The sequence below is a fragment of the Brevibacillus agri genome (assembly GCF_004117055.1).
Lineage (GTDB): Bacteria > Bacillota > Bacilli > Brevibacillales > Brevibacillaceae > Brevibacillus > Brevibacillus agri.
The window spans coordinates 57,408-114,396 of record NZ_CP026363.1 but is presented as its reverse complement, the minus strand read 5'-3'; the positions used below and the strand labels follow the sequence as shown (position 1 = coordinate 114,396).

General features: G+C 54.4%; 55 protein-coding genes and 1 pseudogene (2 of these 56 only partly in view). 40 read left to right on the top strand and 16 right to left on the bottom strand.

What is annotated here, in order from left to right; genetic code table 11:
* The 9 genes and pseudogenes from BA6348_RS00575 to yunB form a co-directional block, all read left to right on the top strand.
* On the top strand, positions 1–523 hold the 3' portion of the coding sequence (locus BA6348_RS00575) for an MntP/YtaF family protein (RefSeq protein WP_122952512.1). It extends 218 nt beyond the left edge of the window; only the last 523 of its 741 coding nucleotides appear in the window; the start codon falls outside the window, past its left edge; its stop codon occupies positions 521–523.
* 172 nt (positions 524–695) lie between these two features.
* Positions 696–849, top strand: a pseudogene (locus tag BA6348_RS28180) (P-type ATPase actuator domain-containing protein); the annotation flags it as partial.
* A 102-nt stretch (positions 850–951) separates the two neighbouring features.
* Positions 952–1,821 carry a hypothetical protein gene (locus BA6348_RS00570; protein ID WP_122952511.1) on the top strand — a complete coding sequence of 290 codons (870 nt, stop codon included), beginning with the start codon at positions 952–954 and terminating at the stop codon, positions 1,819–1,821.
* Between the two features lie 238 nt (positions 1,822–2,059).
* Positions 2,060–2,812, top strand: a complete 753-nt coding sequence (locus BA6348_RS00565; protein ID WP_007782597.1) for a DeoR/GlpR family DNA-binding transcription regulator — start codon at positions 2,060–2,062, stop codon at positions 2,810–2,812.
* Positions 2,809–3,723, top strand: a complete 915-nt coding sequence (pfkB, locus tag BA6348_RS00560) for a 1-phosphofructokinase (protein WP_005835575.1) — start codon at positions 2,809–2,811, stop codon at positions 3,721–3,723. Before BA6348_RS00565 ends, pfkB begins: the two co-directional genes overlap by 4 nt.
* A 13-nt stretch (positions 3,724–3,736) precedes the next feature.
* Positions 3,737–5,653: a PTS fructose transporter subunit IIABC gene (locus BA6348_RS00555; RefSeq protein WP_026558304.1), complete on the top strand. Its 1,917-nt coding sequence runs from the start codon at positions 3,737–3,739 to the stop codon at positions 5,651–5,653.
* Positions 5,654–5,669: 16 nt separating this feature from the next.
* Positions 5,670–5,930 carry an HPr family phosphocarrier protein gene (locus BA6348_RS00550; RefSeq protein WP_005835578.1) on the top strand — a complete coding sequence of 87 codons (261 nt, stop codon included), beginning with the start codon at positions 5,670–5,672 and terminating at the stop codon, positions 5,928–5,930.
* A gap of 172 nt (positions 5,931–6,102) precedes the next feature.
* The gene (locus BA6348_RS00545; RefSeq protein ID WP_026558303.1) at positions 6,103–8,907 is read left to right on the top strand and encodes a calcium-translocating P-type ATPase, SERCA-type; all 2,805 of its coding nucleotides are present in this window, start codon (positions 6,103–6,105) and stop codon (positions 8,905–8,907) included.
* 46 nt (positions 8,908–8,953) lie between these two features.
* Positions 8,954–9,655 carry a sporulation protein YunB gene (gene yunB / locus BA6348_RS00540; RefSeq protein WP_005833268.1) on the top strand — a complete coding sequence of 234 codons (702 nt, stop codon included), beginning with the start codon at positions 8,954–8,956 and terminating at the stop codon, positions 9,653–9,655.
* Positions 9,656–9,693: 38 nt separating this feature from the next.
* On the opposite strand, the gene BA6348_RS00535 is transcribed toward yunB, so the two are convergent.
* Positions 9,694–10,086, bottom strand: a complete 393-nt coding sequence (locus BA6348_RS00535) for a hypothetical protein (RefSeq protein ID WP_005833270.1) — start codon at positions 10,084–10,086, stop codon at positions 9,694–9,696.
* A 542-nt stretch (positions 10,087–10,628) separates the two neighbouring features.
* On the opposite strand from BA6348_RS00535, the gene BA6348_RS00530 reads away from it, so the two are divergent.
* Positions 10,629–11,621 (top strand): copper amine oxidase N-terminal domain-containing protein, encoded by a 993-nt coding sequence (locus tag BA6348_RS00530; RefSeq protein ID WP_005833274.1) that lies wholly within the window; start codon positions 10,629–10,631, stop codon positions 11,619–11,621.
* 132 nt (positions 11,622–11,753) lie between these two features.
* Here BA6348_RS00530 and BA6348_RS00525 read toward each other — a convergent pair whose 3' ends face one another.
* Positions 11,754–12,935: an MFS transporter gene (locus tag BA6348_RS00525; protein ID WP_005833276.1), complete on the bottom strand. Its 1,182-nt coding sequence runs from the start codon at positions 12,933–12,935 to the stop codon at positions 11,754–11,756.
* Between the two features lie 88 nt (positions 12,936–13,023).
* Positions 13,024–13,539, bottom strand: coding sequence for a GNAT family N-acetyltransferase (locus BA6348_RS00520; protein WP_005833279.1), 516 nt, complete (start codon positions 13,537–13,539; stop codon positions 13,024–13,026).
* A gap of 175 nt (positions 13,540–13,714) precedes the next feature.
* On the opposite strand from BA6348_RS00520, the gene BA6348_RS00515 reads away from it, so the two are divergent.
* The 6 genes from BA6348_RS00515 (at position 13,715) to BA6348_RS00490 (ending at position 19,849) form a co-directional block, all read left to right on the top strand.
* Complete coding sequence (locus BA6348_RS00515) at positions 13,715–14,806, top strand: PAS domain-containing sensor histidine kinase (RefSeq protein ID WP_005833281.1); 1,092 nt, start codon at positions 13,715–13,717, stop codon at positions 14,804–14,806.
* On the top strand, positions 14,781–15,437 hold the full coding sequence (locus BA6348_RS00510) for a response regulator (protein ID WP_005833283.1): 657 nt from the start codon (positions 14,781–14,783) through the stop codon (positions 15,435–15,437). Before BA6348_RS00515 ends, BA6348_RS00510 begins: the two co-directional genes overlap by 26 nt.
* Before the next feature lie 160 nt (positions 15,438–15,597).
* Positions 15,598–17,295: a YcdB/YcdC domain-containing protein gene (locus BA6348_RS00505; RefSeq protein ID WP_122952510.1), complete on the top strand. Its 1,698-nt coding sequence runs from the start codon at positions 15,598–15,600 to the stop codon at positions 17,293–17,295.
* A gap of 205 nt (positions 17,296–17,500) precedes the next feature.
* A complete protein-coding gene (locus BA6348_RS00500) occupies positions 17,501–17,668 on the top strand; it encodes a cytochrome c oxidase subunit 2A (RefSeq protein WP_005833287.1) in 168 nt (55 codons plus the stop codon).
* Positions 17,669–17,692: 24 nt separating this feature from the next.
* Entirely contained in the window at positions 17,693–18,160 is a 468-nt protein-coding gene (locus tag BA6348_RS00495) for a cytochrome c oxidase subunit II (RefSeq protein ID WP_005833289.1), read from the top strand.
* Between the two features lie 15 nt (positions 18,161–18,175).
* Complete coding sequence (locus tag BA6348_RS00490) at positions 18,176–19,849, top strand: b(o/a)3-type cytochrome-c oxidase subunit 1 (RefSeq protein WP_007782622.1); 1,674 nt, start codon at positions 18,176–18,178, stop codon at positions 19,847–19,849.
* A gap of 236 nt (positions 19,850–20,085) precedes the next feature.
* Here the strand turns inward: BA6348_RS00490 and BA6348_RS00485 are convergent, their stop codons facing one another.
* Entirely contained in the window at positions 20,086–20,841 is a 756-nt protein-coding gene (locus BA6348_RS00485) for an SDR family NAD(P)-dependent oxidoreductase (RefSeq protein ID WP_007782629.1), read from the bottom strand.
* Positions 20,842–21,002: 161 nt separating this feature from the next.
* On the opposite strand from BA6348_RS00485, the gene BA6348_RS00480 reads away from it, so the two are divergent.
* Positions 21,003–21,635 carry a nitroreductase family protein gene (locus tag BA6348_RS00480; RefSeq protein WP_007782632.1) on the top strand — a complete coding sequence of 211 codons (633 nt, stop codon included), beginning with the start codon at positions 21,003–21,005 and terminating at the stop codon, positions 21,633–21,635.
* 114 nt (positions 21,636–21,749) lie between these two features.
* Here the strand turns inward: BA6348_RS00480 and BA6348_RS00475 are convergent, their stop codons facing one another.
* The 3 genes from BA6348_RS00475 to BA6348_RS00465 all read right to left on the bottom strand — a co-directional run bounded on the left by BA6348_RS00475 (position 21,750) and on the right by BA6348_RS00465 (position 25,302).
* Positions 21,750–23,165 (bottom strand): sensor histidine kinase, encoded by a 1,416-nt coding sequence (locus BA6348_RS00475; RefSeq protein WP_007782636.1) that lies wholly within the window; start codon positions 23,163–23,165, stop codon positions 21,750–21,752.
* Positions 23,152–23,862, bottom strand: a complete 711-nt coding sequence (locus BA6348_RS00470; RefSeq protein ID WP_007782640.1) for a response regulator transcription factor — start codon at positions 23,860–23,862, stop codon at positions 23,152–23,154. Before BA6348_RS00470 ends, BA6348_RS00475 begins: the two co-directional genes overlap by 14 nt.
* Positions 23,863–23,940: 78 nt before the next feature.
* Positions 23,941–25,302, bottom strand: coding sequence for an FG-GAP repeat domain-containing protein (locus BA6348_RS00465; RefSeq protein ID WP_005833299.1), 1,362 nt, complete (start codon positions 25,300–25,302; stop codon positions 23,941–23,943).
* A gap of 223 nt (positions 25,303–25,525) precedes the next feature.
* Here BA6348_RS00465 and BA6348_RS00460 point away from each other — a divergent pair, with 223 nt between their 5' ends.
* Positions 25,526–26,482 carry a hypothetical protein gene (locus tag BA6348_RS00460; protein WP_122952509.1) on the top strand — a complete coding sequence of 319 codons (957 nt, stop codon included), beginning with the start codon at positions 25,526–25,528 and terminating at the stop codon, positions 26,480–26,482.
* A gap of 311 nt (positions 26,483–26,793) precedes the next feature.
* Here the strand turns inward: BA6348_RS00460 and BA6348_RS00455 are convergent, their stop codons facing one another.
* The gene (locus BA6348_RS00455) at positions 26,794–27,153 is read right to left on the bottom strand and encodes a hypothetical protein (protein ID WP_242507432.1); all 360 of its coding nucleotides are present in this window, start codon (positions 27,151–27,153) and stop codon (positions 26,794–26,796) included.
* Between the two features lie 187 nt (positions 27,154–27,340).
* Between BA6348_RS00455 and BA6348_RS00450 the strand changes: the two genes are divergently transcribed.
* From BA6348_RS00450 to tnpC, 4 genes are all read left to right on the top strand, one after another.
* Positions 27,341–28,627 carry an IS110 family RNA-guided transposase gene (locus tag BA6348_RS00450; protein WP_174768841.1) on the top strand — a complete coding sequence of 429 codons (1,287 nt, stop codon included), beginning with the start codon at positions 27,341–27,343 and terminating at the stop codon, positions 28,625–28,627.
* Between the two features lie 409 nt (positions 28,628–29,036).
* Positions 29,037–29,360, top strand: a complete 324-nt coding sequence (tnpA, locus tag BA6348_RS00440) for an IS66 family insertion sequence element accessory protein TnpA (protein ID WP_005837493.1) — start codon at positions 29,037–29,039, stop codon at positions 29,358–29,360.
* Positions 29,354–29,710: an IS66 family insertion sequence element accessory protein TnpB gene (tnpB, locus tag BA6348_RS00435; RefSeq protein ID WP_122953521.1), complete on the top strand. Its 357-nt coding sequence runs from the start codon at positions 29,354–29,356 to the stop codon at positions 29,708–29,710. Before tnpA ends, tnpB begins: the two co-directional genes overlap by 7 nt.
* Before the next feature lie 58 nt (positions 29,711–29,768).
* Positions 29,769–31,346 (top strand): IS66 family transposase, encoded by a 1,578-nt coding sequence (gene tnpC, locus BA6348_RS00430; protein ID WP_129552146.1) that lies wholly within the window; start codon positions 29,769–29,771, stop codon positions 31,344–31,346.
* Between the two features lie 42 nt (positions 31,347–31,388).
* Here the strand turns inward: tnpC and BA6348_RS00425 are convergent, their stop codons facing one another.
* The gene (locus BA6348_RS00425; RefSeq protein ID WP_242507431.1) at positions 31,389–31,823 is read right to left on the bottom strand and encodes a DUF3800 domain-containing protein; all 435 of its coding nucleotides are present in this window, start codon (positions 31,821–31,823) and stop codon (positions 31,389–31,391) included.
* Between the two features lie 194 nt (positions 31,824–32,017).
* Here BA6348_RS00425 and BA6348_RS00420 point away from each other — a divergent pair, with 194 nt between their 5' ends.
* Together BA6348_RS00420 and rpmG are read left to right on the top strand one after the other, a co-directional pair.
* A complete protein-coding gene (locus BA6348_RS00420) occupies positions 32,018–33,226 on the top strand; it encodes a GTP-binding protein (RefSeq protein ID WP_025845781.1) in 1,209 nt (402 codons plus the stop codon).
* A gap of 21 nt (positions 33,227–33,247) precedes the next feature.
* A complete protein-coding gene (rpmG, locus tag BA6348_RS00415) occupies positions 33,248–33,397 on the top strand; it encodes a 50S ribosomal protein L33 (protein ID WP_005833307.1) in 150 nt (49 codons plus the stop codon).
* Positions 33,398–33,582: 185 nt separating this feature from the next.
* Here rpmG and BA6348_RS00410 read toward each other — a convergent pair whose 3' ends face one another.
* Positions 33,583–34,722: a glycerate kinase gene (locus tag BA6348_RS00410; RefSeq protein ID WP_026558295.1), complete on the bottom strand. Its 1,140-nt coding sequence runs from the start codon at positions 34,720–34,722 to the stop codon at positions 33,583–33,585.
* 176 nt (positions 34,723–34,898) lie between these two features.
* Positions 34,899–36,065 (bottom strand): cation:proton antiporter, encoded by a 1,167-nt coding sequence (locus tag BA6348_RS00405; RefSeq protein ID WP_005833311.1) that lies wholly within the window; start codon positions 36,063–36,065, stop codon positions 34,899–34,901.
* Positions 36,066–36,304: 239 nt separating this feature from the next.
* Between BA6348_RS00405 and BA6348_RS00400 the strand changes: the two genes are divergently transcribed.
* Positions 36,305–36,649, top strand: coding sequence for a cupin domain-containing protein (locus BA6348_RS00400; protein ID WP_122953340.1), 345 nt, complete (start codon positions 36,305–36,307; stop codon positions 36,647–36,649).
* A gap of 239 nt (positions 36,650–36,888) precedes the next feature.
* A protein-coding gene (locus BA6348_RS00395; protein WP_369750415.1) for an IS3 family transposase occupies positions 36,889–38,039 on the top strand; the annotation gives its coding sequence in 2 pieces (ribosomal slippage) (positions 36,889–37,147 and positions 37,147–38,039; 1,152 coding nt in all).
* An 88-nt stretch (positions 38,040–38,127) separates the two neighbouring features.
* Here BA6348_RS00395 and BA6348_RS27605 read toward each other — a convergent pair.
* The 3 genes from BA6348_RS27605 to BA6348_RS00385 form a co-directional block, all read right to left on the bottom strand.
* Positions 38,128–38,262, bottom strand: a complete 135-nt coding sequence (locus tag BA6348_RS27605) for a hypothetical protein (protein ID WP_005833986.1) — start codon at positions 38,260–38,262, stop codon at positions 38,128–38,130.
* A gap of 26 nt (positions 38,263–38,288) precedes the next feature.
* Entirely contained in the window at positions 38,289–38,576 is a 288-nt protein-coding gene (locus BA6348_RS00390; protein ID WP_007780905.1) for a hypothetical protein, read from the bottom strand.
* A gap of 98 nt (positions 38,577–38,674) precedes the next feature.
* A complete protein-coding gene (locus BA6348_RS00385; RefSeq protein ID WP_122953212.1) occupies positions 38,675–39,088 on the bottom strand; it encodes an Lrp/AsnC family transcriptional regulator in 414 nt (137 codons plus the stop codon).
* Positions 39,089–39,210: 122 nt separating this feature from the next.
* Between BA6348_RS00385 and BA6348_RS00380 the strand changes: the two genes are divergently transcribed.
* The 5 genes from BA6348_RS00380 to BA6348_RS00360 all read left to right on the top strand — a co-directional run bounded on the left by BA6348_RS00380 (position 39,211) and on the right by BA6348_RS00360 (position 43,486).
* Positions 39,211–39,978, top strand: coding sequence for an MBL fold metallo-hydrolase (locus tag BA6348_RS00380; protein ID WP_122953213.1), 768 nt, complete (start codon positions 39,211–39,213; stop codon positions 39,976–39,978).
* 156 nt (positions 39,979–40,134) lie between these two features.
* On the top strand, positions 40,135–40,728 hold the full coding sequence (locus tag BA6348_RS00375; RefSeq protein WP_122953214.1) for a winged helix-turn-helix domain-containing protein: 594 nt from the start codon (positions 40,135–40,137) through the stop codon (positions 40,726–40,728).
* The gene (locus BA6348_RS00370; RefSeq protein WP_026558292.1) at positions 40,725–40,988 is read left to right on the top strand and encodes a hypothetical protein; all 264 of its coding nucleotides are present in this window, start codon (positions 40,725–40,727) and stop codon (positions 40,986–40,988) included. Before BA6348_RS00375 ends, BA6348_RS00370 begins: the two co-directional genes overlap by 4 nt.
* A gap of 40 nt (positions 40,989–41,028) precedes the next feature.
* A complete protein-coding gene (gene clpP / locus BA6348_RS00365) occupies positions 41,029–41,610 on the top strand; it encodes an ATP-dependent Clp endopeptidase proteolytic subunit ClpP (RefSeq protein ID WP_025845767.1) in 582 nt (193 codons plus the stop codon).
* Between the two features lie 187 nt (positions 41,611–41,797).
* Entirely contained in the window at positions 41,798–43,486 is a 1,689-nt protein-coding gene (locus tag BA6348_RS00360; RefSeq protein WP_122953215.1) for a methyl-accepting chemotaxis protein, read from the top strand.
* A gap of 221 nt (positions 43,487–43,707) precedes the next feature.
* Here the strand turns inward: BA6348_RS00360 and BA6348_RS00355 are convergent, their stop codons facing one another.
* The gene (locus BA6348_RS00355) at positions 43,708–44,955 is read right to left on the bottom strand and encodes an MFS transporter (protein ID WP_025845763.1); all 1,248 of its coding nucleotides are present in this window, start codon (positions 44,953–44,955) and stop codon (positions 43,708–43,710) included.
* Positions 44,956–45,057: 102 nt separating this feature from the next.
* Here BA6348_RS00355 and BA6348_RS00350 point away from each other — a divergent pair, with 102 nt between their 5' ends.
* From BA6348_RS00350 to BA6348_RS00340, 3 genes are all read left to right on the top strand, one after another.
* Positions 45,058–46,890, top strand: coding sequence for an SgrR family transcriptional regulator (locus BA6348_RS00350; protein ID WP_007780927.1), 1,833 nt, complete (start codon positions 45,058–45,060; stop codon positions 46,888–46,890).
* 157 nt (positions 46,891–47,047) lie between these two features.
* Entirely contained in the window at positions 47,048–47,410 is a 363-nt protein-coding gene (locus tag BA6348_RS00345; RefSeq protein WP_005834010.1) for a cupin domain-containing protein, read from the top strand.
* A gap of 51 nt (positions 47,411–47,461) precedes the next feature.
* Complete coding sequence (locus BA6348_RS00340) at positions 47,462–47,908, top strand: metal-dependent hydrolase (RefSeq protein ID WP_237716571.1); 447 nt, start codon at positions 47,462–47,464, stop codon at positions 47,906–47,908.
* A 53-nt stretch (positions 47,909–47,961) separates the two neighbouring features.
* Here the strand turns inward: BA6348_RS00340 and BA6348_RS00335 are convergent, their stop codons facing one another.
* Positions 47,962–49,608, bottom strand: coding sequence for a DUF6583 family protein (locus BA6348_RS00335; RefSeq protein ID WP_005834013.1), 1,647 nt, complete (start codon positions 49,606–49,608; stop codon positions 47,962–47,964).
* 287 nt (positions 49,609–49,895) lie between these two features.
* Between BA6348_RS00335 and BA6348_RS00330 the strand changes: the two genes are divergently transcribed.
* The 6 genes from BA6348_RS00330 to pdxR all read left to right on the top strand — a co-directional run.
* Positions 49,896–50,813: a LysR family transcriptional regulator gene (locus BA6348_RS00330; protein WP_005834015.1), complete on the top strand. Its 918-nt coding sequence runs from the start codon at positions 49,896–49,898 to the stop codon at positions 50,811–50,813.
* A gap of 123 nt (positions 50,814–50,936) precedes the next feature.
* Positions 50,937–52,040 carry a citrate synthase/methylcitrate synthase gene (locus BA6348_RS00325; protein ID WP_026558284.1) on the top strand — a complete coding sequence of 368 codons (1,104 nt, stop codon included), beginning with the start codon at positions 50,937–50,939 and terminating at the stop codon, positions 52,038–52,040.
* Between the two features lie 715 nt (positions 52,041–52,755).
* Entirely contained in the window at positions 52,756–53,784 is a 1,029-nt protein-coding gene (locus BA6348_RS00315) for an NADH:flavin oxidoreductase/NADH oxidase (protein WP_122953216.1), read from the top strand.
* 158 nt (positions 53,785–53,942) lie between these two features.
* The gene (locus BA6348_RS00310) at positions 53,943–54,530 is read left to right on the top strand and encodes a TetR/AcrR family transcriptional regulator (RefSeq protein WP_007776816.1); all 588 of its coding nucleotides are present in this window, start codon (positions 53,943–53,945) and stop codon (positions 54,528–54,530) included.
* Positions 54,531–54,542: 12 nt separating this feature from the next.
* Complete coding sequence (locus BA6348_RS00305) at positions 54,543–55,646, top strand: MFS transporter (protein WP_174768829.1); 1,104 nt, start codon at positions 54,543–54,545, stop codon at positions 55,644–55,646.
* A 69-nt stretch (positions 55,647–55,715) separates the two neighbouring features.
* Positions 55,716–56,989, top strand: partial view of a MocR-like pyridoxine biosynthesis transcription factor PdxR gene (gene pdxR, locus BA6348_RS00300; RefSeq protein ID WP_005835559.1) — the 5' portion only. It continues 106 nt past the right edge of the window; the window shows 1,274 of its 1,380 coding nt (coding positions 1–1,274); it begins with the start codon at positions 55,716–55,718; the stop codon falls past the right edge of the window.

Below are 56,989 nucleotides of genomic sequence, written 5' to 3'. Positions count from 1 at the left end.
CGTCTTGATTTTGATGGGCTTGTTTACTCTCTGGCGGCTTTTTTCTTCGCGTCAGGGCAGGGGAACGGAGCCGGATTTGCTGCCCGCACAGTCCGGTATGCCGGCGGGTCAAGCAGGCGCGCTGACTCCCGCGAATGGCGAGGCGGCAGTGTCAGCCAGAGAAACGCAGGTAGAGCTGGATCGCACAGTATTAACGCAATTTCGCATTTTCGGTGTCATGATTCAAATTTTGAAAGACCCCTCCAAAGCCGATGCGGACCGTTCGGGTCATATCATGGGCTGGGAGGCGGTTATGCTGGGGCTGGCGCTCTCTTTGGACGCTTTTGGCGCGGGAATCAGCCTCACATTTTTGGGCTACTCGCCACTCGTCGTCGCGTTGTGCATCGCGATAATGAGCGCGCTGCTGCTTGCGGTCGGGCTGGCGATCGGACGGCGTGCGGGAAAAACGAGGTGGCTTGCCCGCCTGACCTGGCTGCCGCCGATTCTGCTCATTTGCATCGGGTTGGCCAAAAGTTTGAAATAACTTCCATTCAAAAATTCGGACCCGTCCTGGAAAAAGGACGGGTTGTTTTATTCGTTCTCTAACGAAAACCCCCAGTGTGAGAAGTGGATGGAGGAGATGTAGGTGGATACACAGCCAATTCGAAAATGGTACACGCTGGCAGCGGCCGACGTGACCGAAGCCCTTCATAGCGATGCGGCTTTTGACCGCCAATCGGCTGGAGGTAGAAGAGTCGGCGCTGACGGGGGAGTCTGTTCCTCGGCAAAAACGTCAAAAAATTGGACACGGCCCAAGCCTCGACGGTTCTGTTGGGCGATCAGAAAAACCTCGCCTTCATGGGCACGATGGCATTTTTTGCGGGCAAATGCAAAGCGGTAGACAGGAGAGCGATCGTACTTGGGGAAATATAACAATACGGTATTATTCTGCTTAATGGGGTGGGGGTTTTTGTGAAAGCGAGTCAAAAGCTGAAGCAAAGGTCATTGCGAAAGGTGCAGCAAGCCGCAAAAGAAATCGAAGCGCTCTTGCAGGAAGGAACGGTCCAGGACGATAGCGCGAAAATCAGACAAAGGCTGGATGACATGCTGGAAGGAGACGAATATTTTGTTCTCGTCACGCGGGAGGGACTCGGGATCATTCACACTAACCGGTTGCGGGAAGGCACGTTGTTCAACGATGAAGTCGGTTTACGTGCCGCACGAACCAATGAACCGTTGGCACAAATGTACCCCCGCAACACCGGTGAGCTTTTGCTGGACACATCAGTACCTGTTCAGGTAAGAGGAGAAAACGCTTACAGTCTGCGCTTAGGCGTGGTCGTACCCGCTTTGTCCTACGGCTGGAAGCTGGTGGCGGCCTTCGTCATGCCCGTTTGTTTCGCAACAGTTGGTCTGTGGCTGGCTCAGTCGCCCTGGACAAAAGGAGCGGTTGCAGCGATAGCTCTCATGCTCGCCGCTTGTATCGGGCTGTTGACCCATCGCAATTTCCGTCACAACTGGCGCGATTGGATGAGGGTCACGAAAGCCATTTCTTCAGGAAAGCTGAAAGCGAGAGTGCAGACTGCACGGCGCGCCCTCTCTGCGACTCATACGGCGCGCAATGCGGAAGTCATGGGCGAAGTGCTGCGCGATGTCGACGCGGCCGAACAAAATATCGACAAGGTCATGTACATCTCGCAAAGCTTTTCTGTATCAGCGAAGGAAGCGGCAGCAGCCGGCGAGGCCCAGCTAAACGCAACCGAGCAGGTATCCGACCAAGCCAGACGACTCCACGAGACATCTGTGAAGATTCACCAGATTGCCGAGCGGTTCGAGCTGTAAGCGGGCCGTACAACACAAGTATCATACGGGATTACAAAGGAAGCCGCGATCAACCATGGTGGAGCATGTTGGTCGTGGTTTTTTTGCTGACATATTTGAATCAAACGGCTGTTTGGCGGAGGCGTGAACACTTTCCGTCAGCATTACTGATTGATTATGAGCATTTGTGATTGTTTTTGATTGAATGTGCATGTATAATCAAAATCAATCAGATGGCACTGCCAGAAGGGAGGGTACGATGCTAACTCCGGAACGTCATCAGTTGATTATTGCGCTCGTAAAAGAAAAAGACTTCGTGCGAATCCATGAACTTGTCGAGGCTACAGGAGCGTCCGAGTCGACGATTCGGCGGGATTTGAGCGAATTGGAAGAACAGCGCTTGCTCAAGCGCGTCCACGGTGGAGCATCTGTGCTGCAGAGCAAAATCGAGGAGCCGACGATTCTGGAAAAGTCGGTCAAACGCGAGCGGGAAAAGACGGCGATCGCCAAATACGCTGCCAGCCTGGTACAAGACCGCGATTCGATTTTTATCGATGCGGGCACCACGACTTATCAGATGCTCCCGTACTTGCCCGAGAACATCATGGTCGTGACGAATGGGGTGGATATAGCCCTCCATCTGATTAACCGCCACATCCGAACGATTCTTCTGGGAGGTGAATTGAAAGCGGCTACATTGTCGCTCGTCGGGCGAGACGCGATCAAGTCGCTCAGCCAATATCGCTTTGATAAATGTTTTCTCGGCATGAATGGGATCGACCAAAGCCACGGTCTGACTACACCGGATCCCGATGAAGCGTACGTCAAGCAGTTGGCGCTGCAGTTTTCGGATGAACGCTTTGTCTTGTGCGACTCCGACAAGTTTTCGCGCGTCACGTTTGCCAAAGTGGGCGACCTGCACGGAATTACGCTCATCACGGATAGCGGTATCAGCCAAGAGGAACAACAAGTATACAGCAGAATAACAACTCTTAAAGTGGTGAAAGCATGATTTACACAGTAACCCTGAATCCGTCGATTGACTACCACATCTGGCTGTCTGCCCTGTCGCAAGGAGCGATTCACGAGGCGAAAAAAGAGTGGAAGGTTGCAGGCGGAAAAGGGATCAATGTCTCCAAAGTTCTCCGCGCCCTCGGTGAAGACAGTACGGCTCTGGGGTTTGTCGGAGGGTTTACGGGAGTATTTATACAGCAGCAGATCGAGCAAGCCGGCATTGCTCATCAGTTTATCCAGATTAATCACGATTCGCGGATCAACGTAAAAATAAAGGCTGAGAACGAGACGGATATTAGCGGGGTCTCTCCCCCCGTTCCTGAAGAAGCGCTTGAGCGCCTTTTTGAGCAGATCGACCGTTTGCAAAGCGGCGATTACCTCGTCCTCGCCGGAAGCGTCCCCAAGAGCTTGCCCTCCGATATGTACCAGATGATTATGCAGCGGCTGCGCGGCAAGGGAGTCCGCATTTTCCTTGACGCCAAAGGGCAGGCCTTGAAAAACGGTTTGCCGGAAGAACCGTTCCTCATCAAACCGAATCACCATGAACTGGGCGAATTGTACGGCGTGACGATTGCGACTCCTGCCGAAGCGATCGAGTGGGGACGAAAAGCGCTCCAGATGGGCGCGCAAAACGTCATCGTCTCGATGGCCGGACAAGGAGCGGTCTTTGTCAACCGGAATGAGTCCTATCTTGCCCAGATTCCACAGCGCAAACCGGTCAATTCGATCGGCGCCGGAGATTCGATGGTAGCAGGATTTCTCTACGGTCTGACACGCGGGATGGATACCGAAGCGGCGTTTCGTTTTGCCGTAGCGGCCGGGAGTACGACCGCCCTGTCGGAAGGTTTTTGCACGCGTGAAAAAATAGAAGCATTCATTCAGGACGTTACGATTACCTTCATTTCGTGATGGGGGGTTACCCATGAACAATAAGATTCGCATTGGTGATTTGCTGAATTCAGACACGATTGTCGTTCATTTGTCGGCGACCACAAAAGAAGCTGTGCTGGATGAGTTGATCGAGCAACTCGACAAAGCGGGACGACTGAACGACAAGGATGGCATGAAGCAGGCCATTCTCGCCCGCGAGGCTCAAGGCTCTACGGGAATTGGCGAGGGAATAGCCATCCCGCATGCCAAGACAGCCGCGGTCAAGACACCTGCCATCGCCTACGGTTTTTCCAAAGAGGGCGTGGAATTTGATTCCCTGGATCAACAAAAAGCGCATCTCTTCTTTATGATCGCCGCAACCGAAGACGCCAACCAGGCTCATCTGGCGACGCTTGCACTGCTCTCCCAGATGCTCATGGACGAGTCGTTTCGCCAGGAGCTGATGAAAGCAGAGACGAAGGAACGGGTGCTTGAGATTATCACGAACAAGGAAAAGGAACTTGAGAGCGAAGATGAAAGCGTTACAGAAGACGTGGCAGCCGATCAGCAGCACGTGTCCGCCAAAGTGGTCGCAGTAACGGCTTGCCCGACCGGCATCGCCCACACCTACATGGCTGCCGATGCCCTGAAGAAAAAGGCGGCGGAGCTAGGGATCTCGCTCAAGGTGGAGACGAACGGTTCCGGAGGAGTAAAAAACAAGCTAACGTCGAGCGATATTGAAGAAGCCGCTGCTGTCATCGTGGCCGCTGACCGGCAGGTGGAGATGGAGCGTTTCGTCGGAAAGGTTCTCATCGAAGTACCGGTAGCCGAAGGAATCCGCAATGCCGAAGACCTGCTGCAGCGCGCCGTCAATCAGAGGGGCAGCGTCTACCGCGGGAGCGCGACCAATTATCAGGAAAAGATTCAGGAAGGCAAGGACGCGAAAAAGTCCAAGCAGCCAGCCTTTTATCGTCACTTGATGAATGGCGTGTCCAATATGCTTCCGTTTGTCGTGGGCGGCGGGATTATCATCGCGATCAGCTTTTTGTTCGGGATCAACGCGTCTGACCCGAACGATCCGTCCTTCCATCCGCTGGCCAAAGTATTGATGGACATCGGCGGAAAAACGGCATTTCAACTGATGATTCCGGTACTGGCCGGGTTTATCGCTTCCAGCATCGCCGATCGGCCAGGCTTTGCGCCCGGTATGGTGGGCGGATTGCTGGCAACTACATCGGGCTCCGGCTTTCTCGGAGGAATCATTGCCGGCTTTTTGGCCGGGTATATTGTGCTTGGGCTGAAAAAGCTGTTTGTTGGACTGCCGCAATCGCTGGAAGGGATCAAGCCGATGCTATTGTACCCGCTGCTGGGTACTTTGATTACCGGCTTTATCATGGTCTACATCGTCTCCGATCCCGTCGCGGCAGCCAACACGGCGCTTGGCAACTTGCTGAAAAACATGGGTACGGGAAATGCTGTTATCCTTGGTGTCATTTTGGGCGCGATGATGGCCTTTGACATGGGGGGCCCCGTCAACAAAGCGGCTTTTACGTTCGGGATTGCGATGATTGCCGAGGGGAATTACGCCCCGCATGCAGCGATTATGGCTGCCGGCATGACTCCACCGCTCGGCATTGCCTTGGCCACTACCCTGTTCAAAAAGAAATTTACGGCCGAAGAGCGGCACGCGGGAAAAACCGCTTACGTCCTGGGCGCTTCCTTCATCACGGAAGGGGCGATCCCGTTTGCGGCGGCTGACCCTACCCGCATCATTCCTTCCATTATGGCCGGTTCTGCCGTTGCCGGCGGATTGTCCATGCTGTTCGGGTGCACATTGCCGGCTCCGCATGGCGGTTTGTTCGTACTGCCGGTTGTCGGTAACTGGCCGCTGTACCTCGTTTCGATTGTTGCGGGGGTCATTGTTACGGCCCTGATGATAAAAGTACTGAAAAAAGACATGGCAGAGTAAAAAGGAGTTGGGCATCATGTTGACCAAAACATTCACCATTCAAAATCCAAGCGGCATCCACGCCCGTCCGGCCAGATTGTTTGTGGAGAAAGCGACCTCCTTTCCGTGCGAAGTGAACGTCGTCAAAGGCAGCAAGAAAATCAACGGCAAGAGCATCATGGGCTTGATGACGCTGGGAGCAGCCAAGGGAGATCAAATCACGCTGGAAATCTCCGGAGAACAAGTAGAGGAAGCGATGGAGGAACTGGGCAAGCTGCTTGAGTCGGTTCACGAGTAACAGACAGGAAGCCGCCTTCGGGGAACGACAGGGAAAAGCTCGCGTTACCATTCAATAAAAACGGGGCGTCCAGCAGTCAGTTTACACTGACTTTCTGGACAGCCCCTGTTTTATTTTCTGGCTCGTCTGCATACACATGACAATGAGTGAGAAGTGGATGGAGGAGATGTAGGTGGATACACAGCCAATTCGAAAATGGTACACGCTGGCAGCGGCCGACGTGACCGAAGCCCTTCATAGCGATGCGGCGCAGGGATTGACCCAGCAGGAGGCGGAGCGGAGACTGGTTAAGCAAGGTGCCAACCAGTTGGCTGAGAACAAACGCAAGCCTCTCTACTCGGTCTTTCTTGACCAGTTCAAGGATTTTATGGTGCTCATCCTGTTTATCGCCACGCTGATTTCCTACTTCCTGGGAGAGTATCTGGATGCGATTACGATTATTGCGATCATCATCATTAACGGCATACTCGGGTTCATTCAGGAGGCCAAAGCTGAACGATCCCTGCAAGCGCTAAAAGAGCTGGCATCCCCGATGGCCCGGGTTATTCGCGAGGGGCACATCTCCATGATTCCCGCTTCGCGCCTGGTGCCGGGCGATCTGGTGGTGCTCGAAGCGGGGGACCGGGTTCCGGCAGACATGCGGCTTTTGACCGCCAATCGGCTGGAGGTAGAAGAGTCGGCGCTGACGGGGGAGTCTGTCCCTGTCGGAAAAAACGTCAAAAAACTGGACACGGCCCAGGCCTCGACGGTTCCGCTGGGAGATCAGAAAAACCTCGCCTTCATGGGCACGATGGTGACGGGCGGAACAGGTAGCGGCATCGTCGTGGCGACCGGGATGGAGACGGAAATCGGGAAGATCGCCCACCTGATGAATACAGCGGAAGAAGCGGAGACGCCGCTGCAAGTGCGCCTGGAGCAAATGGGCAAAATTCTCGTGGTCGTCGCTTTGCTGTTGACGATTGTCGTGATCGTCGCCGGGGTTTGGCACGGACATGAGCTGTTCACGATGTTTTTGGCAGGAGTCAGCCTCGCGGTAGCGGCGATCCCGGAAGGCTTGCCAGCGATTGTGACCGTCGCGCTGGCGTTAGGCGTACAGCGGATGATCCGGCGTAATGCGATCGTGCGCAAGCTGCCGTCGGTAGAGACGCTCGGCTGCGCATCGGTCATCTGCTCCGACAAGACAGGCACGCTCACCCAGAACAAAATGACGGTGACCCATGTCTGGCACAGCGATTCCACCTATGAAGTCACCGGAAGCGGCTACGCGCCGGAGGGAGCTTTTCACTACCAAGGAAAAATGGTGTCCCCTGCCCGCGACGGAGCGCTGACGCAAATCATTCGCATCGCGGACCGCTGCAACAATGCGCGCCTGATCTGCGAGGAACAAGGCACGCGCAACTTGCTTGGCATGGGCAAAACCACGCGGCATTGGCAGATCGTCGGCGATCCGACAGAGGGAGCGCTGAAGGTGTTGGCCGCAAAAGCAACGGGCAATGCCGGAGAGCGGGGCAACCCGAAACAGCAGTCGGTGCGCGTCGAAGAGCTGCCTTTTGATTCAGACCGCAAAATGATGTCCGTCGTCGAGAAAGGCGCAGACGGCGTTCACTCCCTGTTGACCAAGGGCGCGGCAGAGGCGGTGCTGGCGCGATCCACGCACATTCTCTGGGGCGGCGAACTGCAGCCGTTGACCGCTTCATTGCGCCATCGGGTACTGGAGCAGACAGAGCTGATGGCGGGCAAAGCGCTGCGGGTTCTCGGCTTCGCCTACAAAACGCTGCAAGGCTATCGCCCTGGGCAGCCGATCGGCACGATGGAAAACAATCTCGTCTTCGTCGGGCTGGCCGGGATGATTGACCCGCCGCGCGAGGAAGTTCGTTCCGCGATCAACCTGTGCCATCAGGCGGGCATCAAGACCATCATGATTACAGGCGACCACAAGGTGACGGCCGAAGCGATCGCCCGCCAGATCGGGCTGATGCGCGGCTACGGCGAAGTGCTGGAGGGCCGGGAGCTGGACGGGATGTCGGATGAGACTCTCGCCGACCACGCCGAGCGGGTAACCGTGTACGCCCGCGTATCCCCCGAGCATAAGCTGCGGATTGTACGCGCCCTGCAAAGCAAAGGGCACGTAGTCGCCATGACAGGCGACGGCGTCAATGACGCTCCGGCGATCAAAACGTCGGACATCGGCATCGCCATGGGGATCACCGGGACAGACGTGACGAAGGAAGCGGCCGATCTGGTTTTGCGCGACGACAACTTCGCCACGATTGTCGCCGCCGTCGAGGAAGGGCGCAACATATACGACAATATCCGCAAATTTATCCGCTATTTGCTCGCGTCCAACGTAGGCGAGATTCTCGTCATGTTTTTTGCGATGCTGCTCGGCTTGCCGTTGCCGCTCGTTCCGATTCAGATTTTGTGGGTCAACCTGGTGACAGACGGCCTGCCCGCCATGGCTCTCGGGGTCGATCAGGCTGAGGCCGACACGATGTATCAGCGGCCGCGCAACAAGGCGGAAAACATTTTCGGCAGGGGCTTGGGCTGGAAGATCATCAGCCGCGGCTTTTTGATCGGAGCCATGACGCTGCTCGCTTTCTGGCTGACGCTGCGCGAGAATCCGAACGATCTGGTCCACGCCCAGACCGTCGCCTTCGTGACGTTGGTCATGGCCCAGTTGATTCACGTGTTTGATTGCCGCAGCCAGTATAGCGTGTTTCACCGCAACGTGTTTGAAAACAAATACCTCGTCTGGGCCGTTATTTCGTCCCTGGTGCTGGTGCTCGGAGTCGTGTACATCGACGCTCTCCAGCCGATTTTCAAAACGACCGATCTGTCCATTCGCGACTGGGCGCTGATTCTCGTCACATCCGGTGTCCCGACGTTCGTGGCAGGGATCGGCGGCGTGCTCGCCAGCGGCCGACCACGAGCAGGCAAGCAAAAGCGTTCTTCCATGCGCACAGTACGTCCTGATTGAGAACTGAGTTGGTTTCGTACGGCGAAACGAGGGAGAGGAAGAAATTGTGCGTTTTCGAAAAGGAGGCTGGAAAAGGCGCGGCAGACGCATCTTCGCAACGTTTTTGTTTATTGTCGTATCCCTGGTGATCCTGTTCATCATCGTGGAAAGAAGGATCGAGCCGACCTTGCTGCTGATCGCCCAAGCCAAAGCCGATCAGGTGGCAAAGCTCGCCATTACGGATGCGGTCACGAAGCGTCTGACGCAGCAAGGCGTGGATTTCAACGAGATTGTGATGATGGAAAAAGACGAGGAAGGGAGCATCAAAGCGGTCAATTTCAACTTCCGCGAATACTCGCGGATCGTGGGGGAGACGACCGCCCGCATTCAAAATCGGCTGAAGGAGTTGGAGCAGGAGAACGTCCAGACGACGATCCCGCTCGGCCTGGCTACCAAAAACGTGTTTCTGGAACATTTCGGCCCGGAAATTCCCGTCTCGTTCGTGCCGATCGGCGCCGTGAAGACCCGCCTGGAGACGGAGATGAAGCAGGCTGGCATCAACATGGTGCTCGTCACCGTCTACATTTACGTCGAGGTCGATTTGCGCGTAGTCATTCCGTTTGCGACCAAGCAGCAGACCGTCACGACGCAGATCCCGATCAGCGAGGCATTGATCGTGGGCAAGGTGCCGAGCTACTTGTACAACAACCCGTCCGGAAAGCCGGACGTACCGATGCCGAAAAATGCGCAGATGATAAACCAGCCATAAAGTGTTGGGGGCGGCAACTTGGCCGCCCTTTTCTATTGTTACTTTTCGGATTCTTTTGTTTGGTCAAACTCAGCTTGTTCAAATGGGGATGCAGTATGTTGGAAGTATATTCGAGGTTCATTTTTGTTAAACGCAGTTGTTCCATTTTCTTTACTGGCCTTGGTCTTTTTATACGTTTTTCGGTTATGCTGGACGTTCCAATAAAACTCTCCATCAAATGCAGTTTCTTTGATGAGTTCTGCTTTCGTATTATTCAGTACTTTTACATGACTGCGTGGATTCTTTCCTTGTTGAACCTCAAACTCTACGGTTTCGTCGACACCAATCGGAGTGAGAATTGCCCGATAGGAGCCGCTAACATTTTGATAGTTGTCGATCGCATTAAGCATTTTTTCTTGAAGGGACTTTGAATCAATGACGGCTGGAACCAATTCCGTTTAACTGCCTAAGTAAACCTCCAATGTAGCTCTTCCTGAAGAAAGGATTGGAAATTTCCATGTATACCAATCACTAGTACTTGCGCCAGATCGGGAAAGGCGATGATCGGAATTGTAGCTACCTGATTGATTGCTTTGATATGACCAAGTTCCTCCATAACTATGGGAGCAACCCGAGCTTGAAGTTGGATCATTGTCACAATTTTTAGCAGATGCTCCTTCTGCGCATGCAAGAGCACCGGAAACGGCAAGTGTGAAAACAACACCTAAATAAGCAATTTTAGCTCACCTTTTCTTTTTGTGATCTGATGAAATTTTAAATCTGAAACATATTAAACCACCTCGATTGTGGTAAAATTTTGCAAGAATAATATATAATACGTATTTTGGGATTTAGGTCGTATTTTGTCATATAAATTAAAAATGGTATTGATTTTTTACCACCACAAAAAAATGTTGAAACGTTTATAAAACCCCTCCGTCCAATGAATAGAAACACGAAACAAGTGAAAAACAATCATTTGGAGGAATACAACATGAAAACAATTCGTACAGGCATGATGACATTGGCGGCGCTGGCCGTGTTGGGAACGAATATCGTATCGGCTACCTCCAAACCAGTAAAAGAACTGTCGGTCAATGTAAATGGAAGCGCGATTGAGCAAGCAGCGATTTTTGATAAAGGGCAACAAACCGTTTTGGTTCCGCTGCGCCCTGTGGCTGAATCCCTCGGGTACAAAGTAAGCTGGAACAACGAACTGAAAGCAGCCGAAGTGCAAAAAGGCGCGATCGCAAGCTACGCAAAAGCCGGAGAGGATCGCTACCCGTTCGCGAAAATGTACAAGACGCTCGGAGCGGAGCCACGCCTCCTGAATGGCAGCACCTACGTTCCCGTTGCCTTCGTGGACGAAATTCTGCAAGCAGAAGTCAATGTGACAGACAGCGCGGTGACGGTGGTGGACGAAGAGGCAGAAAAAGCGCCAGTGCGTACTGGCACGATCACGACGATCGACAAAACAGAAGCTGGAAAAGTATCCATTGCGCTGGACGGATATTTGTCGGGAATCATCCTGCACATCAGCGAGGAAACCAAAATTACGGATGCTGCGGGCAAAGAGCTGAAGCCGGAAGACTTGAAGCTGGGCATGGAAGTAGAGGCGACACACCAAAAATACATGGCGATGAGCATGCCGCCGCAAACAGGTGCGCTCAGCATCGTCGTCAAAAACAGCCTGGAATCTGCGGAAGTAATGGGGACAACAGGTAAAGTAGTCAGCATCGAGCCTGACCAGCAAGGCACCTACAAAATGCTGGTAGAGGGCCGCGGCCTGACAGCGACCTCTCCGGAAAAAGTAGCGCTGATTATCAACGACAAAACGGTCATCGTCAATGCCAAAGACAACAAAGCAATCAAGCCGCAAGACCTGAAGGCTGACATGAATGTGTTCGCGTTCTACGGGCCAAAACTGACGCGCAGCCTGCCGCCAATCGGTGTAGCGGAGAAAATCGTCGTGGAAATCGCCGAATAAAAAAGGCCAACCAGCAAGTACTGGCTGACCTGATAATACGAAAAGTCTCTTCCAGGAGGGAAGAGAAACGAACCGGGACGGCACTTGCTGCCCCGGTTTTTCTGTGAAAAATCACCCGGCTTTTGCAAAGACTCAAGAGCGGAACGGCACTGACCCGACCGCTTCTTTTTGTTTCGGGGCAGGGCGCAGACTGCACAGCCCGGCAATCAGGGCAATCGCGGCGCAGACGCAGGCGAGCGGGAAAAAGCCCCACGCCTCGAAAACGGGGCCGCCCAGGTAGGAGCCGACAGTCATGCCGATGTACATGCCCGTGATGTTCCAGGCCATGATTCGTCCGAGCCGTGCCGGGTATTCCTGGGACAACCGCGATTGGTAGGACGGGACGAACGCATAGCCGATGAACGCCCAGCCAAATAAAAACGGGAGCAGCCAGCCCTCAGCCTGGTAAAGCAGGCCAATTGCCGTCAGCATGACAACGATGCCAAAGAGACTGGCGGTGGAGATGGACTTGGCCCCCCATTTGTCTGCGAGCCGTCCTCCGTTCAGGCTTCCGAGCATGGCCCCTACGCCGTAGGCGATCAAGGCGGAAGCGATCTGCAGCGGGGAAAAGCGGTTGTCCTGGGCCAGCGCCGTGCCGAGATAGGTGTACACGCCGTACATCGCTGCTGACCAGTAAACAGTGACCAGCACCGAGCGAAACATGAGCGTCACAGGAGCGCCTGGCTTCCGGCCGGGCTGCTGGGAAGTGCCGGAAAACTGCGGCCAAATGGCGAGATTCACCCAGGAAAGCAGAAAGCTCGCGCCCGCAATCAGCCAAAAAGTAAAACGCCATCCGTGCTGTTCGGCGATCAAGGTACCAAGCGGTGTGCCTGCCCACAAGCCAGTCAAATTTCCGGACACGACAATCGACAGCCAGGCAGCGCGGCGGGAAGCCGGGGCCAGGTCGCTTATGAAGGCGTAGACGCACGGGGCGATTGCCGCCAGCGCCAAGCCGGACAGCGCGCGGCTCGCCAGCAGCGAGGCGTAGCTCGTGGCAAGTCCTGTCCACAGATTGGCGAGGCAAAAAAGCATCAGGCCGCTCCACAAAATCATTCGGCGGCTGCGAGGATGGTGGTCGAATAACATGCCCATCAGCGGAGAGCCGCAAGCGTACATGATCGACATCGCCGTCACCAGCCAGCCTGCTACGGCCGGAGTCACGGCAAATTCTGCTGCAATGGAAGGAAGCAGGGGCGAGACGACAAACACATCTGTGCCGACAATGAACAGGGTCGCCGCGCCTGTCAAAAGCAAAAGGGCAGATTTACCGGGCATTTCCGATGCTCCTCCCGACTTTTTGCAAGCTAACAGCATGCTTCTATTCAGATATATGGGGGAGCGGCGGGCTGGTGCCTTGTTTTGTTCAAAAAGCGTACGCCATGCAAATGACCCGGCCGAGTGTCGCATGCTCCCGTTCCTCGTAGGCCGTGAAGCCGTACTTTTCATAAAACGGAACGACCTTGCTGTTTTTGGCGAGGACGGCGAGGTGCAGGGACGTATAGCCATGTTCCCGGTACCATTGGATCAGGCAGTCGAGAAACTCTTTGGCGTAGCCTTTGCCTTGACAGTCGCTGTGCAGCATGATAAGCCCGAGCCAAGGTTGTTTGTCCCGCGGATTGCAGAGAATAAACTGTGCAATCCCGATGATGTTGCCGTTGGCAGATTCGCGCAGCGCCATGCTGTAGGAGTCCTCGAGGGCGAGGTTTTCCAGATGATCGGCCTCCACCTCCCGGACGGTGACGACGCGTTTCCCGAAGGCGCACTCCATATAATCGGGATTGGAGTTGTAGACGGCTAGCAACTCGGCAAAATCTGCGGAAGTGACAGGCGAAAAAAGCAGCCGCTTGCTGCATGAGACAAAAGCAGGAGAATGTGGCATACGAAGGCTCCTTTATTCATATTAAATAATAGTCTAATTAGATAATAATCTAATGTATAGTATTGTCAATGCCCTCAGCGCGCCAGCCCGCGCAGGTTAAGGGAATTCCCTGATACACAACCGCCCATGTAAACTCTACAATAGCATTTAGATGATTGTCTCAAAGGAGGAGCGCATGAGTACGTGGAGAGAAGATCTGGGGACATCCAATGAAGCCATATCCCTGATGCAGTCCATCTTTGCCAACGTCAGTGACGCCATCCTGGTGATTGACCATGAGGGCCGGATCGTCAGGGCCAACGCCGCGCTGGAGCAGATGACGGGTTGGACCGAAGACGAGCTGATCCGGGAAAAGCATATTTGCGAGCTTTGCTTGGGGATGGCAACCTGTATGGAGGAGACGAGCTGTACGGACTGTTTTTTCAAACGCGTACAAATGCCGTCCTTTGAAATGAAGCTCCGTACAAAAGACGGGCGTGATTATCCCGTAGCGGCCAGCTCTGCCCGCTTGCCTGAAGAATCAGGCGGCAAGCTGGTGATGATTTTGCGCGACATGTCGGCTCAGCAGCGTGCGGAAAAAGAGCGTTACCAGCACAAGCTGACCCACTTTGCCATTCAGGCTCAGGAAGAGGAACGCAAGCGTATTGCCCGCGAGCTGCACGACGGTATCGGGCAGGCGCTTTACAGTATTTTGGTTGGACTGAATGTGGTCAGGCAAGGCAATCCGGGCGAAGCGGTCATGCAGCATGTAACAGAGCTGGTGAACATGACATCCAGGGCGATGGAGGAAGTCAAACGCATGGCGCTGGAGCTGCGCCCGTCCGCTCTCGATGACCTCGGTCTGTTGCCCGCCTTGCGCTCGTTGATGAAGCGTGTGGAAAAGACGTTTCACATCCAGGTCGAGCTGCACGTGCAGGGAGAGAAGCGACGGTACTCGGCCCCGATGGAAACCGCGCTGTACCGGATCGTTCAGGAGGCCATGACCAATACGGCGAAGTACGCGCAGGCGAGCCAGCTCGGGATCATGTTCGAGAATCGCGAAAAAGAAGTAGTTGTAACGATAGTGGACGACGGTATCGGCTTTGAGGTGGAGAAGACGTTGAATTTCGGCAAAGGGCTTGGCGTGTTCGGCATGAAGGAACGGGCGCAACTGCTCGGAGGTACGGTCGATATTCGCTCGGCGCCCCAAGAGGGGACGACTGTCATCGTCCGTATTCCGTTGCCAGAGGAGGGGATTTTGGATGACGATTCGCGTCTTGATCGCTGACGATCATGCGATTGTACGGTCCGGGCTGGGCATGCTAATCAACGCCCAGGAGGACATGGAGGTCGTCGGCTATGCGGCTGATGGCAAGGAAGCTTGCGAAAAAGCCCTGGAAATTCGCCCGGACGTGGTGCTGATGGATTTGAGCATGCCGCCGGGGGAGAACGGCCTGACCGCGACCGCAAGACTGAAGGAAGCGGCGCCGGACATTCAGGTGCTCGTCCTGACCATGCACGACGACGAAGAATACTTGTTCCGCGTACTGCAGGCCGGAGCTGCCGGATATATTTTGAAAAGCGCTCCCGATCTCGATCTGATCGCCGCGATCCGCTCGGTGAACAACGGCATGGCCTATTTGTATCCGTCAGCGACCAAATCGCTGATCGAGGAATTTTTGCAGATGGTCAAAAACGGCGAGGAGCAGGCCAAGTACGAGATTTTGACTGATCGTGAAAAAGAAGTGCTCGTGCTGATCGCCAAAGGCTTCAGCAACAAGGAAATCGCGGAGCAGCTCACCGTTTCTGTGAAGACCGTCGAGTCGCACAAGGCGCACATCATGGAAAAGCTGCATTTGCGCACGCGTCCCGATCTGGTGCGGTATGCCATCAAAAAAGGCTGGCTTGATTTTGAATAAAGGTCCAATGCTCACGCTTCAACACGCCCTTGCCGCTGTGCCAGGGCGTGTTTTTTTATTGCGGCAGAGATTGGAAGATTATGTAACCTGACGGCTGGTTTGTCCGTCTATTGGGTGAACGTGTAAAAAATACCCAAAACAGGTTATCAGGAGGATCGAGATGAAGAGGATCAACCAGTCTGTCATGACGGCCGTCGCGGCTTGCTTGCTGGCTGCCACGCCGATCTGGACAATGCCGCCGCAGGCAGAAGCAGCAGGCAGCGCGCAGGAGCAACTGCCGCAACAAAAGGAGTTTTCCCAGGAAGTGCAAAACACGCTGGACAAGCTGAAGGAAGCCATTCCGGAAATAAAGGCGCTACGCCTGGAAAGAAAGTCCGTAGGCAAGCCGAGCTTCCGGAACTATCCACATCAGGTCTGGACTGTGCTGCTGACGGATCGGCCGGAAACAGGAGCAGAGAAAAGCCGCCTTGCCTACGCAACGGCCAGAATCGAGCTGGATGCCCAGACGGGGCGACTGCTTTACCTGGATGTGAAAAATCCGGCCTGGGCGTCTGCTGACTACCCGGACGAAAAGCTGGCGCGCGAAAAGGCCGATGCGTTTCTCGCCAGCATGCTCGGCAAGGATGCCAGCCAATTCAAGCAGTCAAAAGCGCTAAGCAGAGGAAAAGCAGGGATAGGCGACGGCAAAGGCGCCATGATCGAATGGGTAAACTCTACCGTCTACTACCAGACGCTAATCAATCAGATTGCGCTCGATGGCAACGCGCTCTCGGTTTCTATCGACCACGCCGGGCATGTCATCCGCTTTGACGCGTACAATCAAATCCGGCCTGACGAGGTAAAATGGCCCGACCCGCAAAAAGCGATCTCCCTGGAAAAAGCAAAGCAAATTTATCAGGATAAGCTGAAAATGGAGCTGGAATACGTAGCCGAGCAGCCGACTTCCTACTCCGCGCCTGGCAGGGCAGAGGAGAAGAAGCCGATGCTTGTTTATCAGCCATACGGTGTGTACAGAATCGACGCCCTCACCGGAGAGGTGCTGGACGAGCCAGACCAGCAGGCCAAGGAGAGCGTTCAGGTAAAAGGAGAAGGGAAGACCATCAAAATCGCTTCGCAAAAAGAGGCCGAGCAATGGCTGAAGTCGCAGTTTGGCATTGACGTTGCAGGCGCTACTTTTGAATACGACGATCACAAGGACAATCTGCGGGAAGGACTGCAGGCGATTGAGTCGTACCACTGGATGGACTTCACGGAAAAGGCCAATCAGGCTTTTGAAACCATTACGCTTACGACTGATGCTGCCAGCGACCGCCTGATCGACTTTCATCTGTACCTGCCGGAAAGACAGGAGCAAAAGCAAAAAATCAGCGTCGACGAAGCGCGGAAAAAAGCGATTGCCGCGCTGCAGCCATACCTCGATCCGGCTGTTTCCGAGCTGACGCTGTTTACGTTCAGACATGATGAAGCAATCCCGGACTGGGTGGACAAAAGCAAGCTGGAAAAAAGGAACGAGCCGCGTGAGTATTACTTCAATTTTCAGGGGAAACGCAACGGAATCCCCGTGTCGGATGAATTTTACCGGGTTGGCATCGATCAGGTGACAGGCGCGGTTACAGGGCTGAGTTTCCACCCGATCCACCCTGACATCGCCTTGCCTGCTGCCACGAAGCTGGTCAGCGCCCAGGAAGCCAAAGAAACGTATCAAAAGGAAGTCGAGCTGGAGCTGGTGTATTACTGGGAACAGTACGAAGATCAGCGCGCACCTGAGCCGAAACTGGTCTATCAGCGAAAACGGGAGGACAGCTACCGCTTCGTCGACGCCACTACTGGAAAATTGATCGAAATCAAATACCGGTAAGCCTCTCCAAAACCGTTAAAGCCGATCTGCTCTTGCAGAAATCGGCTTTTTTTGTCGAACCTGTGACACAAACCGGGCAGAATCAGGAGTTTCCCTGATCATTTTAGGGGATTTCCCCGAATTACTTCCAACTGGTCCCAGGGGTAGAATGAAGGCGTGAAAGATATGATGCGCCTGCGCGGCACACAGAAAGGAGAACAGTGCGATGGAGACGCAAATCGACAAATTGAAACAAGGCAAAAAATCAAAAGAAAAAAAGACACAGCCAGAGCAAGAGGAACTGAAGGGAACGTTTGCCGCTGTGTTAATTGTGGGAGGCATCATTCTCGTCGGTTGGCTGGGTGTATTCGGGCTTTTCCTGGACCGGGCGTAATAGAGGAAGAGAAGGAGGATACTTATGCATTTGCACCGTTATGAAAAAATATGGCTGATGCTTGGTGCGGGCGGACTGGCGCTGTTTGTCCTGTTGCTGTGCGTCAATGCGTTTGCGATGGGGATGGCCCCGCCAAGCAGTATGGAAATGATCGACCCCGAACAGGTGATGGAAACCCCTCCTTTTGACAAACCGGGGCTGAAGCAGGTAGGGGACAAGGAGTACGACGCTTACATGACGGCGTTTGCCTTCGGCTTCTCGCCGACGAAGATGGAGGTCGCGGCAGGCTCGACGATCAACTTCCACGTCACCAGTCCGGACGTCATTCACGGATTCCAGATTCCTGAAACGAACGTCAACTTCATGGTTTTGCCGGGACATATCAGCTCGGCCAGCTATACGTTTGACAAGCCAGGCGAGTACTTGATTCTTTGCAACGAATACTGTGGCGCCGGCCATCAGGTGATGGCGACCACGATTATTGTGAAATAGAGGTAGGTGAACCCTATGGTAATCGCACGAAAAATAGACGATTCGATTCCCCACGTTCCGATACAGCGTTCGGCGGCTAAACTTAGTCTGTCGTATGTGTGGGTGGCGTATATCGCCTTCGGGCTGGCTGCATTGGCAGGTATGCTTCAGGGAATGGTGCGCGGCGGTATCATAGAACTGCCAAGCTGGACGAACTACTATCAAATCTTGACAGCTCACGGCGTATTGATGGCACTCATTTTTACCACGTTTTTCATCGTCGGCTTTATTTTCTCCGGGGTAGCTCGCACGACAGGCGGTTCCTTGCATGGAGCAGCGCTGAAATTCGGCTGGGCAGGCTGGATTCTCATGGTGACAGGCACCTCGATGGCTGTCGTCACGATTTTGATGAATGAAGCTTCGGTCTTGTACACCTTCTACGCTCCGCTGAAAGCATCGCCGTATTTTTACATCGGCTCGGCCTTGCTCGTAGTGGGCAGTTGGCTGGCGGGCTTCGGGGTTTTTGCCAGCTACCGCAAATGGAGACGGGAAAATCCGGGGAAAAACTCTCCGCTGTTCGTCTTCATGGCGGTCACGACTTACATCATGTGGATTATCGCGACCCTTCCGGTAGCGGTCGAGGTGCTGTTCCAGCTCATTCCGTGGTCGCTCGGACTGGTGCCGACAATCAACATCATGCTCAGCCGCACGCTGTTCTGGTTTTTCGGTCACCCGCTCGTTTATTTCTGGCTGATGCCCGCTTACATGGCCTGGTACGTATGTGTTCCGCGCATTATCGGCGGCCATGTGTTCAGTGATTCGCTCAGTCGCCTCGCTTTTATCTGTCTCTTGCTGTTCTCCATTCCGGTCGGGTTCCACCACCAGTTGATGGAGCCGGGAATTTCCGCCGGATGGAAAATGATTCACGTCACGCTGACGCTGATCGTGGTCATTCCGTCGCTGATGACGGCGTTCTCGATGTTTGCAGTCTTTGAAACGACAGGTCGCAAAAAAGGCGGCAGCGGTCTGTTCGGCTGGTTCAAGAAACTGCCTTGGACAGACGTTCGCTTCTTCGCCCCGTTTGTGGGAATGCTGTTCTTCATTCCGGGCGGTGCGGGCGGAATCATCAACGCAAGTAACCAGCTCAACGCCGTGGTGCACAATACGATTTGGGTAACAGGGCACTTCCACATTACAGTCGGCGCCGCAGTTGCGCTCACCTTCTTCGGGGTCAGCTTCTGGCTGGTGCCGGCCTTGACAGGGCGCAAGCTGACCAAGACGGCAAACCGCATGGGGATGGTGCAAACCGTCTTCTGGGCAGTAGGGATGTTCCTGATGTCGCTCGCCATGCATACGATGGGGCTGCAAGGGGCGCCGCGCCGCACGGACTATACGACGTACATGGACCATCCGACTGCGCTCGGCTGGATGGATTACCAACGCGTCATGGCGTTTGGCGGAGGGCTGCTGTTTGTATCGGCGGTTCTGCTGATTCTCATCCTGCTGTACCTGACATTCTACGCACCAAAAGGAAACACCGAGTATCCGATTGCCGAAACCGAGACTACCCAGGAAGTTCCGCGCATTTTGGAGCGTTGGCCTGTATGGGTCGGACTGGTCGCCTTCCTGATTATTTTGGCTTACGGCTATCCGATCATGGAGCAAATTCAGCATCAGGCGCCAGGCTCGCCTCCATTCCGAACCTGGTAACATAAGCAAACGAGGAAAAGAAAGAGCCACTGCCCATTTGTCATGCATGGGGGAGTGGCTCTTTCGCATTACCAGTATCCAAGAGCGGCCAATTCGGTGAAGGCGAGAATCAGATAGCCAATCGCCAGCAGCCAGAGAGCGAGCAACCTGAGATCTTCCTCTTCAAAAGACATGGAACTCCTCCTTTATCTCTCGTTACCCACAAAGTATTCAGGAGGAGAGGCATTGGTTTAGCTTTATGGCTCGTAAATCATTTTGCGGGTCATCCCGCCGTCCACGACCAGCTCGGTTCCGGTGATAAAGTCGTTTTCTTTTTGCGTCAAAAAGAGGCAGGCGCGGGCGATGTCGTCGGGCGTGCCGACGCGGCCTGCGGGATGCTGCGCATGATCGAGCGGGCGCAGTGCCGTGTAATCGCCGTTTTCAATCCAGCCTGGCGAGATGGCGTTCACGCGAATCCCGTCGGGGCCAAGCGATACGCCCAAAGCGTGAGTGAGCGCCAAAATGCCTCCTTTTGATGCTGCATACGCCTCTGAGTGCGGTTCAGACATGTGGGCTCTGGTCGAGGCCAGGTTGACGATGGCGCCGCCGCCGTTTCGTCGCATGATCTTCGCCGCTTCCCGCGAAGCGAGGAAGACGCTGCGCAGGTTCGTGTTCAAAATCCGGTCCCACGCTTCGACGGTCAGGTCGTAGGGGGATTCCCAGACCGATAAGCCGGCGTTGTTGATGAGCACGTCGAGTCGTCCCCAGCGGGCGTCAACGGTCTGCATCAGATTCTCGATTTGCTCGGGCTCGCTCACATCCGTTTGGACAAAAGCGGCCGAGCCTGCGATTGCTTCTGCTCCGTTTATTTTCTGGACAGCAGTTTCGCCAGCCTCGGAATTGCGCTCGGCGATGACGACGTGAGCGCCGTGCGCAGCGTACATGGTGGCGACGGCAAGTCCGATGCCCTGCCCGCCGCCTGTGACGATGACAATGTTATCCGTGTATTTCAAGCAAAACTCCTCCAAACAATAAAGTATGTATCAGCGTGCCCTTGTCCTTCTCCCGTCAAACTGCAATCGGGAAGAAAAAGGGATTGAATAACGTTTGTAACTATATTAAAGTAAGTTATATATTTGGAACAGGCAATGGACACATGGAGGGGAGAAAACTCATGACTACGGAACTGAAAATGACGGCTGAACAAGTGATGGAAGCACGCCACAGCGTGCGCAAATACGATCCGAACGTAACGATTCCACAAGGAGAGCTGAACGAGATTTTGCGTCTCGCGGCAAGCGCTCCGTCTTCCTGGAATCTGCAACATTGGCGTTTTCTCGTCGTGACGGATCCAGCGATCAAGGAAAAACTTTTGCCGATCGCTTACGGTCAGCAGCAAGTCGTGGATGCGTATGCCACCATCATCATACTCGGAGATTTGGAGGCGTACAAGTCGGCGCGCCCGGTTTATGACGCTGCCCTCGAAAAAGGATACGTCACCGAGCAAGTGCGTGACAACATGATCGCGCAAATCGAAGGAGCTTACAAAAACAATCCGGAGATCGCCCGCGACGAAGCCATCCGCAACTCTTCCTACGCGGCGATGCAACTGATGCTGGCGGCAAAAGCCAAAGGCTACGACACATGCCCAATGGGCGGATACGATCGCGATGCGCTCATCAAAGAGCTGAACATCCCGTCCCGCTACATCCCGACATTGATGCTGACGCTCGGCAAAGCAAGCGTTCAAGCTTATCCGACAGCCCGCTTTGGACTGGATGAGCTGGTGATTACGAACAAATTTTAATCGTAAACGCGTGAAAAAGGAAACCCGCTTGGTCAGGGTTTCCTTTTTGCTGTGTGCCGACAAATCAGTCAGGGCGCTTGTTTGTCGTTTCAAGGGCGATTTACGACAGCACGGCTAGCTTGCCGGAAAATTTTCCTCAGGGCCAAGGGCGAGAGGCAGTTCTACCATGATCGAAGTGCCATGTCCTTGCTTGCTATTGACCAAAAAGCCTCCTTTGTGCAACTGAATGATCTCTTTGCAGATCGCGAGCCCGAGTCCGCTGCCAGACAGCTTGGAGCGTCCTTTGAAAAATTTTTCCGTGACGTGCGGCAAGTCATTCGGGTGAATCCCTTCTCCGCTGTCCGCGACGGTGACCGTCAGCCTTCCCTCCGAGGCTGTCGCTGTCACGGAAATCGTACCGCCCTTTGGCGTGAATTTGAAGGCGTTGTCCAGCAGATTGACGAACACTTGCTTCAGCCTGTTGCGGTCGCCCATGACGGTCAGGGGAGCAGACGGGAGCGCCAGTTGAAAATCAATCTGCTTTTCCTGGGCGCGGATGGCGAACTGGACGTGCATGTCGTCGAGAATTTCGCGCAAATCGAGCAGCTCGCGGGACAGCTTCATTTCGCCGGACTGGAACTTCGAAAAGTCGAGCAGCTCTTCCACGAGGCCGATGAGGCGGTCGGTTTCCTTGGAGATGACTTCCAGCCCGAGCATTGTTTCCTCCGGCTCCTCCAGGCCGCCGGAGAGGAGCGTTTCTCCCCAACCCTTGATCGAGGTCAGCGGCGTGCGCAGTTCGTGGGAGACGGAGGAGATGAAGTCGTTTTTCAGCTTTTCGTTTTTGCCGATCTCTGCTGCCATGTAGTTGAACGTATCGGCGAGCGTCCCGACCTCGTCGTCGTAGCGCTTCGGAGCGCGGGCGGTGAAGTTGCCCTCTGCCATTTGCTTCGCGGCATTCGTCAGGTCCTCGATGGGGTCGACGATCCGTTTGGCCATGAGCAGACTGAGGGCAAAAGCCAGCAGGACGACGCCAGCCCCGACGCCCAGCCCGTACAAGGCGATGCGATTGACCGCCTGATAAAGAGGCTCTGCCGAGATCGTGTAGCGGAGGACGCCGACGTATTCAGACCCGAAGGTGAGGGGATTGGACACGGCAATGACCCGCTCACGCGACTGGGGCGTTCGGCCTACGAACAGTCCTTTTTGCCCCCTGATCGCTTCCATGACGTCCGAGGTTTGGACAAGCTCTCCCGTCTGGAAGCCGTACGAGTTGAGAATGACCTTGCCGTTTAGGTCGAGCACCTCGATTTTGGCGTATTCCTGGCTCGATACGTTTTCCAAAATATAGCGGGCCTTGTCTTTTAAGCGATAGCCGGTTGCGTACTTGTTAATAAAATTGGTGAAGGTCGTGCTGCGCGTCTCCAACGCTTCGGTAGCAGTTCCGAAGTAGTACGTATGGACCGCCCAGTAAAACAGTCCCTCCAACAGAAGCACGATCAACAGCAAGATCATGCCGAAGTAAAAGACGAGCCTGCTTCTAATTCCTTTCATCAGGAGCGTCCTTCCGCCAAAGGTATCCGTACCCCCAGACCGTTTCCAGGAAGGCCGGGTGGGCAGGATCGTCTTCGATTTTTTGGCGAATCCTGCGGATGTTCACATCCACGATTTTCAAGTCCCCGACGAAAAACTGTCCCCAGACGTTCGTCAAAATTTCGTCGCGACTGATCGCTTTGTTGGCATTTTCGGCCAGCAGCTTGATAATGGCAAACTCCTTCGGGGTCAGGACAATTTCCTGATCCTTTTTCGTCAGCTTCCGCTCATCGAGCAGCAGGGTGAAGGGAGCGATATCAATCGTATTTTTGTCCTCCACAAGAGCGGGGAGGGGAGCCAGCCTGCGGTGCAATGCCTTTACGCGGGCCAACAGCTCAGCCGGACTGAACGGCTTCGACACGTAATCGTCGGCCCCGAACTCCAGCCCCATCACTTTGTCCAGCTCCTGGCTCTTGGCAGTAAGCATGATGATCCCGAGGCGCGGGTATTTTTTGCGCAGTTGTCCGCACACTTCAAAGCCGTCGATGCCGGGCAGCATCACATCGAGAATCGCGATTTCGATATCGCTTTGCGCTTGCGCGATTTCCAGCGCTTCTTCGCCTGTCGCCGCCTCAATGACCTCGCAGCCTTCGCGCCGCAGATTGATGCGCACAAAATCGCGAATTGATTTTTCGTCTTCAAGCAATAAAACCTTCATAAACAAATCCCCTTGGTCTGATTTCGACTTTTTTCGCTCGCAGGCGGATCGGTACAAGGAAAACAGCATTGGCCTTTATCACGAAATGGATAAAGGCTTGTAAAGCTGGCGTATCTCGTCTGCTGTGAGCTGCATAGAGCGGTACTCCTGCATGGCAGACTTGCCGAGGCTTGGTGTCGTTTGCGGAAGGATCGCGATCAGGACCTGTTTTCCTTCTTCCTTCAAAAGAACGTAGGGCACTTGCTTTTGTTTGAGGCCGTTCTCGAATTTGTTCCATTCGGTTTGCGGAACGGTTTGGAGCGTCAAAAGCTCGGCTTTATTTTTCCCGTTTTCCCCGTAGTAGAAAAAGCGGATGATGTGCGAATTGGCGTTGGGACTGGCGGCAATCGTGAATTTTCCGCTCCATTTTTCCGGTATTCTCAGATCGAGTCCCAGGTCATAGTTTTGGTAATGATCCTCTACATGCTTCAGCCCGGTCTTGCCGTCCCATTGAAAATAGGAGGAGATCCAGGGAATTTCGACCATGGCCAGCTCTTCTGTGCCGGGCGGCTGTGTTCTGGTGCCGATCTCGATAATGCCGTCCCCGTTAATATCCTCACTGTACAAAGGGTAGGGCTTGAAGGTCAAATCCATTTCGCCCTCGACTTTGACCAACGGGTTGTGCAAGGTGCCATTTTCCCAGAGGAGCATGTCGGTGGCGGCCGAGTGCGCCCCTACCCCGGCTTCGATGAACAGGGCATTTTGCGTAGGGGACGCTTTTCCGATAAGCGCTTGCTCGTATCCGTTCACATAGCCGTCCAGCGCGATCTCGGTCAGCTTGGCGATTTGGCCGTCTTTGGCCCCAAACAGCTCGGCTTTGGAGGTGAAATTGCTGTGGTCGTGCAGGACCAGGGCCAGTTCGGTCTGTTCGTCCCCGGTCAAGTCGCCCACCGCCATGACGGAGTAGGGCTGTTTCATCAGCTCCGCGGTTTTGTCGTCGGTAATCGAGTACACGGACAGCTCTCTGTTCAGACCGTCGCCGCCGCCCAGGCCAATCAGCATTTCGGGAATCTGGTCGCCGTTGAGATCGTGAAACGAGACGTAGTCCAGCTCATTGCCAATCCCGGTAAAGGAGGTCAGCTTTTGCCAGTTTCCTTGCTTTTGCGAAAGCACCAGCACGCCGATTTCGTAATCCGTTTTCTCCGACTTGTAAAAAGCGACGACCTCAGGGGTTCCATCGCCGTTCAGGTCTTGAAGAGAGACGGCGCTCGCCTCTGCGGGGTGGAGCGGCACAGCCAACTGTGAGCCCGCAGGCAAAAATTGCATGACAGCCTGATTGATCGATTTTTGATCGCCGTCAGCAGAGGGGGCGCGCATCAGTTCGTTAGGGGTATCTGCCAGGCCGCAACCGCTCACGAGAGAAGCGCAGATCGCGGCAGACAAAAGCCAAGCCTTTTTCATTTGTGATTGTTCCTTTCTGCAGCAGCTTCCGTTTGACTCTATTGTAGCCTGCCTTTTCGGCGAAGTTGTTGCAAATCGGTAAAAATGGCGAGAAAACTTAGGAATTATTTACTAGCAACATTTGACCTGTCCATCTCGTTTAGAGAGAAGAGAGGGAAGGAAAGACACGGGTGTAACAATCTGGCAAGAAATAGCATGCCCAATTACATAGGAGGAGAATATCATGAAACTTTGGCAAAGAACGATGGCAACAATCGTATGTAGCGGCGCTATTCTCATGACAGCAGGACTGGGGGCCGCTCCGGTTCATGCGAATGCCCTTCCGTCACAGTCACAAACGTATGCTCCAGTTGTCCTGCTGCAACCGCAGCACAACATTCCGTTTTCCGTTCAGTTTACCGACGGGTTTCAAGCGAAAGTAACGAATTTGCGCACAAAAGCAGTCAGCACGTTTGATTTATCTGCCAATAAAACAACGTACCTGAATCAAGGGATTTATCAGGCCAACGGCAAGCTGCAAAAGCCGACGGACGGCTACGTGCAAAAGCTCGTGGAGCTGGTGCCATTTCGCGACGCCAAAGGCAATCTGCGCTGGATGGGCAAGCAAAATATTTGGGGAGTAAACAATCAGGACCATATTGCCGTGGCAACCAGCGTGTGGAATATCGTGGACCAAAAGCCGCAGTTGCTCGGGGTAACAGTGGAAAAAACCGATGTCGACAACTTGCCTTCGCCGGATGTTTCGATCAATAGCGGGTTCAGCATGAAAAGCGACAGTACATTTGTGCTGGATACGAAATACGCAGATGTGACAGGCGACGGTATCAAAGACCACATCTTTTTGGTAGGCGACAAGATGGGCATGTCGATGAACCAGACGGCCGAGAATTTGCGCGTTGTGGTTCGCGAAGGGAAAGACAACCAACAGACGTTCATTTCGGTGGGCACGCGCGACAAAGGTTTGCTGCCGAAGCTGCACGTGACTGACAGCAACAACGACCAGGTCAAAGATATTTTGGTCACGATGCCGACCGCCACAGGCAATGTGTACAGCCAGATTACATGGAAAATGAATCGTCCGACCCCGGTAGTGAGCCAGGACCAGTTGAACAACCGCAACCTGTATCAGCCGGTCATCGGCACGTATGGGGAAGCGGTGGCGATGAAGCGGGTGAAGTAGCGTAAGGATCGACACAAGTGAAGCGAAGGCTTCGCTAAAAAGATGGGCGAAGCCTTTTTTTCTCCGTTATGCTTGACAACTTCCTTTCGCAAACGTACAATTATAGATGTGGATTTGCTCGCGCGTTGTGTACGACTAAATCTACATGAAAATTAAGGCATTCTGTACGTAGCTCATGCATTGACCTATGAACAGAATGTCTTAATTTATTCTGACATATCGTCCGGTGATTTTGGATAGGGTAGGAATAGGTCGCACGTTGTGTACGACCGACAAGAGGAGTTCGCACGTTGTGTGCGTCCTCCTCTTTTTTATTTGTATTCCCAGATGATGAGCTTGGAGTCCAGATGTCGCGCATACACATCGAGGATGGCGGCCTGGTGTCGTTTTCGCGGAGGGAAGCCGTAACGATGCCGGAAATGAACAGAGGTGATGAAGTTAATCATATCAGCCAGTTGGATCAGGTTTCCATTATGATCGTGCGACAGCTTTACCTGAAGGTCGGGATACACCCTGCGATTGACCGGATTTCGCAGCGCGTCACGAAAATGGTTGAGCTCGCTCGGCTTGCCGTCGTCACAAATGACAAACGCATACGAGTCAGCACGGCTCAGCTCGTTGGAAAGGCAGCGAACAAGTTCCGTATACGCATGGATATGCGTAAGCGTCAAATCCAGCACACCTACGAATCAGAAATGTCCCGTGAGATAATCTTCCTCAGAACGATACGAGGAGCCATTCCTGTAATGAAGAAATTTGAGCTTTGAAAGAAAAAAGCGCCTCCTGTATGCTGGGTCTTGGAATGGTCACATTCACACTGCCCTAATGAAAAGGAGGACGCTCTACATGAAGTATAAGCTGAAACAGAAACAGAATCAACGGATTACACGAATTACCGAAAAAACACTGGTTGTTGGTGCGGACATCGCCAAAAAGATTCATGTAGCTCGAGCCGTGGATTTCCGAGGCATTGAGCTTGGGAAAGAATGTGTGTTCCACAACGATCAGGAGGGGCTAACGAAACTGGCTGCGTGGATGAAGGAGCTTGGCCGGATACATGAGAAAACCGACATCGTATTTGGCATCGAGCCTACCGGACACTACTGGTTCCCGTTAGCGGCATTTTTGAAGGAGCAAGACATCAGGGGCGTCGTCGTGAATCCGCACCATGTGAACAAGAGCAAAGAACTTGAGGACAACTCGCAGACCAAGAGCGACTACAAGGATGCGAAGGTCATTGCCGACCTGATTCGGAGCGGGAAATATTCAGAGCCCAATTTGCCGACCAAGGAATATGCAGAGCTACGCATTCTGATGAATTTTCGGGAGAAGGTCATGGTGAGCTTGAATCAAGTGAAAGCTCGGATTACAAACTGGTTTGACCGCTACTTTCCGGAGTATCCACAAGTGTTTAAGGACTGGGAAGGCAAGGCATCACTGATGACCATGCGCCAGTTTCCCACTCCAGAGGAGATTGTCTCGATAGGCGCCAGAGGCGTTCTCACACATTGGAAGACGGAAATCAAGCGTGGGGTGGGCATCAAGAGAGCGGAGCAGCTCTATGCTGCCGCTACGGTCTCTATCGGGCTTACCGAGGGGCTGACAGCTGCCCGAATCGAGCTTGCCGCCTTGCTGCAGCAGTACGATCTGTACTGCAAGCAAGAAGAAAGCATTATGACGGAAGTCCTGCAGATTCTGGAGAAGATCCCCGGAACGAAGCAAATGCTGAGCATCCCAGGGATTGGCATTCTGACCGTCGCCGGCTTCTTGGCGGAGGTTGGCGATCTGAACAACTACGACCATGGACAGCAGATCATCCGTCTGGCTGGGCTGAATCTGACGGAGAACAGCTCTGGAAAACGTAAGGGAAAGACCGGAATCAGCAAGCGGGGGCGCTCTCGCCTAAGAGGCATCTTGTTCCGCTGCATGCTGCCGATGGTAGCCAAAAACAAAGAGTTTAAAGCGCTCCACGAGTATTATACAACGCGTAGTCAAAATCCGCTCAAGAAGAAGCAATCGATTATCGCCTTATGTGGAAAACTGGTTCGCGTCCTCTATGCACTGGGGACAAAGCAGAAAGAGTATAACGCAAACGAAGTATTGGGGCCGATTCGACAAGCCCAGCTACAACAAAGTGCTGCATAAAGCTTATCAACAAACCTGTCATCTCGCTTATTCACATGTGTACAACCATGACAACGGAAGCACCGGAGAAGCCGAAGAATTATAATCCATAAGGGCAACGACCCAGTCGAGGAGCTAGAATCGGCCTCCACCCCTTGAGAGGTAGAACGAAGGAATGTAAGGGCATAGACCCAGCGTGACATGGGAGGGTAAACCCCGAGGGCGGATGTGGAGATCCACTGTGCGATCATACCTTTTTATCCACAGTCTGGAAACTGGTGATTGCAGGCTCTATTCCCGCCACAGCCCTTACAGAAATATTTGTATCTCCTTCAATCTTCCGACAAGAGCTTTAAGATGTCAAAGTTAAAAAACAGAGAATGAGCGAGAAAACAGGAGAAAACATTACTTTATAGTGGGAGGTTTTTTTATGACGCAAGCGGAGCTTCGAGAGGTATGGAGCACCCGAATCAATGACTACCGGGCTAGTGGAGAGCGCGTCGCGACCTGGTGCGAACGTCATCAGGTTACGCCGCGCCAGCTTTGGTATTGGATGCGGAAATTGAAAGGGGAAGATGAGCCAAAACAAGCAACCAACAAACCGCAGTGGGTTCCCCTTCAAGTGAAAGAATCGACATCCGACACAGCATCGCCCTTGCTTGTGAAAGTTGGTTCGGCAAGCATTGAGATCAGATCCGGCTTTGATCCATCCCTGCTTGCGGATGTGGTCAAGGTGTTGAAAACCTTATGTTAAGCGAGATTCAGGCAGATCGGGTGTACCTCGCTTGCGGCAGCACGGATATGCGCAAGTCCATTGACGGACTCGCTGTCCTGGTCAAGGAGGGATTTCATCTCGATCCGTTTTCATCTGCGCTGTTTGTCTTTTGCAACAGACAGCGAGACAAACTGAAAATCCTTTATTGGGAGCATAACGGATTCTGGCTCTACTACCGTCGGTTGGAGCGTGGCAAGTTCCGCTGGCCGACAGATGCGAGCGCTGCGCCGATGAAAATGACCCGACGTGAGCTGCGCTGGCTGCTCGATGGGTTGTCACTTGAACAACACCAAGAACATCCGGAGGTGACGGCCCGCACAGTCATTTGAGCCTATTTTCCAAACAAGGGCACAGGATATTCCTGCTCAGTTGTCGAATCAAACAAGTATGAAAAAAACAAGTGAAACGCCCCACATTACAATGGAACATCTGCAGGACCGTTGCCTCGAACTGGAGCAGCAAAACGCCGAGCTCATGGCCAAACTCAAATGGTACGAGGAGCAGTTCCGACTGGCCCAGCAAAAACGTTTCGGTGCCTCCAGCGAGAAGACGCATCCGGATCAACTGGAGCTGAACCTGTTCAACGAAGCCGAGATGCTGGCGACTCCTGCCGCTCAGGAACCGGATGTAGAAACGGTTACGTACAGCCGTAAAAAGTCTGCTGGCCGCAAATCCAAGCTGGACCAGTTCCCCGTGGAAACGGTCCTCTATGAACTGCCGAAAACGGAGCAAGTTTGCGCATGCTGCGGAGGTCCTCTCCACGAGATGAGTACCGAGACCCGTAACGAAATCACGGTCATCCCGGCAGAAGTGAAAGTCGTGCGTCATGTTCGCCAGGTGTATGCTTGCCGCCGCTGTGAACGAGAGGAAATTCGCACACCCATCGTCACGGCTCCGATGCCAGAGCCTGTCTACCCCGGAAGCCTCTCTTCTCCTTCGAGTATGGCGTATGTCATGACGCAGAAGTACGTGGACAGCCAACCGTTGTACAGACAGGAGCAACAGTTTGCCCGCATGGGTCTGACGATCTCGCGGCAGACGCTGGCGAATTGGATGATCTACGGGGCAGAGCAGTGGCTCTCCCTGCTGACAGACCGCATGCGGGAGCATCTGCTGAACCAGGATATTCTGCACGCCGACGAAACGACGCTGCAGGTATTGCGCGAGCCTGGCCGATCCGCAGAGACGCAGTCCTATTTGTGGTTGTACCGGACAGGCCGCATGGGTCCGCCCATCGTGCTCTACGATTACCGGACAACGCGCGGCGGTGAGCATCCCCGGAACTTTCTGACGGGGTTTGGCGGCTATCTTCACGTGGACGGCTATGCCGGTTACCACAAGGTGAAGGATGTCACCCTCGTTGGATGCTGGGCACATGCGCGTCGCAAGTTTGACGAGGCGTTGAAGGCGCTGCCCGCCTCCCAAGACAAAAACGAAACAGCAGCTCAGCAAGGGCTTCAGTTCTGCAACCAGCTCTTTGCCATTGAACGGGAACTGAAGGACGTGACACCAGAGGAACGCTATACCGTCCGAATGGAGCGAAGCAAGCCCATTTTGGACGCTTATTTGGCATGGTTGCGTCAGCAACGCCCCCGAACGCTTCCCAAAAGTCTGCTGGGGCAGGCGATTGCCTACAGCCTGAATCAGTGGGACAAGCTGACGGCGTTTTTGCAGGATGGGCGGCTCGAGATTGACAACAACCGCAGCGAGCGGTCGATGAAGCCGTTTGTGATCGGACGAAAGAATTGGCTGTTCGCCAATACGCCTCGCGGTGCAAAGGCGAGCGCAATCATCTACAGTGTCATCGAAACAGCAAAGGAGAATGGACTGAACCCGTTCAAGTACTTGACGTACCTATTCGAACAACTCCCACAGCTTCCCGATCTGAAAAATCCAGAAACCCTGGATAGTTTGCTGCCTTGGTCGCCGTGGTTACCGCTAACTTGCAACGTGTTCAACTCTTGACCCCAGCATAGACCAGCCCTCATCTTGGCAACAAGGTGGGGGCTATTTGACGCTTACGATATGCATACGGTTATGGTTGGTTTCACGTGTCTGGGTCTGGTAAAGCTGTTTGTTGACTAGAGCAGCCACTACCTTTACTTCTGAAGCCTTCACTAAAGACAACAACTCTTCCACCACTTTGAAGCGTTGGCGATCCGATAAGTTATAGTAGAAATTTTCACCGTCAATAAACGCCTTTCCGTGGATTTCAAACTTTTTAAAAAAGTCGATATGTGGAAACTGCTCAGCGGGTATGCCGTGAATGGTGGCCTTTATATCTTTTTCCAGATTGTCTTTGATTTTCTGGACCTCATGATGCAAATGCACCTGGTAATGGATGGGGACCAGGATGCCCGCGTAGCAGAGAACGGGTTGATTTCTCATATCATTGAAGCCGTTGTTTCCTGATTCATCTGTGTAAAATCCGTATAAAGTCACATCTGCTCCTACTTTCCATTGCGACATAAATTGATTATAGCAAACGAAGAAATAAGAGCGGGGGTGGGGTTATTTCATCATTACTGTGTTTAAACGTAATGATTACGATTTGTCTTGACAAGCGAAAGAGCATTGCGTTAGCATGTTTATTAAATCGTAATAATTACGTTTTGTAGCGCAAAGGAGATCAGCTTATGACCGATAAAAGAATCCCGGTAACCGTCCTGAGCGGCTATCTGGGGGCAGGAAAAACAACATTGCTCAATCACGTCTTGAACAATCGGGAAGGCATGCGCGTCGCCGTCATCGTCAACGACCTCAGCGAAGTGAATGTGGATGGCACATTGGTAGCGCAAGGAGGGGGCGTTTCCCGCGTAGACGAGAAGGTCGTGGAAATGTCGAACGGCTGCATCTGCTGTACGCTGCGCGAGGATTTGCTGACAGAAGTGGAGCGGCTGGCGCGCGAAGGACGGTATGACTACATACTGATCGAATCGACGGGGATCGGCGAGCCTGTTCCTGTCGCCCAGACCTTTACGTATGTCGACGAGGAAAACGGCATCAACCTGTCTGCCTTGACCCGGCTGGACACGATGGTGACGGTCGTAGATGTGTACCGTTTCTGGCATGACTTTTCCTCGGGAGAAAGTCTTCTGGACAGGGATCAGGCAGTGGGGGAGGACGATACTCGGGAAGTGGTCGACCTGTTGATCGATCAGATCGAGTTTTGCGACGTCCTCATTTTGAATAAATGCGACCGGGTAGACCCGGAAGAGCTGGAGCAACTGGAGGCAGTGCTGCGCAAATTGCAGCCAAAGGCCCGCTTTATTCGGGCGGTGCGTGGACAGGTGGACCCGCATGAGATTTTGAATACGGGACTGTTTGATTTTGAAACGGCCAGCCAGTCGGCAGGATGGATCGCCGAGCTGCAAAAAGAAGAGCATACGCCAGAGACGGACGAGTACGGCATTTCTTCCTTCGTCTATCGTGCGCGCAGGCCGTTTCACCCCGAGCGGTTTGGCGAGTGGCTGTCGGCCTGGCCGGAGGATGTCGTGCGGGCCAAAGGCTTTTTCTGGCTGGCGACGCGCAACGATCTGGCTATGACGCTCAGCCAGGCAGGGCCTTCGATCGAGGTCGGTACGGCAGGCTTTTGGGCGGCTGCGCTGCCTGCCGAGGAAAGGCAAGCGCTGTTGGCGGAAGAACCAGATTTGCAGCGCGCCTGGGACCCGGAGCACGGGGACAGGATGACAGAGCTTGTGTTCATCGGCATCGGCCTGGACCGGGAAGCGGTGACAGAGCAGTTGGATGCTTGTCTCTTGACGGATGAGGAGTACCGTTCGGACTGGGCCAAGCTGCCTGACCCGCTACCCACTTCCAGCACCGTCGTAGAGATGCAAGTGTAAGACAAAAAGGAGGAAATCGACATGCGCGTCAACATTACGCTGCAATGCACCGAAACAGGAGATCGCAACTACATCACGACCAAAAACAAGCGAACCAATCCGGAGCGGCTGGAGCTGAAAAAGTATTCGCCCCGCCTGAAGCGCCATACATTGCATCGGGAAACGAAGTAGACGACGAAAAGCTCTCCCTTGGCAGCATGTTGCTGTGGGAGAGCTTTTTTGGCGGGGAAGGGCAGGCAAGTGGGGCAATGGAACGGCAGTCGAGTTGGCAGTGGAGCCACAACCAAGCCGACTGTGCAGCCGCAACCGAACTAACTCCGAAAGCCAACCAACCACCTGCCCCCACGCCCCAGTCCTCATGAACCGCTCCGACTAGCCCAAATCCGCATAACCTGCTCAGCCGCCTGCTCCAGAAGCGCCGCGCTGTCCCGCATGGACTCATCCAGCGTCATCGGCCGATTGGCGATGCTGACGACGGCGGTGACGCCTTTTTCATACAACGCTTCGATCCCTTCGCCGATGGAACCCGCCAGCACGATGACGGGGATGCCGAATTGCTGCGCGAGCTGGGCTACGCCGCACGGAGTTTTTCCTTGGGCGGTTTGCACGTCCACCTGGCCTTCTCCGGTGATGACGAGATCGGCGCCCTGCATGGCGCAAGCGAGGCGGGTTGTCTCCATGACAATCTGAATCCCCGCCCGCAGCTCGCCGCCGAGAAAGGCGAGAAGCGCCCCTGCCACACCGCCCGCAGCGCCTGTTCCCGGCAGATCGTGAATGGCGATTCCCCGGCTTTTCTCCATCACGTCTGCAAAATGGCGCAAATGCTCGTCCAGCGCGAGCGCCATTTCCGGGGTGGCCCCTTTTTGCGGGCCGAATACGTGGGAAGCGCCGTTTGGACCGACAAACGGGTTGGTGACGTCGCAGGCGATGACAAACTGACATTCAGCGAGCCGCTTGTCTTTTTGGCTGCAATCAATGCGGCTCAGGCGGGAAAGCTCTCCCCCGCCAAAGGGCAAGGGCTGATCGGCCTGGTCGAGCAGCCTGTAGCCCAAAGCTTGCAGCATGCCCGCGCCGCCATCGTTCGTAGCGCTGCCGCCGAGGCCGAGAATAAAGCGGCGGCAGCCCAGGTCGAGGCCAGCTACGATCAGTTGCCCGAAGCCGTAGGTAGTGGTGCGAAGCGGGTTGCGCTCCGCTTTGGAGATGAGATACAGGCCGGAAGAGGCAGCCAGCTCGATCACGCAGGTAACGCCGTCGCCGAGAATGCCGAACTCGGCGGCAACAGGTCGGCCGAGCGGGTCTTTGACGGTGGCCGTCATGATTTTCCCATCAGTCGCGTCGACAAGGCATTGCAGCGTACCTTCTCCGCCGTCTGCCATCGGTTTGGCGACGATATCGGCGTGCGGATCGGCGCGACGTATGCCTGCGCGAATCGCTTCGCTGACTTGCTTGGCAGTGAGGCTTCCTTTGAAAGAGTCCGGCGCTACGACGACTTTCATGCCGGGCACCCTCCTTTGCATGGTCTGATCCTTTTCGACAGCAGCGAAAAAAAGCTCCTGCGTGTTCGGGAACCATTTTTCTCCATCATAAACCGAAACGGCACAGATTGCGAAGGATGTCCAAATGAAAAAGGCTGCTCCAACGTCATCTGACGTGGAACAGCCCGGCTTGTCGCCTATGCGTTCTTTTTCATCAAAAGTTGCTCTTCCTGCGTGTTTTTGTCCGCGAACAGCCATTTCATCATCGGCGGGGTGACAATCGTCGTCACCAGAACCACGACAATCAGGACGGCAAACATGTCGTCAGACAGCAGGTTGTTTTCCAAACCAATCGCCGCGATAATCAGCGCCACTTCGCCACGCGATATCATGGCAGCGCCGATGGCGAGCGAATTTTTCCAAGGGAAGCCGGTGAGTTTTGCGCCGATGGCACCGCCGACCAGCTTGGAAACAATGGCGATCACGCTCAACATCGCAATCAGCCACAGATTTTCCACGATCCCGGAAAATTGGGCGGTGACGCCGATCGAGGTGAAGAAGACGGGCACAAAGACGGCGTAGCTGATCGTTTCTACCTTGTGGGTGATTTCTTGCTTGTAGCCGGTGAGGCTGATCGCGACACCCGCAATATAGGAGCCGATAATGGCGGCAACGCCCGTGTACTCGGCAAAGTAAGCGAACAGGAAGCAAATAATCAGGGCTGCGGAGATCACGGACTCGCTGACTTGCAGCGGCGCGAATTTACGCAACACCCACGGGACGACTTTCCAGGACAGCAAGATCACGATTGCGAAAAACGCGAGCTTTTTCGCAATGACCAGGCCGAGGTTCACATCGCCGCCAGCGAAGCTCATCAAAAACGCCAGCGCCAAAATGACGAGCACGTCGTCAATGACGGCAGCCCCCATGATAGTTGCGCCCTCTCTCGATTTTAGCTTGCCCAACTCTTTCAGCGTCTGTACAGAGATGCTTACGCTGGTGGCCGAGAGCAACAGTCCCAAAAAGAGAGCCTCAAACAAAGAAAGCCCCATCGTAATCCCGGCGACGTAGCCGAGTGCCAAAGGCGCGATGATGCCGGCCACGCCAACGCTGGTGGAGGACTTCGCGGTGCGCTTGAACTCGTCGATATCGGTTTCCAGTCCGGCGATGAACATGAGCAGGATGACGCCGATCTGGCTGATTTCTTTCAAAATTTCCGTGTCGGTCACCAGCCCGAGCACGGTTGGGCCGAGCACGATCCCGATCAGCAGTTTCCCCAAAACGGACGGCTGTCCGAGGCGCACGCTGATGTCTCCGGCGATTTTGGAGGCGATCAGGATGACAGCCAGTTGAAAAATAAGCATGCGGTTTCCCCCTTTAATCTGTGTGTAAGATGCAAAAAGAGCCCGTAATCACGGGGTTTTCTTTTTGTCGGCTGAAAAAAGACAAAAAGAACCCTATGATGACAGGCTCCTCCATTAACAAAGCGAATATTCATTTGCGTTATGATGACATTTTAACATAGCGCCCGTAAAAAGTAAAGAAACGCTTGCGGGCTGGTCGTGTGCATGTCATGATGAGAAGCAAAAACAGGAGGCGAGCGATGGTGAAAATCAGCAAGCATAATGCGGAGCACTACATATGGGGCGACCACTGCGACGGCTGGCATCTGGTCAAGGGGACGGAGCTGAGCGTCATTTTTGAGCGGATGCCGGGAGAAACGGCTGAGGTGCGCCACTACCACGAGCGCTCCCGCCAATTTTTCTTTGTGCTCTCTGGACAGGCTGTTCTGGAGGTGGAGGGCGTTCGCCACGAGATCGGCCCGCAGGAAGGAGTAGAAGTGCCGCCGGGAGCACGGCATCAGATGAAAAACGAGAGCGGCGAAGACGTGGAGTTTCTCGTCATTTCGCAACCGACCACGCGGGGAGATCGCATCCAGGTGGAGTAGCCGGTTTGGCGAGGGCGAGGCAGCAGCGAGCGGGGAAAGGGCAGGAAAAGCACTAGCGAGCGCATGAAAAGGAAAAGACTCCTCTCCTGCCTCAGCCTACCTGCTCTTCGCCCCTTTATGCCAAAACAAAAAGCCTGACTGTCATCAGAAACAGATGGTATTATCCCCTCATGGTAGACAGTGAAAAAAGACCTCATGGTATGATGAGATCAACACTGTTGACCGGAGGGGATTTTCTTATGCCGCCACGTAAAGGGCAAAAACAGCAGCAATATGACGAAGCAACGAAGAGCGAAGCAGTACGTTTGCGGGTTGAGGAGCATTGGAGCTACCCAATGATAATGGAGAAATTAGGCATTAAAAGTAAGACGCAGATTCGGGAGTGGGTACAGAAACGGCAAAACGGTGAAACGTTTGAAGACTATAGAGGGCGATGGATCAAGAAGTATTTCAGCAGTCTAGAGGAAGAGAACAACTACTTGAAAGCGCAGGTCGAATACCTAAAAAAGCTCAATCCAAATCTACACGGGGAGGGAAGTTGGATAAGCAAACCCGGTTTAGGACGATCGAAGAAATGAGTCGCAAGTACGCTGTGGTCATGCTATGCGAAATAGCGGAGGTCTCCCGGGCGGGCTACTACAAGTGGAAGGCGACGGAGAAGGTTCGTAAGGTACGTGTGGAGCAGGATGCCGACCTAAAGGAACATATACTGGCAATTCACCGCATTCGCCCATACTTTGGGTATAAACGAATGCGCACGGCTCTACGCAAAGAGGGACTACAAGTAAATACGAAGAAAGTTCGCCGACTGATGCGAGAATTGGGCATCCGCTCAGTGATCCGCAAAAAGCGTCCATTTGCCGGCCGCAAGCCCTCCATCGTGTTCAACAATGTCCTTAATCGCCAGTTCGCTGCGGACGAGGCTAGAAAGAAATATGTAACCGATATTACCTATATTCGAGTCGTCGATGACTTCATTTATCTGTCCGTGGTCCTGGATCTGTATAATAACGAAACGGTTGCTTGGGAAGTGTCGGAGAGAAACGATCTTGATCTTGTGCTGTCTACGGTGAAGCAACTGGGTAATGGAGATGCGATCCTGCACTCCGACCAAGGATTCCAGTACACTACCAAGACATACGCAAATCTGTTGCAAGAACAAGGGCTAACCGGAAGCCATTCCAGACGGGGGAACTGCTTCGACAACGCTTGTGTTGAATCGTTTTTTTCACACCTGAAGACGGAAAAGTTGTATCTGGAGAAACCAAGAGATATAGCTCACGCTCGCAAACTGATCGCTGAATACATCGAATTCTACAATACAGAACGGTTCCAGAAAAAACTCGGCGACCTCTCCCCAGTCCAATACCGGGAATCGATCGCCGCTTAAGATAGCGTCTTTTTTTAGTGTCTACTTGACGGGGCTATGACCACAGACAGCCAGGCTTATTACTTTTTTCCGCCCAAAAACGGCGTGCTTATTTCCAGTTAACGAAATCGGACATTTGCGCGAAAGCGTCTGCCAAAGCGTGCAGGCTTTCTCCGGTCTGGTAAGCGAAAAGCGGCAAACCTACCACAAACAACAAAGCTTCTCCGATGTACTTGGCGATCATATGATCTACCTCCTTTTGGATTTTGTTCAAACAGCCAGATCCAAAAGGGAGCGGTATGTATCCTTGTCGCCATTCGCATGCCGCGCGCGCCGGAGCATGCGGAAGCGCAGCGGTTGCCTTGCTGCCATCGGATAAGTCTCAACCAGGCAAGGATTGATGGAAGGTCGATAGGTGTCACTGGAACTCCAACGAAACGCCTGTATTTGCGGGCGATGACAACGTCTGAGACAAAAAGCAGACGTAAAGCAGCCCACAAAAAGGGCGAGCAAGGCGAAGAAATCCTCCAGCGAAAGCAGCAACAGCATATCTTCCATGGCGATTCCCCTCCTTTCGTACCCATCATTCTACTCTTGTTCACATCATCAGGCAATACGTAAAAGAAGGGAGATTGCTTCTGGTCGGAATCGCTGCACTATTTGAGTTGGCCGATAGACAGGTTGACGCGGTAGTTGCCAAAGGGCAGGAGGTCGTCCAAAAAGCGGTTTAAGGCGGTGTGGTCCGCGACGTTGATTTTCAGCGTGTAGCAGCCGTCCCCGCTAATGCGATGAGCTTCGATGACTTCGCTGCGGCTTGCGACGAAGCGGGCAAAGCTCGAATGGTCGGTCGTCTTCATGAACATCGTGACCATCGCGGTGAGCGAAGGAGTCAGCTTGGCCTCGTCGACGATGGTCGTGTAGCCGATAATGACGCCTTGCTCCTCCAGTCTTCTGATCCGGTTGCCGACGGCTTGCCCGCTCAGATGGACCTGCTCGCCGATGTCTTTCCATAAAAGACGGCTGTTTTGACGCAGCAAAGCCAGAATGGCATGGTCGGTTTGGTCGAGCATGAAAATCTCCTTTCGCGGTGAAAGTGAGGCGCCGGATTTGTTTCGCGGCTACCTGCGTGCGTCTTTTACAATAAAAGCAAGTTACCACGATTATACGCCTGCGATTGGAGGAAAGAGAAGACATGCACATCCAACTTGTTCGACATGCTACGCTCAAAGTGACCTACGGCGGCCGCACGTTTTTGATCGACCCGATGTTCAGCGCGGCGGGGGAGCTGTCTGCTGTGCCAAATACGCCGAATCAGCGAGCGAATCCGCTGGTGGAGCTGCCTTTTTCCACGGAAGAAGTGCTGGATGGTGTGGAGGCGGTTTTGGTGACGCATACGCACAGAGATCATCTGGACGAAAAAGCACTCCGCTTGCTGCCCGCCGACCTGCCTGTTTTTTGCCAGCCGCCGGATGCGGACATGCTGCACCAGGAGGGCTTTTCCCATGTAAACGCGATCGAAAGCGAGCAGGAATGGCAAGGAATTCGCCTCTACCGCACAGGCGGAAGGCACGGGACAGGCGAGATCGGGAAACAGATGGGGCCAGTGTCCGGCTTTGTGTTGCAGGCACCTGGCGTGCCGACGCTGTACGTGGCAGGGGATACGGTCTGGTGTGCCGAGGTGGAGGAGGCCATCGGGCGGTTTGCTCCCGACGTGATTGTCGTGTTTGCCGGAGCGGCCCAGTTTTTGGCAGGTGATCCGATCACCATGACGGGGGAGGACATCGCTCTTGTAGCGGCCGCCGCACCGGACAGCCACCTGTTCGTTGCGCACATGGAGACGTGGAATCACTGCCTGTTGTCACGCGCCGAGCTGCATAAGTTTTTGGCGAAAAGAAAGCTTCAGGACCGCGTGCGGATACCCGCAGATGGAGAGAGAATCGCCTACCCTGCTCCCCGGTAAAATCCCGACGGAAAAAGACAGATACAGCAGCTTCGCGAACGGGCGGAGCTGCTTTTTTTCGTACGGTCATTTTTCGGGCTGGTCCAGCATTTGACAAATCGAATCTCACGTAATAAACTGTTTTTACGTAAATGATTAATGTCATGAGGTGTTGTTGTGGCGCACGAACAGCTTGAAACGTATGTTGTCGAGACGCCGGAGCAGGCGATGGCGCTGTTGAATCCGCTCAGGGCGGAGATTTTGAGCCGACTGGTGGAGCCTGCTTCAGCGGCAGAAGTGGCGCGGGGAATCAACGAGATTCCACAGCGCGTCAATTATCACCTGAAGGCTTTGGAAAAAGTCGGGCTGGTCAGACGGGTGGGAAGTCGGCAAGTCCGCAATCTGGTCGAGGTGCTGTATTTGGCAATCGCCCGGACTTACGTGCTCTCCGAAGGGCTGAACTGGGCGAACGACACGGTGCAGCAGATGAAGGACCAGGGGGCTTTGTCGCATTTGATCCATACGGCGGAGCGGATCAAGCGCGATGCCCTGTTCTTGCTGGAGCGCTCGGATCAGGAAAAAGAAATTCCGAGTGCCACACTCGATACCAGCATTCGCCTCGCCAGCGCGGAGGAGCGGAGCGCTTTTGTCGAGGAATACGTGCAGTTGGTGAATCAGTTGGTCAAAAAGTATCAGACAGCAGCGCAGGGGCAGGAGACGTATCAGGTCATTCTCGCGGTTTATCCAAAAGAAGGAGGCGATCAGTCATGAAGGCTGAAGCCAAAGCAGCAGGCCAACCAAGGCCAGTCGTCGTGTGGGAAAGTCGGACCGAATCAAAGCGGGGCAATGTCATTGCGCTGCCTGCGAGAGACGGCGGCAGCGACGCTGTCGACAGGGAAGCCGCTGTGACCGCGTGGACAGTGGGGCCAAGCGACAACCCGGCTATCGTCACGCAAGTCTCCTCCGGGTTTGGCAAAAGCAAGGCGGCTGTTGCGACGCCACAGGCCAACAGCATGAGGCTGGCAGCGTAATCCATTCCATCCGTGAACAAATAATAAAGGAGGGTTTTGCATGAATCTGATTCCGGTAGTGGTGGAGCAGACGAGTTATGGAGAGCGTTCGTACGATATTTACTCCCGTTTGCTGAAAGACCGCATCATTTTTCTGGGCAGCGCCATTGACGACCAGGTTGCGAATGCGGTGGTGGCCCAACTGCTGTTTCTTGCGGCGGAAGACCCGAAAAAAGACATCCATCTGTACATCAACTCGCCTGGCGGCTCGGTGACAGCGGGAATGGCGATCATCGACACGATGCAGTTCGTCGCCCCGGACGTGTCCACAATTTGCACGGGAATGGCGGCCTCCATGGGCGCGATGCTGCTGGTAGCGGGAGCGCCGGGCAAACGCTACGCCCTGCCAAACGCGGAAGTCATGATTCATCAGCCGTGGGGCGGCAGCCAGGGGCAGGCGAGCGACATCAAGATCGCCGCAGAGCGAATCCTCAAGCATCGCAGCATGCTCTACTCGATTATCTCGGAGCGTACAGGCAAGCCAGTCGAGAAAATCGAAAAAGATGCCGACCGCGACTACTTCATGTCGGCAGCCGAAGCGCTTGAATACGGCTTGATTGATAAAGTAATCGAAAAGCTGTAGCCGATAAAAAGATCATATGCTTGCAACGCATCCACGGACTGCTCCGCGGGTGCTTTTTCTTTTTGGCAAGCAATGGTGCATGAATTTTCCGACTAGTTTAGGGCCGATGGCGACGGGGAAAGAAAAAGGGTGGCAGCCGAGTATTTTCGACATAAATTTGTTTATTTCGACAGAAAGAGGCGCTCTGATGAAGATTAGAACGAAATTTATTCTCGCTTTTGGCGTGATTTTGGCCATCATGTTTAGCTCAGGTACATATATGTATATTCATACGAAAACATTGAAAGCTGCTTATGAAGAAATGCTCGATGACGGGGACCTTTTGACCGACTTGCGGGAGATGCAGTTTACGATCACGGGCCGAAACAATGACGAGCGCGGGTATTTGCTCACCGGAGACGAGGAATTTCGCGAGGAACTGAAGGAAAAGGCGGGCAAAGTGGAAGCCTTGTTCCAAAAAATGAACGAGTATGAGGACATTACCGCCAAGCAAAAAGAGACGCTGCAAAAAGCGCAGCAGCTATACGAGGCATATTTGGCGGCGAGCAACAAAGCGGTAGAAGCGCTTGACCAAGGCAAGCGGGAAGAGGCGCTGAGCCATCATTTCGGCATCGAGCGCCAATCGCGGAAGACGCTCGACTCGACGGTGAGCGGACTGATGGAGGACGTGCGCCAGGAAAAAGAGGCGGACACGCAGGAGCTGGCAGCGCAGGAAGCTGTGTCTGTGAACATTCAGATTGCGTTTAGTGTCGCGGGCTTTCTCATCGCTTTCGTAATCGGGGGACTGCTGGTTCGGGCGATCATTCGTCCGCTGAACCGGGTGAATGCCCAGCTTGCGGCCATAGCGGACGGAGAAGGCGACCTGACCCATGAGCTTACGGTATCATCCAACGATGAGATCGGACAGTTAGCTGCGTCGTTCAATCGGATGCTGGCGAATCTGCGCCAGCTCGTTTCGCTCATTCGCGGGCACGCCCAGCAGGTAGCGGCGGCGGCAGAGCAGTTGACGGCCAGCTCGGAGCAGACGAGCAAAGCGACCGAGCAGATCGCAGAAACGATTCAGGAAATGGCAGCAGGTGCGGACACACAGTCGCATCAAGTAGAAGAGGGCGACAAGGAAGTGCAGGAAATGGCTGCGGGCATCGAGCGTATTGCCGCCCGCGCCCAAAACGTTTCCGCTGCCGCGATGAACGCCTCAGAGCTGGCTACTGGCGGAACCCGGACGGTTCAGCTTGCGGTGGAGCAGATGAATGGCGTAGGCGAGACTATGGAGCAGCTTGCGCATGCAGTCAGCGGACTGGGAAGCCGTTCCGAGCAAATCGGGCAAATTGTCGAGGTCATCACGCAAATCGCTGGTCAGACGAACCTGCTGGCGCTCAATGCCGCGATCGAGGCGGCACGGGCGGGTGAGCAGGGCAGAGGCTTTGCGGTTGTCGCCGATGAAGTGCGAAAGCTGGCCGAGCAGGCTTCCGCGTCCGCTCAGGAGATCACGCAACTGGTTACGGCCATACGCGCAGAGACGCTCGAAGCAGTCTCGTCCATGCAAAAAGGCTCGCAAGAAGTGGCGGCCGGGATGGAGGGCGTAGCGCAGGCAGGCGAAGTCTTTTCGCATATTCGCGATGCCGTTGTCGGCGTGGCAAACGACGTGGAAAATGTCTCGGCCGCTTCCCGCGTCCTGACCGAGAGCACAGGAAAAGTCGCGTCGTCGATGGAACTGATCGCCTCCGTCACGCAAACGGCCGTGACACGGACGCTGGATGTGTCCGCCGCCACCGAACAGCAGTTGGCCTCCATGCAGGAAATCCACTCTTCGGCGGCCTCGCTGGCCAATCTCGCAGAGGATTTGGAGAAGTTAATCAGCCGTTTCAAGGCGTGAGGATAAGGGAGTAGCTGGAAAGCGGAAAAGCCACTTGCAGGCGTGAACAACCTGCGGGTGGCTTTTTTGACGGGCAAGACGACGAGGGAGCCGGGACAGCGGAGAGAGTCGGGTAAGCTGAGGGGGCGGGGCAAGCTGATAGAGTTGGGCCAGCGGAGAGGGCCGAGCCAGCCAAGAAAGCCGGAAAGCACCCCCACCCCCCTGAGCCTCGCTGCCCGCAATCATGCCAGCCGCCACAGGGCGAGCTTGCGATAGAGCAAAAAAATCAGCCCATTGCCGACGGCTGCGGCGAGAAATACCGCCCACGGGCCGAACGATACCGTCATGAAGCCGGAGCCGTAGATGGAAAAGACGATGCCCAGCTTGAAGATGGAGCCGGTAATGCCGCTGATCCGCCCGATCAAATGGGCCGGGGTAGTCTCCTGGCGAAACGTCCAGATGCACACATTTTCAACGGTAGAAATCAGCCCGGTGAGAAACAGCGACAGACAGAGCAACCACGTACTGCTGGCAAAAACCATGAGCAGGTAGGAGAAGCCGAGCAACAAAATCGTCGTGCCCATCAACTGCCCAATCGGAAAGCGCCGCCGCAGGGAGGCTACCGCCGAGCTGCCAACAAGGCCGCCGAGACCGGCCGCGGACAGAACCAGCCCGAGCGTAGACGTGTCCAGCCGCAACTGGTCTTTGGCAAAGAAAATAATCATCGCGTCGTACATGCCGGAAGTCGCGTTGAGAAAAATGACGAGCAGGCTGATGCGCCACAGCGCCTGATTGCGCAAAAGCTCGATCCAGCCGGCCTTCAGCTCCTGCCAGAAGCCTGTTTTTGGCGCCGGGGGCGTATCGGTCTTTTCCAGAAACGAGATGGCGACAAAAGCCAGCAAATAGGCGAAGCCTGTAATCAACAAACCCGCGTGCAGGCTGGCGAGCAGCAGGATAAAGCCCGTGAGCGCCGGACCCATGATCTCGATGAACGTAGTCATGAAGGAAAAGCGGGCGTTTGCCGAGGTGAGCAGCGGTGTGGGGACAACCTGCTTGAGCATGCTGACCCGGGCATTTTGAAAGCCGTAGTGCAGGGCCATCAGCAAAAATCCGGCCACGTAGTAGTGCATGATCTGGGCCTGGCCCGCCGCTGACAAGCCGTACAGCAAAAACAGCAGCACCATTTGCCCGAACACCATCCATTGCGACCAGCGCTTTTTGGAAAAGCGGTCGACCCATACGCCAATGAACATGGCGAGCAGCAAATTGGGCAAAAACTCGATGCTTTTCATCGTCGTCATCGCTACGGGTGACTGGGTCATGTCGTACAAAATAAGCGGCAAGGCGAGTTCGTACACTTTGCTGCCGCAAGCGAGCAAAGTCGAGGTGCAAAACAGGACGAGAAACGGCCGGTTGCGCCAGAGCGAGGCGCTCTGCGGCGATTGCGGATTGGCCTTCGGTTTTGTTTGGCTGACCAGCATGGACATCATAACCCCCCTCTTTGTACTCCATTGTAGTTGGAAAAAGGGGAAGAAAAAGGGTAGAGTAATAAGAGAACAAGTTCCCCTTTTAACGAAAAGAGTGAGCGGACGATGCAGATTGTTTATCATTACTTGCGCTTGCGCCAGCATTTTGCCGACAGGCCGGAGGGCGAGGCGCTGGAGATTACGTTGAGCGAGTTGGCCGAGATTTTTTGCTGTACGGTTCGCAATGTCAAAAACATTTTGAAGCAATTCTCGGAGCAAGGCTGGATTGAGTGGATGCCGGGCCGGGGGCGCGGGCGAGGATCGCGGCTCGTCTTCGTGCGCAGTGCGGAGCAGATCGTCATCCCGCTCGCCAAGGCGCATATCCAGCACGGCGACCTGGAGCGGGCCATGCAGCTTCTCCATGAGTCGGAGCTGTCTGCAAGGGGCAGGGAACGCTTTTTCGACTGGCTCTCCGGTCAGTTTGGCTTTCGCAGTCAAACAGTGGAAACGCGCACATTGGACACGCTGCGCATGGCCTTTTACCGGACAATTCCTTTTCTCGACCCGGCGTTTGTCAACCGACGGACCGAATCGCACATGGTCAGGCAAATTTTCGATACGCTCATTCGGTACGACGAGAAGCAAAACACGTACAAGCCGCACCTGGCCCATTACTGGGAGACGAATGAGGACGGGACGAGCTGGACGTTTTATTTGCGAAAAGGCGTGTCTTTCCATCACGGGCGCGAGCTTACGGCTCATGATGTGATCTGGACGCTGGAGCGGGTAGCTGACCCAAAGACGAAATCGCCGTATTGGTGGATGCTGCAGGATGTCGTGCGCATGACTGCGCTGCGGGACACCGTACTGCAAATCGAGCTGCGCCGCCCAAACTGTTTGCTGCCCGCCTATTTGGCCTCGGATCGGCTGTCCATCGTTCCTTGGGACGTGGTGCAGCAAAAAGGGGAAGAGTACAGCCGTCTGCCAGTCGGGAGCGGGCCTTTTCGCCTGGTGGAAAACGACGAGCAGATGTTTGTGCTGGAGGCATTTCCGACTTATTTTCTCGGGAGGGCCCATTTGGATCGGGTGGAAATCTGGGTGGTGCCGCCATTCGACAAGCGCAGCGAAAAATTTTTCGCCACAGCGAAAGAGGTGCACTTCCAGACAGCGTGGAGCATGCCGAAGCCGCTGGGCAGATGGCAGGAGCTGAAGCAGGTAGAGCGGGGAGCGACTTATCTCGCCTTTAACCTGAATCGGCAAGGACCGCAGCAAATTCCCGCTTTCCGCCAGGCGCTCGATCGCATCCTTTCGCGCAAGCAAATGATCGCGGAGCTGCGCGGAAATCGTTACGGGCGTGCCTTCAGCTTTTTCCCCGAGGTCGCCGGAGTGGAGCCAGCGTTAGCCGAGCAGAGCTGCGAGAAAAAACGGACTGCCGTCATGCAAAGCGGCTACCGCGGAGAGTGCTTGAAGCTGTTTACATACGAAGGAGCGGGAAACGAAAACAACGCGGAGTGGGTACAGCGGCATTTGGCGGAATGCGGCGTGGATGTAGAGGTGACTGTCGTGCCGATCGAGGAGTTGAAAAAGCCGGACGTGTTGCGGCAAGCCGATCTCGTTTTGGCGGGCGAAGTTTTTGATGAACAGTGGATTTTGGGCATGGTCGAGTTTTTCCGTTCGGATATCAGCTTTGTGCGTCAACTGTGGAGTCCGGCCTTGCGCGAGCAAATCGACCGCGAGCTGGAGCAGTTGATGGAGGAGCAGTCCGGGGAGTGCCAGCAAAGGAGGCTGCGCGATATCGAGCAGTTGCTCGAACAGCAATCGGCTCTCTTGTACCTGTACCATACGCGGCAGCATTCGGTCTACAACTCGGCGCTTGCCGGAGTCTCGCTGAATGCGCTCGGACAGGCCAACTACAAAGACATCTGGTTCAAACAGGAGCATGCTGCCGGTACAGATTGACGGAACACGCATGCGCGCGGGCATAAAAAAGAGGAGGTGTATTGGCTAGTTCCTCCTGCTTCTATTATAACATAAAGCTGAGGGAAATCCGAGTCTGTCCGCGAGGCGGCAATTGCGCTAAGATAGGGGTTCAATGACAAAAGCTGGGGGAGAGGCTATGAAGCGTTTCCGGTTCGACAGACAGGCAGGCAAGGAGATCGAACGTTTTGATTCTGTCAGCGCTGTGTTTTCCCGTATCGTGCGCACAGACGAGCCAGTGTCCATCGGCTGCATTCATCTGCAGGCTGGCGGAGTAGTGGGCTACCATCCGGCTGTTTGCCCGCAGCTTTTTCTCGTGGTCAGCGGAGAAGGCTGGGTGCGGGGAGAGGATGACCAGCGCATTCCGATTCAGGCGGGACAGGCGGCTTTTTGGGAGACGGGAGAAGGGCACGAATCGGGAACCGAGTCCGGCATGACGGCGATCGTCATCGAAGGCGAGCGGCTCGATCCGCAAAGTTTCATGCCGCTCTTGGAAGCATAGCTCTTCACGCCAACTGGGCAAAAGCGAACGAGAACATCTTGGAAAGTCGGTGTGAAACAGCAAATGACGTGGAAGACACACATGCTTCTGGGCGCAATCGCGGGCTACTGGGCGTACCCCTCCTGGGAGGGCAGCGTGATTGGAGCCACGATGGCGCTGGTGCCGGATATCGATCAGGCGCGAAGCAAGCTGGGGCATCTTTTCGGCCCTTTTTCGAAAATGCTGCAAAGAGGACTGGGCCACCGGACGATCACTCATTCCTGGGTCATCCTGCTGCTGCCGGCCCTTTTTTGGGGCGATACGCCAGCGGGCTGGGCTGCTCTCTGGGGGGTGCTGTCGCATCTGGTCAGCGATATGCTGGTGGGGCGTATTCAGCTTTTTTGGCCGCTGCGGACGGGGTGGATCGGCCTGCGGCTGTCGAAGACGCTCTATCGCACGGTAGACCGGCTCGTCTTTTACGCGGCGATCGGATTCATCATCTACATGGGATATCGGTAGAAAAAAAACCCTGCCTTGTGGACAGGGTTCTTTGCTTATCGCAGGTGCGCGGCTTACGGCATCATGAATTGCTGCACCAGCTCGGCGTTTTCCTGCATGAATTTTTGCGCTGCGGTTCCTGCTTCCTGCTGAATTTCCATCATTTGCTCGTCGGTAAGGTTTGCGAGGTTGATGGCATTATCAGCCGTCATCGCCGGAATCTCCAGCGCTTTTCCGAATTCTTGCTTGGACTTCACTTTCAGGCTGAATCCTTTTGGCATGTCAGGAGTCGGATTGTCGAAGTTGATTTTCACGCTGCCATCGGAATCGCGGCCGTTGTCTGTCGTCGTTTCGGATACAGTGATGTTCCCGTTCAAAGCGACTGGCTCGGAGTATTCATCCGCTACGACGAGAGCGAAGTCGTATTTGCCTGTTACTTTTTGGCCTTCCTTCACGGATTCGAACGTGGTAGCCAGATCCAGAGCAGGCTGCTCGTTGTCTTTGACCATCACGCTCAGCTTGCCGTTTGTTTTGCCGTTTTGCTCGGTCGCTTTGTACGTGTAGGACAGCTCGCCGTTTTTCGGGTCTTCCGGATTGTGCAGGGCGTAGCGATAGAATCTGTCTGCGCCTTTTTGGTAAGCGATGCCGCTGAAGAACAGTTGCTCTTCCTTGTTGTCTTTCCCGGTAAACATCAGCTTGCGGGACAGAATTTGGTGATCGCCGTCTACGAGCACGACCATTTTGAGCTGTTCCTTGCTTTCTGTAGTGGAGTCGTTGATGTCTTTCAGCAAGTCGTCGAAGCCTTGGTCGTAGTTTTTCTTGAATTCTTCCTTAGAAATTTCCTCTACGGCGTAGCCGCTGTCAGCCATCAATGTCGAAACATTGTGGTAGCGGGTGTAGATCAGGTCAAACAGCTTTTGGTCCGCTTTTGCCTTCTCCGCGAGCTTCGTTGCGAGGGCTTTCGCTTCTTCTTCGGTAAAGGTTACGGTGATTTCACGCGCGCTTTCCTTGAAGCCTTCTTCCGTGAAGGAAGCGTCCTTGTTGATGGTCACCTGGCTGTCCTTGATCGATTCCGCGTACAGCATCGCGTAAGGCGTCAGCGTGCTTTTCACTTCATCCTGGCTGATGCGGACAGCTTCCATCAGGTCACGATAAGTGAGGAAGCGCTTCGGCAGCTCTTGGCCGAACTTTTGGTTGAGCGCATCGCGGTCTTTCAAATCCATATAGCCATACTTGGAGTAAAACTCAGGCAGACGGAAACCGAACTGGGTGTCGTTCAGGAAATATTCAATAGTAGCCAGCTTCTTGTCCTTGAGATGGACTTCGAAGTTGCCTTGCTGCTGGTTTTTTTGCTCGTCGATGTTGCTTTGCATCACAATTTTTGCACTTTTCAACAGTTCGAGTACCTTCTGGGCTTGCGGGTCCGGGAGGGCAGCATCTACTGTAATGTCAGACAGCTCCGTAGTGGAGTGGACAGGTTTTTCCAGATATGGCTTCATGTAGTCTTCGTATTCCCCATAAGCCTTGGACATGTCAGATGAGAACTTCAGCATGCTCTCAGCTTCGGATTGCAGGTAGATCGTTTTCGCGCTTTTGAACAAGTCGAATTTGGCGTAGGCTGTTCCAAGCCCGCCCAAAATTACGACAGCAGCCGCTCCGGCAATTAACAGCGGCTTTTTCAAGCTTTTGCGTGGCGGGTTCACGTTTGTTGTGGTTTCCATGAGTTCCTCCCCTTTGTGACTATCTCTCTTTGGCGTGCGAATGCAAATGGTTTTTCGCACTCGATTTTGTATTGTACCATAAGGAGGATGGATGAAAGTGATTTCCAGTAAAATATTTCAAAAAAGAGGAAGAAAGACCCAAAAATAGGGCAGGCTGTTATGCAAATTCACCCTGGGACCGTTTTGTCTGATCCTTTCTTTCGTTTTCGGTGGGAATCGACGAAAATGGATGGTACAAGCAGGTTTTTGGGGGCTATAGAGACAAGAGATGGATAGGAGGAGATCGTGTGGACTTTCGCGTGCTGCAAACGTTTCTGGTGGCGGCTACAACCGAAAATTTTCATCAGACGGCTGAGGCGTTGTTTATCGCTCAGCCCACTGTCAGCCAACATATCCGGCAATTGGAAAAGGAGCTGGGGATCAAGCTGTTTGAACGCGTCGGCAAGCGCGTTCGGCTGACGGCAGCAGGCAAGCGCTATCTGCCGCATGCAAAAGGGCTTTTGGAACAGTGGCACCACAGCATGGAGGATTTGCAGGCGTGGCGCCAAGGGTATCGGGAAAAGCTCCAGGTGGCAGTCTCGCCGATCATTGCCCGTGCCCGCTTCTCCCATTTGCTTCACCGTTTTACCAGGCAGTATCCCGATGTCGACATCTCGATCAAAATTGCCGACTCCGTCGAGATCGGCCCGCTGGTTCAGAGTGGACAAGTAGACCTGGGACTGACCCGGATGGTGCCCGGAGAGTTCCAGTTGGACACGTACATGCTGTACGAGGACCCGGTTGTATTTGCGGTACCGCACAGCGGCGGGGACATAGACGCACCGCTGCCCGATTGGGAGCAGGAGGTGCAGTCCAACCGTTTGCTGACCCACAATCACCCGGGCTACTGGGACGAGCTGCTGCTGCTTTTGCGCCAGAGAGGGCTGGCCTTGCGCACGATGGCTGTCTCGCAGGTGGACATTACCAAACGCTTCATTGAAGACGGGCTTGGCGTCTCTTTTTTGCCACGTTCGGCCGTGAGCCGGGATTTGTTCGAAAATCGCTTTATCGAGCTGCCTACGCCGGGACTTGTGTTGCCAAAGGTCGCCTCCTACCTGCTCGTGCCCAAAGCCGGGATCAGCGAGCCTGCGAAGCACTTCATGGAGATTTTGCAGGCGCTGTATCCGCCGATGTCTCCGGTCATGCAAGGAGGAAGCAAGGCATAGCTTGGGCTGCTGTAAACCCGAATGATTACGAAATGTGATTAATAGCGGGTTTTAATTCTATTTCCCTTTCATATTGATAATCGATATACTGGAGGGAAAAGAGATGAAAAAGGAGTGGCGATCATGACAAAACAACATCCTTTGGCAATTGGTCTGGATGGAATCGCCGTAGCAGAAACAGACCTGAGCCTGGTCGATGGAATTAACGGACTGCTTGTTTACCGCGGGCATTGGGCACGCGATCTCGCTATTCATCACACATTTGAAGAAGTCGCACACCTGCTCTGGTTCGGACATATGCCAAGCGAGCAGGAGCTTACAGAATTGAAGAACAAGCTCAAAGCAAACCGCGAACTGCCGGAACATGTCAAAGGAATCCTGAAGCTGATTCCGGCAGATGTCGATATGATGAGCGTGCTGCGCACGGGTGTTTCCGCTCTGGGCAGTTCCTCCCACGGCTTCCCGCCAACCATTGATGAGGTCATCGCGCTGGCAGCGAAAATGCCGACGATTGTCGCGTACCGCTTCGCCTGTCTGGAAGGCCGCGAGCCGCTCGACCCGAATCCGGAGCTGGATCACACGGCAAACTACCTGTACATGTTAAAAGGGGAAAAGCCGAATCCGGCTCATGTGCGGGCGCTGGATGCGTACCTGATTTTGACGCAGGAGCACGGCATGAATGCCTCTACCTTCGCAGGCCGCGTCGTCAGCTCTACAGAGTCTGACCTGATTTCTGCGGTTACGGCGGCCATCGGCACCTTGAAAGGTCCTCTGCACGGTGGCGCTCCGTCCGAAGTGACCGAGATGATCGAAGCGATCGGCACGAAGGAAAACGCGGAGCCGTGGATTCGCAACAAGCTGGAAAACGGCGGCCGCCTGATGGGATTCGGACACCGCGTCTACAAAACCGTCGACCCGCGGGCAACCGCTTTGCGCGTCGTCGCTTCCGAGCTGTCGGCCAACGATCCGTGGTTTGACCTCGCGACACACGTAGAAAAGGTCGGCCTGCAACTGCTGGAAGAATACAAGCCAGGCCGCAAGCTCAATACAAACGTCGAGTTCTTTGCCGCCGCAGTGATGCGCGCGGTAGGGCTGGACGACAACCTGTTCACGCCGACGTTCGCCGTCAGCCGCGTGGTTGGCTGGACCGCTCACATTTTGGAGCAAGCCGCGAAAAACCGGATCATCCGTCCTCAATCGAATTACATCGGCACCATGCCGGAATAATAGAGAAGGCGTCTTGTCTTTTGTTTTGGAGAAAAGCTATCCGTTGGCGCGGGTGGCTTTTTTTGCTGCAGAAATGAGTTGGGGCAAGGCTGTACGCCGGGTCAGATCAGGCAGGGCTTGCTTGTGCAGGTGAGGTGATAAGACGGCAGTTTTCGTAAGCGAGACACCGTGCGCTGACGGTTAATTGTGGTCGTAGCGATGGACGGAGAAAATAAGAGGAAACGGTTTAGGTGCTTTGGCTTCCGGTAAGGGAGTTGGGGCTGTCTGCTTCGTATGGGTGGAGGGAAAACGCGTTAAATGAAGGGAGTCTGGGCAGGTTGCTGGTTCGAGGTTGAAGATGATAAAAGGCGTGTTTTGGCTTTTAGCTGGAAGGCTGGTCGAGCGGCATCGGCAATAGACTTCCGAGTATTCGCTACCAATTCTTTTTTTCTTGCTTTTTGTAACCCATCGACGAACACATTCGCTCCTGACGAGGAAAGAGGAGAAATCCGCGAAAGCTCTTTGGGATACCGACCGGGCAGTCTAACCCCCAGCGGGTATCCCAAGAAGCTCCAGCCATCTCGTCTCATTCCTTCCCCCAACAAAAGCACCGACAAAACAAACCATGCTGACCTTTTCCAACCGCCCCACCAGAAAATCCCCAAAGTGCAGCCAAGGGATTGCAGAGCACGCTAACTTTTGGCATGATAATGAAAAAAAGTAAGGAGTGGAACAAATGGCTTTGTTGTCTACCCCGTTTCAGTTCAAAGGATTGACCTTGAAAAATCGCGTAGTCATGCCGCCGATGTGCCAATACTCCGTGGAAGCGCAGGACGGTACGCCGACAGACTGGCACTTCGTTCATTACGTGTCCCGCGCGGTAGGAGGCACAGGCCTCATCATCGTAGAGATGACAGACGTAGAGCCGGACGGCCGCATTTCCAACTACGACCTCGGACTGTGGTCCGACGAGCAGATTCCCGCGTACCAGCGAATCGTCTCGGAAGTTCACAAATACGGCGCGAAAATCGGCATCCAGATCGGGCATGCGGGCCGCAAAGCGGAAGACGCGGAAGTTCCCGTGTCTGCATCCGCGATTGCGTTTCCAGGCTCCCGCTACAAAACGCCGCGAGCACTGACCACAGAAGAAGTCAAAGCGATGGTTGTCAAGTTTCAGGAAGCGGCAAGACGCGCGGTGGAAGCAGGCATGGACACGATCGAGATTCACGGCGCTCACGGCTACTTGATCCACCAGTTCCACTCCCCACTGACAAACGTGCGGGAAGATGAGTACGGACGCGACAAAGCTTTGTTTGGCGTGGAAGTCATCGCCGCCATCAAAGAAGTGATTCCAGCAGACATGCCGCTCATCATGCGCGTCTCTGCCGTGGAATACGTAGATGGCGGATACGGCCTGGACTACAGCACAGAGCTGTGCCGCAGATACAAGGAAGCAGGCGTTGACATTTTCCACCTGTCGAGTGGCGGCGAGGGCCCGATCGGCTCCGGCGGACGTCCGGGAATCCATCCTGGCTATCAGGTTCCGCTTGCCCGGGCGATCAAGCAGGCGCTCGATGTTCCGGTCATCGCGGTAGGGAACCTCGACGATCCGAAGCTGGCAGAAGCAGTGATTGGCAACGGCGACACGGATTTGGTTGCAGTAGGCCGCGGCATGCTGCGCGATCCGTACTGGGCGCTGCATGCAATCCACGCGCTGTCGGCTGAAGAAGCCCAGCCGCCCAAGCAGTATGCGCGCGCGTTCTAAATGACATTTTTCAGAAGAAAGCGGGGCAACCTTTCATGCCGCGATGTGGCGGACATGGGGGGAAGCCCTTTTTCTTGTGCAGGGATTACACAACCTGGAAAGACGTATAAGATAAATGTCAGTCAGTACTGACAATCGTTTTTGAGGATGAGGGAAGCATGGACAGCAATCGTCTCAGCAGCAGTGAACGACTGATGATGGCAGCCATTGATCTTATCGCGGAAAAAGGCTATAACGGCGTCACGACGCAAGAAATCGCGGCAGCGGCAGGTTTGAGTGAAAAGACGCTGTTCCGCCAGTTCGGCAGCAAGCGCAATCTGCTGGAGAGCGCTTTTGACCGTTTTCATTATACGGAGGAAATGACAAAGCTGTTTGCGGAGCGGCTCGTGTGGGATTTGCGCGCAGACCTGCTTTTGGTCAGCCGGACGTACCATGAGCTGATGAACCGAAACCGGAAAATGATCTGGATCAGCATCAAAGACGAAGGACAACTGCCAGGCTTCCGCGAGCGCACGCAAAAGCATCCCCGCCAGCTTTTGACCTGGTTGACGAATTACTTCGCAGAGATGGGCAAAAGGGGCAAAATGGTTCGAACCAACCCGGAGGCACAGGCAACGGCTTTCATGATGATGAACTTCGGAGCGTTCATGAACAATCTGGATGGGCCGGACAACTTTTCGGGTGTCTCGCTGGAGGCGCTTATCGCGGAAAGCGTGGAGATTTTTGCTAGGGCGTTGACTCCCTAGTTTTTTTATCAAGTGAATGTCAGTCAGCAATCGTTTGCGCTGGCGCTCTTCGGCAGAATTTTGCAGGCGGCAGGGGCGGCCGCCATTCCGGCTACGGCGATGCTCATTCCCGTTCGCTATTTCCCGCCAGAGAGGCGTGGCTCTGTCCTCGGCATGACGGCAGTCGGGCTGGCGCTCGGCGGGGCGCTTGGGCTTGTGCTGTCGGCGCTCATCGTCAGCTTTGCGCATTGGCGCTGGCTGTTCGCCGTGCCGCTTTTGATTCTCGCGACGCTGCCGTTTTACCGCAAATATTTGGCAGAGGAAGATACGCTCTCGCGCGGGTCTTTTGATTGGCTGGGCGGCGCTCTGCTCGGCGTTTCGGTCGCGCTGTTGCTTCTTGGAGTCACGAACGGTACGTGGTGGTTCCTACTTGGCAGCCTGCTTACACTGGCGCTGTTCATCGTGCGGATTCGCCGGGCTGCCGATCCGTTTGTGCAGCCGAAAATTTTTGCCAACAAACGCTACACGGCAGGACTTGTACTCGCGGTTCTTATCAACGGAATGGGGATCGCGCTGTACTACGTCAGCCCGCTGCTGCTTTCGTCCGTGCAAGAGCTGTCGACAAACTGGATCGGCTTTGTCATGGTCCCGGCAGCCGTTGCCTCGGCGCTTCTCGGCAGAGTGGGCGGGAAGCTCGCAGACCGGAAAGGGAACGCGTACCTGTTTTTTCTGGCGTCCGGCTTGCTGCTGGTCTGCTTTGGACTGCTCTCTACTTTTACGGGCATAGCAGTCATCGGGATTGCCTGCTTTTTGATCTTTGGCAATGTGGGCCAGTCGTTCATGCAAATTACGCTGGCAAATTCGATTTCCGGAACCTTGGCGAAGGAGCAGGCGGGAGTAGGGATGGGGATTTTTTCGATGCTGAACTTCATCTCCATGGGGATTGCTTCGGGGATTTACAGTAAAGTGATTGATCTTGGCGCAACGACCCAGTGGAATCCTGTGAACCCGTACGCGGCCGCCTTTGTTTACAGCAATATCTACCTGGTGCTTGCCGCTTTGCACGCGCTGATTTTCCTGTTCTACTATTTCCGCTTCGGCAAAACCCGTAGCTCCGGCTTGCAGGCCAACAGTTGAAGCGAATCCCCCAAAACGGCCAGTATGGTAGACTAAGGAAAAAAGGACGGCTGGAAAAGGGGAGGCGGTTTGCGGGAGCTGTCTGCCATCCGGTTTCGTGAAAAGGAACCGCTTTTTACGCAAATTTATCATTATCTAAAAGACGAAATCAGGCACGGCCATGTGCAGGACGAGGAATTTCTGCCTTCGATCCGCAGTTGCGCGCAATCGCTTGGCGTCAGCAAAAATACGGTGGAAGTCGCATACCAGTTGCTCGTCTCGGAAGGCTACGCCAGGAGCATCCCGAAAAAAGGCTACCAGGTCGTGTATCAGGCAGAGCGTCCTTCGATCACGCCAGCCGCAAGTCCGGGGGAAGCGCAAGCGGCGGACATTCGCATAGATTTTCGCTACGGCGATATCGAATTGGGGCGTTTTTCGTTTCAGCAGTGGAACAAACTTCGCAACCGCGTAATCGCTGACCACCAGCAGCGCTATATGGTCGAGGAGCAGCCACAGGGCGAGTTTGCCCTGCGCAAAGAGCTGGTGAAGCTGCTGCACGAGACGCGCAAAGTCGCGGCTGCGCCGGAGCAGATCATCGTCGGCGCGACTCCACAGCAGCTTGTGTCGGTTCTCGTTCAGTTGCTGGACAGGGAAAAGCAGGTCATCGGCGTGGAAAACCCCGGCTATGACGGGGCGCGAAACACGTTTGCAAACGGCGGCTATCAGGTGCGGGGCATATCCCTTGGGGCGGACGGCGTTTCTATGCAGGAGCTGGTCGATAGCGGGGCCGATGTCATGTACGTGAGTCCGTCGCAGCAGTTCATCCACAAGCTGGTCATGCCGCTCGAAAAACGGCATGCGTTGAGCGAATGGGTGCAGTCCCGGGCGTATATCGTGGAGGATGACTACGAGTGGGAGTTCAAGTACGAGGAAAGCTTTCTCCCCGCGATCCAGAGCCTGTCTCCGCAAAAGGTGGTCTACATCGGACGCCTGTCCAAAGCGCTGCTGCCTGTCTGCAACGTCAGCTATCTCGTCCTGCCGTATGAGCTGTTGGCGCGCTTTCACCAGCGGGTGCCGGAATACGATCAACCCGTTTCCAGGCTCGATCAGTTGACTTTGGCTGCATATTTGTCGGACGGCTATTGGCACAGGCACGTGCAGGCCATGCGCAAAAGCTACGCTGACAAGCGCAAGGCATTTCTTCAGGCCGTCTCCCGCTGGATGGGCGAGCGCGTGGAAGTGGAAGGGAAGGACACGGGACTGCACGCTTTTTTGACCGTGCAGAAAAAGGGCAGCGAAGCGGAGTGGATGGAGCGTGCTGCGCGGTGCGGCGTGAAGGTGTACGGAACAGCAAGGTACTGGGT

What these genes read in the sequence shown, in the direction of transcription:
- BA6348_RS00565 (WP_007782597.1), top strand. Translation starts at nt 2,060, where the DNA reads ATGCTAACTCCGGAACGTCATCAGTTGATTATTGCGCTCGTAAAAGAA.
- pfkB (WP_005835575.1), top strand. Translation starts at nt 2,809, where the DNA reads ATGATTTACACAGTAACCCTGAATCCGTCGATTGACTACCACATCTGG.
- BA6348_RS00555 (WP_026558304.1), top strand. Translation starts at nt 3,737, where the DNA reads ATGAACAATAAGATTCGCATTGGTGATTTGCTGAATTCAGACACGATT.
- BA6348_RS00550 (WP_005835578.1), top strand. Translation starts at nt 5,670, where the DNA reads ATGTTGACCAAAACATTCACCATTCAAAATCCAAGCGGCATCCACGCC.
- BA6348_RS00530 (WP_005833274.1), top strand. Translation starts at nt 10,629, where the DNA reads ATGAAAACAATTCGTACAGGCATGATGACATTGGCGGCGCTGGCCGTG.
- BA6348_RS00525 (WP_005833276.1), bottom strand. Translation starts at nt 12,935, where the DNA reads ATGCCCGGTAAATCTGCCCTTTTGCTTTTGACAGGCGCGGCGACCCTG.
- BA6348_RS00520 (WP_005833279.1), bottom strand. Translation starts at nt 13,539, where the DNA reads ATGCCACATTCTCCTGCTTTTGTCTCATGCAGCAAGCGGCTGCTTTTT.
- BA6348_RS00515 (WP_005833281.1), top strand. Translation starts at nt 13,715, where the DNA reads ATGAGTACGTGGAGAGAAGATCTGGGGACATCCAATGAAGCCATATCC.
- BA6348_RS00510 (WP_005833283.1), top strand. Translation starts at nt 14,781, where the DNA reads ATGACGATTCGCGTCTTGATCGCTGACGATCATGCGATTGTACGGTCC.
- BA6348_RS00505 (WP_122952510.1), top strand. Translation starts at nt 15,598, where the DNA reads ATGAAGAGGATCAACCAGTCTGTCATGACGGCCGTCGCGGCTTGCTTG.
- BA6348_RS00500 (WP_005833287.1), top strand. Translation starts at nt 17,501, where the DNA reads ATGGAGACGCAAATCGACAAATTGAAACAAGGCAAAAAATCAAAAGAA.
- BA6348_RS00495 (WP_005833289.1), top strand. Translation starts at nt 17,693, where the DNA reads ATGCATTTGCACCGTTATGAAAAAATATGGCTGATGCTTGGTGCGGGC.
- BA6348_RS00490 (WP_007782622.1), top strand. Translation starts at nt 18,176, where the DNA reads ATGGTAATCGCACGAAAAATAGACGATTCGATTCCCCACGTTCCGATA.
- BA6348_RS00480 (WP_007782632.1), top strand. Translation starts at nt 21,003, where the DNA reads ATGACTACGGAACTGAAAATGACGGCTGAACAAGTGATGGAAGCACGC.
- BA6348_RS00475 (WP_007782636.1), bottom strand. Translation starts at nt 23,165, where the DNA reads ATGAAAGGAATTAGAAGCAGGCTCGTCTTTTACTTCGGCATGATCTTG.
- BA6348_RS00470 (WP_007782640.1), bottom strand. Translation starts at nt 23,862, where the DNA reads ATGAAGGTTTTATTGCTTGAAGACGAAAAATCAATTCGCGATTTTGTG.
- BA6348_RS00465 (WP_005833299.1), bottom strand. Translation starts at nt 25,302, where the DNA reads ATGAAAAAGGCTTGGCTTTTGTCTGCCGCGATCTGCGCTTCTCTCGTG.
- BA6348_RS00460 (WP_122952509.1), top strand. Translation starts at nt 25,526, where the DNA reads ATGAAACTTTGGCAAAGAACGATGGCAACAATCGTATGTAGCGGCGCT.
- tnpA (WP_005837493.1), top strand. Translation starts at nt 29,037, where the DNA reads ATGACGCAAGCGGAGCTTCGAGAGGTATGGAGCACCCGAATCAATGAC.
- tnpB (WP_122953521.1), top strand. Translation starts at nt 29,354, where the DNA reads ATGTTAAGCGAGATTCAGGCAGATCGGGTGTACCTCGCTTGCGGCAGC.
- tnpC (WP_129552146.1), top strand. Translation starts at nt 29,769, where the DNA reads ATGAAAAAAACAAGTGAAACGCCCCACATTACAATGGAACATCTGCAG.
- BA6348_RS00420 (WP_025845781.1), top strand. Translation starts at nt 32,018, where the DNA reads ATGACCGATAAAAGAATCCCGGTAACCGTCCTGAGCGGCTATCTGGGG.
- rpmG (WP_005833307.1), top strand. Translation starts at nt 33,248, where the DNA reads ATGCGCGTCAACATTACGCTGCAATGCACCGAAACAGGAGATCGCAAC.
- BA6348_RS00410 (WP_026558295.1), bottom strand. Translation starts at nt 34,722, where the DNA reads ATGAAAGTCGTCGTAGCGCCGGACTCTTTCAAAGGAAGCCTCACTGCC.
- BA6348_RS00405 (WP_005833311.1), bottom strand. Translation starts at nt 36,065, where the DNA reads ATGCTTATTTTTCAACTGGCTGTCATCCTGATCGCCTCCAAAATCGCC.
- BA6348_RS00400 (WP_122953340.1), top strand. Translation starts at nt 36,305, where the DNA reads ATGGTGAAAATCAGCAAGCATAATGCGGAGCACTACATATGGGGCGAC.
- BA6348_RS27605 (WP_005833986.1), bottom strand. Translation starts at nt 38,262, where the DNA reads ATGATCGCCAAGTACATCGGAGAAGCTTTGTTGTTTGTGGTAGGTTTG.
- BA6348_RS00390 (WP_007780905.1), bottom strand. Translation starts at nt 38,576, where the DNA reads ATGGAAGATATGCTGTTGCTGCTTTCGCTGGAGGATTTCTTCGCCTTG.
- BA6348_RS00385 (WP_122953212.1), bottom strand. Translation starts at nt 39,088, where the DNA reads ATGCTCGACCAAACCGACCATGCCATTCTGGCTTTGCTGCGTCAAAAC.
- BA6348_RS00380 (WP_122953213.1), top strand. Translation starts at nt 39,211, where the DNA reads ATGCACATCCAACTTGTTCGACATGCTACGCTCAAAGTGACCTACGGC.
- BA6348_RS00370 (WP_026558292.1), top strand. Translation starts at nt 40,725, where the DNA reads ATGAAGGCTGAAGCCAAAGCAGCAGGCCAACCAAGGCCAGTCGTCGTG.
- clpP (WP_025845767.1), top strand. Translation starts at nt 41,029, where the DNA reads ATGAATCTGATTCCGGTAGTGGTGGAGCAGACGAGTTATGGAGAGCGT.
- BA6348_RS00360 (WP_122953215.1), top strand. Translation starts at nt 41,798, where the DNA reads ATGAAGATTAGAACGAAATTTATTCTCGCTTTTGGCGTGATTTTGGCC.
- BA6348_RS00355 (WP_025845763.1), bottom strand. Translation starts at nt 44,955, where the DNA reads ATGATGTCCATGCTGGTCAGCCAAACAAAACCGAAGGCCAATCCGCAA.
- BA6348_RS00350 (WP_007780927.1), top strand. Translation starts at nt 45,058, where the DNA reads ATGCAGATTGTTTATCATTACTTGCGCTTGCGCCAGCATTTTGCCGAC.
- BA6348_RS00345 (WP_005834010.1), top strand. Translation starts at nt 47,048, where the DNA reads ATGAAGCGTTTCCGGTTCGACAGACAGGCAGGCAAGGAGATCGAACGT.
- BA6348_RS00335 (WP_005834013.1), bottom strand. Translation starts at nt 49,608, where the DNA reads ATGGAAACCACAACAAACGTGAACCCGCCACGCAAAAGCTTGAAAAAG.
- BA6348_RS00325 (WP_026558284.1), top strand. Translation starts at nt 50,937, where the DNA reads ATGACAAAACAACATCCTTTGGCAATTGGTCTGGATGGAATCGCCGTA.
- BA6348_RS00315 (WP_122953216.1), top strand. Translation starts at nt 52,756, where the DNA reads ATGGCTTTGTTGTCTACCCCGTTTCAGTTCAAAGGATTGACCTTGAAA.
- BA6348_RS00310 (WP_007776816.1), top strand. Translation starts at nt 53,943, where the DNA reads ATGGACAGCAATCGTCTCAGCAGCAGTGAACGACTGATGATGGCAGCC.